43 protein-coding genes and 1 pseudogene are annotated in these 52963 nt (G+C 62.5%); 17 read left to right on the top strand and 27 right to left on the bottom strand.

The annotated features are described in order from the left end of the window. Positions 1 to 16: 16 nt before the first annotated feature. From tssG to B0G73_RS26195, 7 genes and pseudogenes are all read left to right on the top strand, one after another. Positions 17 to 511 (top strand): annotated as a pseudogene (gene tssG / locus B0G73_RS40640) (type VI secretion system baseplate subunit TssG); the annotation flags it as partial. Between the two features lie 129 nt (positions 512 to 640). Continuing rightward, positions 641 to 2509, top strand: coding sequence for a type VI secretion system baseplate subunit TssF (gene tssF, locus B0G73_RS26210; RefSeq protein WP_258193436.1), 1869 nt, complete (start codon positions 641 to 643; stop codon positions 2507 to 2509). A 21-nt stretch (positions 2510 to 2530) separates the two neighbouring features. After that, positions 2531 to 4825: a type VI secretion system Vgr family protein gene (locus tag B0G73_RS26205; RefSeq protein WP_374957036.1), complete on the top strand. Its 2295-nt coding sequence runs from the start codon at positions 2531 to 2533 to the stop codon at positions 4823 to 4825. A gap of 41 nt (positions 4826 to 4866) precedes the next feature. Beyond that, positions 4867 to 7218 carry a peptidoglycan DD-metalloendopeptidase family protein gene (locus B0G73_RS26200; RefSeq protein WP_106284126.1) on the top strand — a complete coding sequence of 784 codons (2352 nt, stop codon included), beginning with the start codon at positions 4867 to 4869 and terminating at the stop codon, positions 7216 to 7218. Between the two features lie 75 nt (positions 7219 to 7293). Next, positions 7294 to 7971, top strand: a complete 678-nt coding sequence (locus tag B0G73_RS40145) for a hypothetical protein (RefSeq protein ID WP_146144237.1) — start codon at positions 7294 to 7296, stop codon at positions 7969 to 7971. Between the two features lie 20 nt (positions 7972 to 7991). Continuing rightward, positions 7992 to 8981 carry a hypothetical protein gene (locus B0G73_RS40140; RefSeq protein WP_146144236.1) on the top strand — a complete coding sequence of 330 codons (990 nt, stop codon included), beginning with the start codon at positions 7992 to 7994 and terminating at the stop codon, positions 8979 to 8981. A gap of 29 nt (positions 8982 to 9010) precedes the next feature. Next, positions 9011 to 9265: a PAAR domain-containing protein gene (locus tag B0G73_RS26195; protein ID WP_106284125.1), complete on the top strand. Its 255-nt coding sequence runs from the start codon at positions 9011 to 9013 to the stop codon at positions 9263 to 9265. A gap of 289 nt (positions 9266 to 9554) precedes the next feature. Here B0G73_RS26195 and B0G73_RS26190 read toward each other — a convergent pair whose 3' ends face one another. From B0G73_RS26190 to B0G73_RS26160, 7 genes are all read right to left on the bottom strand, one after another. Beyond that, on the bottom strand, positions 9555 to 10292 hold the full coding sequence (locus B0G73_RS26190; protein ID WP_106284124.1) for an SDR family oxidoreductase: 738 nt from the start codon (positions 10290 to 10292) through the stop codon (positions 9555 to 9557). Then, a complete protein-coding gene (locus B0G73_RS26185; RefSeq protein ID WP_106284123.1) occupies positions 10289 to 11833 on the bottom strand; it encodes an FGGY-family carbohydrate kinase in 1545 nt (514 codons plus the stop codon). The genes B0G73_RS26190 and B0G73_RS26185 overlap by 4 nt, the downstream gene beginning before the upstream one ends. Positions 11834 to 11879: 46 nt before the next feature. Next, positions 11880 to 12977: an alcohol dehydrogenase catalytic domain-containing protein gene (locus B0G73_RS26180; protein WP_106284122.1), complete on the bottom strand. Its 1098-nt coding sequence runs from the start codon at positions 12975 to 12977 to the stop codon at positions 11880 to 11882. 37 nt (positions 12978 to 13014) lie between these two features. Then, positions 13015 to 14022, bottom strand: a complete 1008-nt coding sequence (locus B0G73_RS26175; protein ID WP_106284121.1) for an ABC transporter permease — start codon at positions 14020 to 14022, stop codon at positions 13015 to 13017. Next, positions 14009 to 15529, bottom strand: a complete 1521-nt coding sequence (locus tag B0G73_RS26170; protein ID WP_106284120.1) for a sugar ABC transporter ATP-binding protein — start codon at positions 15527 to 15529, stop codon at positions 14009 to 14011. Before B0G73_RS26170 ends, B0G73_RS26175 begins: the two co-directional genes overlap by 14 nt. Positions 15530 to 15591: 62 nt before the next feature. Next, a complete protein-coding gene (locus B0G73_RS26165; RefSeq protein ID WP_106284119.1) occupies positions 15592 to 16545 on the bottom strand; it encodes an ABC transporter substrate-binding protein in 954 nt (317 codons plus the stop codon). Between the two features lie 113 nt (positions 16546 to 16658). Continuing rightward, the gene (locus B0G73_RS26160) at positions 16659 to 17639 is read right to left on the bottom strand and encodes an AraC family transcriptional regulator (protein ID WP_106284118.1); all 981 of its coding nucleotides are present in this window, start codon (positions 17637 to 17639) and stop codon (positions 16659 to 16661) included. A 385-nt stretch (positions 17640 to 18024) separates the two neighbouring features. Here B0G73_RS26160 and dalD point away from each other — a divergent pair, with 385 nt between their 5' ends. The 3 genes from dalD to B0G73_RS26140 all read left to right on the top strand — a co-directional run bounded on the left by dalD (position 18025) and on the right by B0G73_RS26140 (position 22115). Beyond that, on the top strand, positions 18025 to 19437 hold the full coding sequence (gene dalD, locus B0G73_RS26150) for a D-arabinitol 4-dehydrogenase (RefSeq protein WP_106284116.1): 1413 nt from the start codon (positions 18025 to 18027) through the stop codon (positions 19435 to 19437). Positions 19438 to 19595: 158 nt separating this feature from the next. Next, positions 19596 to 21077, top strand: coding sequence for a xylulokinase (gene xylB / locus B0G73_RS26145; protein WP_106284115.1), 1482 nt, complete (start codon positions 19596 to 19598; stop codon positions 21075 to 21077). 90 nt (positions 21078 to 21167) lie between these two features. Further along, complete coding sequence (locus B0G73_RS26140; protein WP_106284135.1) at positions 21168 to 22115, top strand: sugar-binding transcriptional regulator; 948 nt, start codon at positions 21168 to 21170, stop codon at positions 22113 to 22115. Positions 22116 to 22140: 25 nt separating this feature from the next. On the opposite strand, the gene B0G73_RS26135 is transcribed toward B0G73_RS26140, so the two are convergent. From B0G73_RS26135 to B0G73_RS26105, 7 genes are all read right to left on the bottom strand, one after another. Beyond that, the gene (locus B0G73_RS26135) at positions 22141 to 22437 is read right to left on the bottom strand and encodes a DUF1330 domain-containing protein (RefSeq protein WP_106284114.1); all 297 of its coding nucleotides are present in this window, start codon (positions 22435 to 22437) and stop codon (positions 22141 to 22143) included. Between the two features lie 57 nt (positions 22438 to 22494). Beyond that, positions 22495 to 23604, bottom strand: coding sequence for an ABC transporter ATP-binding protein (locus tag B0G73_RS26130; protein WP_106284113.1), 1110 nt, complete (start codon positions 23602 to 23604; stop codon positions 22495 to 22497). A gap of 106 nt (positions 23605 to 23710) precedes the next feature. Then, positions 23711 to 24424 (bottom strand): HAD family phosphatase, encoded by a 714-nt coding sequence (locus B0G73_RS26125; protein WP_106284112.1) that lies wholly within the window; start codon positions 24422 to 24424, stop codon positions 23711 to 23713. Continuing rightward, positions 24421 to 25254, bottom strand: coding sequence for a carbohydrate ABC transporter permease (locus B0G73_RS26120; protein ID WP_085966707.1), 834 nt, complete (start codon positions 25252 to 25254; stop codon positions 24421 to 24423). Before B0G73_RS26120 ends, B0G73_RS26125 begins: the two co-directional genes overlap by 4 nt. A 41-nt stretch (positions 25255 to 25295) precedes the next feature. Continuing rightward, positions 25296 to 26231: a carbohydrate ABC transporter permease gene (locus B0G73_RS26115; RefSeq protein ID WP_106284110.1), complete on the bottom strand. Its 936-nt coding sequence runs from the start codon at positions 26229 to 26231 to the stop codon at positions 25296 to 25298. A gap of 150 nt (positions 26232 to 26381) precedes the next feature. After that, positions 26382 to 27704 carry a sugar ABC transporter substrate-binding protein gene (locus tag B0G73_RS26110; RefSeq protein WP_106284109.1) on the bottom strand — a complete coding sequence of 441 codons (1323 nt, stop codon included), beginning with the start codon at positions 27702 to 27704 and terminating at the stop codon, positions 26382 to 26384. Between the two features lie 72 nt (positions 27705 to 27776). Next, complete coding sequence (locus tag B0G73_RS26105) at positions 27777 to 28559, bottom strand: L-iditol 2-dehydrogenase (RefSeq protein ID WP_106284108.1); 783 nt, start codon at positions 28557 to 28559, stop codon at positions 27777 to 27779. A 331-nt stretch (positions 28560 to 28890) separates the two neighbouring features. On the opposite strand from B0G73_RS26105, the gene B0G73_RS26100 reads away from it, so the two are divergent. The 4 genes from B0G73_RS26100 to B0G73_RS26085 all read left to right on the top strand — a co-directional run bounded on the left by B0G73_RS26100 (position 28891) and on the right by B0G73_RS26085 (position 32122). Next, positions 28891 to 29385, top strand: a complete 495-nt coding sequence (locus B0G73_RS26100) for a Fur family transcriptional regulator (protein ID WP_106284107.1) — start codon at positions 28891 to 28893, stop codon at positions 29383 to 29385. A gap of 61 nt (positions 29386 to 29446) precedes the next feature. Continuing rightward, positions 29447 to 30415 (top strand): metal ABC transporter solute-binding protein, encoded by a 969-nt coding sequence (locus B0G73_RS26095; RefSeq protein ID WP_106284106.1) that lies wholly within the window; start codon positions 29447 to 29449, stop codon positions 30413 to 30415. After that, the gene (locus B0G73_RS26090) at positions 30412 to 31347 is read left to right on the top strand and encodes an ABC transporter ATP-binding protein (RefSeq protein WP_106284105.1); all 936 of its coding nucleotides are present in this window, start codon (positions 30412 to 30414) and stop codon (positions 31345 to 31347) included. Before B0G73_RS26095 ends, B0G73_RS26090 begins: the two co-directional genes overlap by 4 nt. Further along, positions 31340 to 32122 carry a metal ABC transporter permease gene (locus tag B0G73_RS26085; RefSeq protein ID WP_106284104.1) on the top strand — a complete coding sequence of 261 codons (783 nt, stop codon included), beginning with the start codon at positions 31340 to 31342 and terminating at the stop codon, positions 32120 to 32122. Before B0G73_RS26090 ends, B0G73_RS26085 begins: the two co-directional genes overlap by 8 nt. A gap of 59 nt (positions 32123 to 32181) precedes the next feature. On the opposite strand, the gene fghA is transcribed toward B0G73_RS26085, so the two are convergent. From fghA to B0G73_RS26070, 3 genes are all read right to left on the bottom strand, one after another. Next, positions 32182 to 33033 (bottom strand): S-formylglutathione hydrolase, encoded by an 852-nt coding sequence (gene fghA / locus B0G73_RS26080; protein ID WP_106284103.1) that lies wholly within the window; start codon positions 33031 to 33033, stop codon positions 32182 to 32184. Positions 33034 to 33048: 15 nt separating this feature from the next. Continuing rightward, a complete protein-coding gene (locus B0G73_RS26075; protein ID WP_020069206.1) occupies positions 33049 to 34155 on the bottom strand; it encodes an S-(hydroxymethyl)glutathione dehydrogenase/class III alcohol dehydrogenase in 1107 nt (368 codons plus the stop codon). A 223-nt stretch (positions 34156 to 34378) separates the two neighbouring features. Further along, on the bottom strand, positions 34379 to 35860 hold the full coding sequence (locus B0G73_RS26070; RefSeq protein WP_106284102.1) for a xylulokinase: 1482 nt from the start codon (positions 35858 to 35860) through the stop codon (positions 34379 to 34381). 426 nt (positions 35861 to 36286) lie between these two features. On the opposite strand from B0G73_RS26070, the gene B0G73_RS26060 reads away from it, so the two are divergent. Continuing rightward, positions 36287 to 37696 carry a nucleobase:cation symporter-2 family protein gene (locus B0G73_RS26060; RefSeq protein ID WP_106284101.1) on the top strand — a complete coding sequence of 470 codons (1410 nt, stop codon included), beginning with the start codon at positions 36287 to 36289 and terminating at the stop codon, positions 37694 to 37696. 162 nt (positions 37697 to 37858) lie between these two features. On the opposite strand, the gene B0G73_RS26055 is transcribed toward B0G73_RS26060, so the two are convergent. From B0G73_RS26055 to B0G73_RS26045, 3 genes are read right to left on the bottom strand one after another with little or no spacing between them, the layout of a single operon-like run. Further along, positions 37859 to 39436, bottom strand: coding sequence for an efflux transporter outer membrane subunit (locus B0G73_RS26055; protein ID WP_106284100.1), 1578 nt, complete (start codon positions 39434 to 39436; stop codon positions 37859 to 37861). 1 nt (position 39437) lies between these two features. Continuing rightward, complete coding sequence (locus tag B0G73_RS26050; protein ID WP_106284099.1) at positions 39438 to 42656, bottom strand: efflux RND transporter permease subunit; 3219 nt, start codon at positions 42654 to 42656, stop codon at positions 39438 to 39440. 18 nt (positions 42657 to 42674) lie between these two features. Beyond that, complete coding sequence (locus B0G73_RS26045; protein ID WP_106284098.1) at positions 42675 to 43907, bottom strand: efflux RND transporter periplasmic adaptor subunit; 1233 nt, start codon at positions 43905 to 43907, stop codon at positions 42675 to 42677. A gap of 429 nt (positions 43908 to 44336) precedes the next feature. Here B0G73_RS26045 and B0G73_RS26040 point away from each other — a divergent pair, with 429 nt between their 5' ends. Further along, a complete protein-coding gene (locus B0G73_RS26040; RefSeq protein WP_106284097.1) occupies positions 44337 to 44996 on the top strand; it encodes a TetR family transcriptional regulator in 660 nt (219 codons plus the stop codon). Between the two features lie 152 nt (positions 44997 to 45148). On the opposite strand, the gene B0G73_RS26035 is transcribed toward B0G73_RS26040, so the two are convergent. Then, entirely contained in the window at positions 45149 to 45781 is a 633-nt protein-coding gene (locus B0G73_RS26035) for a cysteine hydrolase family protein (RefSeq protein WP_106284096.1), read from the bottom strand. Between the two features lie 167 nt (positions 45782 to 45948). On the opposite strand from B0G73_RS26035, the gene B0G73_RS26030 reads away from it, so the two are divergent. Then, positions 45949 to 46956, top strand: a complete 1008-nt coding sequence (locus B0G73_RS26030; RefSeq protein WP_106284095.1) for a helix-turn-helix domain-containing protein — start codon at positions 45949 to 45951, stop codon at positions 46954 to 46956. 136 nt (positions 46957 to 47092) lie between these two features. On the opposite strand, the gene B0G73_RS26025 is transcribed toward B0G73_RS26030, so the two are convergent. The 6 genes from B0G73_RS26025 to B0G73_RS26000 all read right to left on the bottom strand — a co-directional run bounded on the left by B0G73_RS26025 (position 47093) and on the right by B0G73_RS26000 (position 52881). After that, positions 47093 to 47854 carry a CoxG family protein gene (locus tag B0G73_RS26025; RefSeq protein WP_106284094.1) on the bottom strand — a complete coding sequence of 254 codons (762 nt, stop codon included), beginning with the start codon at positions 47852 to 47854 and terminating at the stop codon, positions 47093 to 47095. A 33-nt stretch (positions 47855 to 47887) separates the two neighbouring features. Further along, positions 47888 to 48280, bottom strand: coding sequence for a DUF427 domain-containing protein (locus B0G73_RS26020; RefSeq protein ID WP_106284093.1), 393 nt, complete (start codon positions 48278 to 48280; stop codon positions 47888 to 47890). A 163-nt stretch (positions 48281 to 48443) separates the two neighbouring features. Beyond that, positions 48444 to 48941, bottom strand: a complete 498-nt coding sequence (locus tag B0G73_RS26015) for a carboxypeptidase-like regulatory domain-containing protein (RefSeq protein WP_106284092.1) — start codon at positions 48939 to 48941, stop codon at positions 48444 to 48446. 300 nt (positions 48942 to 49241) lie between these two features. Continuing rightward, positions 49242 to 50756, bottom strand: a complete 1515-nt coding sequence (locus B0G73_RS26010; RefSeq protein WP_106284091.1) for a DegQ family serine endoprotease — start codon at positions 50754 to 50756, stop codon at positions 49242 to 49244. A 156-nt stretch (positions 50757 to 50912) separates the two neighbouring features. Next, the gene (locus B0G73_RS26005; RefSeq protein WP_106284090.1) at positions 50913 to 52214 is read right to left on the bottom strand and encodes an ATP-binding protein; all 1302 of its coding nucleotides are present in this window, start codon (positions 52212 to 52214) and stop codon (positions 50913 to 50915) included. A 4-nt stretch (positions 52215 to 52218) separates the two neighbouring features. After that, complete coding sequence (locus B0G73_RS26000; RefSeq protein ID WP_012434228.1) at positions 52219 to 52881, bottom strand: response regulator; 663 nt, start codon at positions 52879 to 52881, stop codon at positions 52219 to 52221. Positions 52882 to 52963: the final 82 nt, after the last annotated feature.

Here is a 52963-nt window from a genome sequence, read left to right as displayed (position 1 = left end):
GGAAGGATGACGAAACATCTCCTTTTTTGTCGCGAGCCTCGCCGGCCACGATCCCGACGAAATCGCCGGCCGGCCGTTTCCTGCCCATGCGCGCCTCGCCGCCTCTGCGCATCTGGTGCGCGAAGCGCGTAATCCCGACGGCCTGCGCGCGACGCTTGAGCAGTACTTCGGCGTACCGGTCGCGATCGAGGAATACGTCTTTCACTGGCTGGAAATGGCGCCGGCCAGCCACAGTTATCTCGGCAAGCCCGTGGAGTCTTCGACGCTTGCGATGGGCGCGATGCTCGGTGAGCAGGTGCCGGACCGCCAGCACCGGTTCCGCATTGTCCTGGGGCCGCTCGACTTGCAGGTGTATCTGCGTTTCACGGCGCAGGGCGTGGACCTGCCGAAGCTGGTCGAATGCGTGAGGGAATTTGTCGGGCGCGGCTACCGGTGGGAACTGGAACTGCGCATCAAGCCACAGGGCGCACCGCCTGCGGTGCTGGGTGGAACGGAACAACTCGGCTGGTCCAGCTGGCTTGGACAGGCACCCACGGATGCGCCGATTACCGGCATGCGCTTCGAACCGGAACAGTACGTGGAGCAGTTGGCGAGGCGATCCGTACCGTACCGTCAACGCCCGGAAACCGGCGCGGGTGATCTGCTGACGTACTACAACGAGGAGTTGCTGTACCTGCGCGAACTTGCCGCCGAATTCGCACAGGCGCATGTAAAAATCGCCAGGCGTCTGGGCATGCAGGCGGGTGAAATCGGCGATAGGTATGTCGAGCGGCTCGTCCAGGCATTCGCTTTCATGTCCGCCCGCATGCGCATGAAACTGGACGCCGCATTCCCCGACTTCACGCGCCCCCTGCTGCAATGCCTCTATCCGAATTACCTCGCGCCGACGCCATCGATGGCGGTGGCACGACTGTATCCAGACGATGCGGAAGGCGATCTCGCCGAGGGCGTCCGCATTGCGCGCGGCGCCACCTTCATCAGTCGCGTGTCCGACGGTGAAACCACGGCGTGCGAGTTTCGTAGCAGTCAGGAGGTAACGCTGTATCCGCTCGAAATCGTAAGCGCACGGCTGACCGGCATTCCTCCTGATATCCCCGCGCCCGACCGGTATGCGCGTGGACATACCAACGTGCGCGGCGCTCTGCGTCTGAGACTGCGCACCACCGGCGAAGCCTGCATCGCCGACTTGCAGGGACTGGATCGGTTACCCGTGTACCTGGCCGGGGAAGAACAGCTGGCGTCGCGCCTGTTCGAACTGCTGCACGTTGCGGCCGTCGCGTCGATTACCGGCGAGCCGGAAAACCTCGGCACGCCCGGCAGTCCGTTTCACGCGGTAAGCCGCGATGCGGTGGTACATGAAGGGCTTGATCCGGGACAGAGCCTCCTGCCGCTCGCAGGGTCGAAATTTCATGGACACAATCTGCTGCACGAGTTTGCCGTCTGTCCGTCGCGTTTTTACTTCTTCACGCTGACCGGTCTCGCACCTGGCCTGCGCCAGGTGCGTGGGCGCGAGGCGGAGGTCGTCGTGCTGCTGGACCGACACACCGACCCGCTGGCGGACCAGGTCGATGCCTCGCAGTTCGCGCTTTTCTGCACGCCGGTCATCAACCTTTTTCCTCGCACATCCGATCCCGTCGAGTTGCCGAAATCCGGCACCGAATTCCAGTTGGTGCCGAACGCACTCCAGCCGCTCGACTACGACGTGTTCTCCGTGCAGGCCCTACATGGTCAGGTCAGCGAGACATCGGCACCGCTCCAATTCCGGCCGCTGCACGAGCCACTGACGAACGATGAAGGCAACCACGGGCGCTATTTCACCTCGCGTCGCGAACGCCGCTCGGCGCCGGAACTGTCACGCCGCCGCTATGGCACACGCACGCCCTACATCGGCACGCAAACCTCGGTCTCGCTGGTCGATCACGACGGGCAACCTTACGGCGAGCGCATGAACTACCTCACGCTCAGCGCGTTGCTGACCAATCGTGAACTTCCGAACCTGATCGTGCCAGACGGGCGCGACGATCTGACGCTCGGAGAGTCTGCCCCGGTTCTGTGCGTGGGCCTGATTCGCTCACCTAGTGTGCCACGCGCACCGTATGCGGAGCGGGAAACCGCCTGGCGGCTGATCCGCCAGTTGAACTTTAGTTACCTCGCTCTGGAAGACCCGTCGGCCGCGGGCCTGCGCAATCTGCTAGGGCTGTTCCTCGCGCCAGGTGACGAGGTCTACCGGCAGATGATCGACAGTCTGGTCGATGTCAGCATGCGCACGGTCACGCGCATGCTCCCGGGCGATGGACAAATCATGTTTGGTTGCGGCGCCGAGTGCGTGCTCACGGTCGACGAAGCGGGCTTCCATGGCGTGAGCCCCTACCTGTTCGGCCTGATTCTCGAGCGCTTTCTCGCGCGAGGTGCATCGGCCCATTCGTTCATCGAGACCGAACTGCGCTCGACGCAGCGCGGCCCTGTGGCGACCTGGCCGGTGCGTATGGGCACGCGGGGCGTTGCATGAGTAGAACCGCAGGGAAAAGGCATGGCAGGCAGCCGGGGCGATCGACACGGCGCGCGGCGTTCATGGGAAACGATTGATGCAGACACGCATGACAGAACGCAGGGCGTCGCACGCCCGGCACAACGGGATTCGTCTCATGAGTGGCGACCGGTCCAGTTCACACGGAGGATCGAGCCTATGTTGAACTTCATGACTCCACGTACCTTCACCGTTAGCGGCGCCGCGCTGCCGAAGCTGGACGACGGCGAACCTGCCCTCCTGATACGCTCGATCAGGGGAGAGGAAGCGCTTTCGAAGATCTACGAATATGAATTGGGACTGGTCACGCCGCTCAGTCCGCTGCTGCCGGACAGCGCCGCGGCCAATCTGGACCTGAAGGCGATGGTCGGCAAGGAGCTGACCGTGACCGTCCAGCTCGACGGGATGGGCACCTTCCATTCGGGCGCCGCGAATATCGGCAAGGGTGAACGGGAAATCAGCGGCATCGTCACGGCGGCAAGTCTGGTTGCGCCGCTAAACCGGCAGTACCACTACCGGCTGATTCTCAAGCCGTGGATCGTGCTCGCCGGACAGCGCACGGACTACCGAATCTTTCAAAACCGCTCGGTGGTCGAGATTATCGACGAGGTACTCAAAGGCAACTACATGTACTCGTACGTCAAGCGCCTGGGCGGCACGTATCCGAGGCTCGTCTATCAGGTGCAGTACGGTGAGTCGGACTTTTCGTTCATTCAGAGGCTCATGGAAGAACACGGAATTTACTGGTTCTTCGAGCACTCGAACGGCGTGCACCGGATGGTGCTTGTCGATAATCTCGGCGCGCACAGGCGCGTGGTCAGCGAGGCGTATCACACGTTGCAGTACCTCCCGCCTGACAGGAAGATCGACGCCGAATATGTCAGCCACTTCGACACGACCGAGAGCATCCAGTCGGGAATCTGGACGACGGATGATTTCGACTTCACGAAGCCGAGCGCAAACCTGGCGGTACAGAATGCGTTGCCGCAGGGCGCGCGGCATAACGATCTGACAGTCTACGAATGGCCGGGCGACTATACCGACCCGCAGCAGGGCGAGCAGTTCGCGCGTGTACGCATGCAGGAAATCCGCGCTCGGGGAGAACGCGCCGTAGGCCGAGGCAACCTGCGCGATGTGGTGTGCGGCACGACATTCACGCTGGCGAGCTATCCGCAGGAAGCGGCGAACCGCGAGTACCTGGTGATCCGCGTCAGGCTAGATGCCGAGGAGATCGGCGAAGTAACCGGCGAAGGCCAGTATCGGGTCAATACGACTTTCGAAGTGCAGCCGGCGACCACGATGTTCCGGCCACCGCGCACGGTGAGCAAACCGCGCACAACGGGTCCGCAGACGGCGATCGTGACTGGGTACACGGGAAGTGAAATCTGGACCGACCAGTACGGACGTGTGAAGCTGAAGTTTCATTGGGATAGGTCACCCGTGAATGACCAGAATTCGTCGTGCTGGGTGCGCGTGTCTTATCCGTGGGCGGGCAGTAACTTCGGCGGCATCAACATTCCGCGGGTTGGAACTGAAGTTATTGTCGACTTCGAAAACGGTGACCCGGACAGGCCCATCGTGACCGGGCGCGTGTACAACGCGATGAGCATGCCGCCGTGGAAGCTACCGGATAACGCGACGCAGAGCGGGACGCTATCGCGCTCTACGAAGGAGGGCGGCTATGGCACCGCTAACGCGATTCGCTTCGAGGACAAGAAGGGCCGCGAAGAAGTATGGATTCATGCCGAGAAAAACCTCCGTACCGAAGTAGAAAACGACGAGGTGCATGCGGTCGAGCACGACCAGACCGTTACGGTGGGCCATGATCGCGCGCGCCACGTTGGCAACGACGAGCAGGTCGATATTGCACATGACAGCCGGCGCCGTGTCGGGCTGGACGATACCGTGTCGGTCGGACGGAACCAGACGGTCACGATCGGCAAGGACCGTGTGGAGAACGTGGGCAACAGTCGGCGGGACCGGATTGCGGCCGACTACCAGATCGAAACCGGCGGGAACGCGGAGCATGTCGTGCAGGGTCGTCATCAGCTTCGGGCGGGGCAGGCCATCGCGCGCCGGACACAGATATATGAGCTTCAGGCAAGCGACAGACTGGTCATCAAGGCACCCGGTGGCAGCTTCACCATTGATAGTAGCGGCGTCACGATCGAGGGCATCGCGATAAAGCTCAAAGGTGCCTTAACTCAGGAGGATGGCTCGGGGGGAGTGCCTGGAATGCATGGCATTCCACTGCCGGGCCAGTTGCTCGATCCGGGCCATGTGCCGTTGTCGGACTAAACCCATTCCCAAAACAGACGAACAAAAAAATAGGAAACCTGATGCTGATCAGCCAACCCTTCCTCAGCGCAGCCGCGCATGAGGACGACTCAACGCAACCCGTCACGACCCTGGGCGAACGCAGTGGCAAGGGCGCGTTTCCCGTCAGCCGCGAATTTGGCTGGCATGGAGGCATCCATCTCGAAGCGCAGGGCAATGCGGACAGCTCGGAGCCAGTGTGCGCGATTGCCGACGGCGAGGTCGTGTTCGCGCGTGGCAGTGATGACATTCCGCAGCATCATGACGATCCAGCGGTCATCGCGGCGCATCCGTTGCTGTACTACAAGGGCTGGACGAGCAACGGTGTGGTGATCCTGAAGCACGCAACGGAGATTGGCGAAGGGGTGAACGTCGAGTTCTACTCGATCTACCAGCACATGCACACGACCCAGGTGGCGCGCGGCAGCAGGGTGTACCGCAAGGACGCGATCGGTTTGCCTGGCGCGATCTACGGCCAGCCGAACCGTATCCACTTCGAGATCGTCGCCGACGCCACCAGCGTCGTGGCACTGATGGGGCGTAACCACGGGCCGCTGGCAGCGGAACAGGGGCGAACCAATAGTCTGTGGGGCGACATTCACGTCGTGTTGCCAGCTGGTACGCAACTCTATGCCAGCGATCCATCGGTTGGCTCGGCAGCCCATCCCGCGTGGCAGGTGCCGGTGCAGGCGACGACAACGGAGCCGGCGATCGTAAGTATCACAGAGTCCACTGGCTTGATCACCCTGACCACACGCAGCATCCGGGGCGCGGTACTTGGCTCGGCGACGCCGGAAGATGCCTACGGCCTGTATGAGCGTGCCACCCGGCGCTATCCTGGATGCCCCAGCGCAGGCTATGAAATGCTGCGCTTTGGCCGGGTGATCGGCCCAGATGCACCGGCAGCGACAGATCTCTATCAGGGACGCCTGCCGCACATCCGGCAGATTCATTCACCGGTCGATCACACGGCTGTGTATGCGAATCTGAATGGTCCCGGCGTCAGAGTCTACAGCGATGCGGATTCCCCCGACTGGCTGGGGTGGACGTTTGTCGACGACGATACAGACGGCAACAGCCGGTGCGATTCCGATGTGCTGATTGCCATGCTTGACCCGGGCGCACCGCCGGCTGTGAGTCCGCCAGCGGCCACAAGCGGGGCAGCCGCGCCGACGCCAGCCGAACAGCAGGCGCAGAGAAAGCGCGAACGCATTGCGCGAGCTTACGCGCGCAGCCTTGACGGTCCGACGCGGGAACGGCTCAGCTATTGCGTTGTAAAGATGCCGACAGAGTGGTCGCGCGACGACTTCGATACGCGCTGGCGTTGGCTCAAGGGCACTGATCCGAATGATCTGCCGGCTTCAGCGCTAATGACCGGCTGTCTGAGTCCAGACGCCTATACGAAGCTCAAACAGCACCACGCAGCGCTGGCCTTCTGGGAGGACGCTCAGGCACACGGACTGACGCTGGGCAAGGTTCACTACCACTTTCATCCGGGGCGGTTTATTCAGATGTTCAAGAAGTGCGGATGGCGGAGCCTTCGAGAGCTGACACAGACATTGCCCAAACGGTCCAGTCCCAATGCAGGCGGAGAAATTCCATGGCAGACGGCGCAAAACCGATGGCATTCAGGCAACAATGACCACGGTTTCATGCCTCCGGATATGCATACGGCGATAAATCGCATGTGGAGGAAGTATGGCTTTTCGACTCCTCAAAGACAGGCCCATTTCCTAGCGCAAATATTCAAAGAAACCGGAGCGCTAAGGGCAACGGTCGAGCTTGGCGACAGCCGGTATTTCCGCACGATGTACGAGGCGTTAACTCCGCAAGAGGCTGGGGACGACTTCGATCACAAACATGATTGGCTACAAGCGATGGGGTTTCTGCACGGTCGAAATCGACCCGACTATATAGCGCAACGACCGGATGAAGTTCACCAGAAGGCGGTGTCGATGGGAAATACGCAAACGGGCGATGGGGCAAGGTTTCGCGGCCGGGGGCTAATTCATCTTACCGGACGTGGCAGTTACGCTGCGTACAGTCGCTTTCGCGGACGCGACTTCACGACCGATCCCAATCCTGAACTGCTTTCTTCCGATGCAACCGCCGTCGCCGATTCAGCCGGGTACTTCTGGATTAGTAAGGTAATGCAGTCACCCAACACCGGGGCCCTGCGAAGCGGGATGAATATTGATCGCCGTGCGGACGTAGGAGTAGCTGATGCGAATGTCGCCGCGATCACGACACCAGTTAATGGGGGGAGCACCGGACTTCCCCAGCGTAGAGAGTTTTTTCATTACGTGAATTTTATTCTTGGCGATGCACCGAATATGCCGACAGATCCTTCGCTGATGAGGCAGAGGGAAGAGTAATGCCATTTCAGACCGAACTTAATCTCGCCTCGTAACTGAACGAGCCGCTATATATCATCTTTCAAGGAAATAAAAATGCGAGCCCGGAGCATACTGATCGCAACGATTTTTTTCTCTACCTGGATATCCAGTTTTGCGGCGTCAAATGCCGACCATCAACTGTTGATTTCTGGAAAACCATCCAAAACATGTGGAATTTCGATAGAACTTCCCTCCGCGCTGTCTCCCGATGGCAAAGGAAAACTTCTCGATTGCCTTGGATCATATAAATCCGACAACGGGACCGTTTTGTCACTCGCGCCACAAGGGTTCGGAATTCATGATCCCAGTTGGGTTGAAAGAATTCCATCGCTAAATATTCGACGTGTTGGCATTGATCAAATGCTGAGGAAAAAAGATAGCTTCATTGTGGCTGAAAAGAATGGCAATGTACATACTAGAAAAATAGTCCCATCCGCGTGCGCTGTCGCAACAAGCGCAACCTCTATCAAACTTAGTGGTCGGAATTGGAGGGGGTGGTTGGTAGAGGACATCTACAAAAACTCCAACAGAAAAATCACGGCACCTGATTATTGTCAGCGATATTCTTCCGTCAATCGGTGCATTCGCATTGTGATAGGAAATTCGAAGTCAAGCGCGACAATGCAACAGTATTGCGTCACACGAAATGCAGAGGATTTTGATCTCGACAGTGGGTTTAGCTACAATATTTTATTGGAAATGATAAAAACCATCCAATTCAACGAAGAGTAGCTCGCGAACAGACAATATATATGAAGTTCCTGGTGTCACGTTATTTTTCAAGATCATCGCCATTATTTTCGCTTGACAATGGAATCCCTTTCGCGATCCTCTCTATTAAAATTTTGGCGGCTATTATTTTCATCGGCTGGCTGCCTGGCGTTAGAGCGGCAGGCGATTTGGATATTCCATCTCTAAGTCAGTTCTCTCCGGCGTATGTATCTACGCAGATTCTACTTTCGCCGTGTTACGACGTTTCCGTCGAAAGCGACATTGAGGTTCAGCGCATGGTGCGGGAAGCCCGCGAACGATATCCGAAGGGAACCTGCACAGACGCCCGGATTCCCCCTTTGATTTTCAAGGCGAGTTTCCTGCAGTACGCGTCGATTGCTGCCTCAGACGATCCAGAATCGTTATTTCGAGCTGTCCAGACACAGAATGCTAAACTGGCATCTTGCAAAAACAGGACTTGCTTGAAGACAACCCTACAAAAGATAATAGTAAAACTCGAACCAGTATATCGAAATTCCAAGTCTTCGCTGGAAAATACAGGAGGTGACACATGCAAAATAAAGAAAGCGATTGATATCAATACGGCCGCCGGTCTGATTCGGAACTCGCGTGCAATTATAAAAAACATCAAAGATCAATGCGGCGCAAGCGGCATATCGGTAAGCATATGTGCTAACAGGCACGAAAACTTACTTTTTGCGGATTGCAATATTGATATGGAGTCCACTCAGGTAAATTCCCCGTCCTGGATATTCAGATTGTCGTCAAAATCGACCGCCACCCAGCTTTTACACGTTGACGACGGTCCCTTCGATCAAAAACGACATTGGTGTAACGGACTTCCTGATCTCAAAACCGAAGCCCGAGGAGACATGGGGAGCAGCAATATCGCCATCTACCGTTTCGATGGGAAACGGTATCGCACTCATTTCTCATATATTTCAGAAAATATTGGAGACAAATGGCGAATTGCGAGATACCCGGTTTTTCAGAAAATTATTTGCCGTTGATCCATTGCAGGTATCTCATATAGGTTTTTATGCGCCCCATCGCTCTCGTAGGTCATCTTCATTCCTGCCCTATGCACGGGTTCGGCACTGTCATCAGCGGTGCAAGTGGCGTGACGGTCAACGGCCGTGCTGTCGCCCGGATAGGCGATCAAACAAGCTGCGGCGCGGTCATCGTTACTGGCTCGGCCTCCACATTCGGCGGCGCGGGTGTCGCCCGCAAGGGCGATATGACCAGCCACGGCGGCACACTGATCGAAGGCGACGATAGCTGGATGCTCGATTGAGTCGTTGACCCTGAATCAGGCCGACCGTGATTGGCCGGCTAACCGAGTATCGAGCGGAATGCACCAACAGGATGAATCCAATGCCCCCCGCTTGCGCACGGCCGGCGCGTAATTACCGGATGCGTTTAATCCTGTACCGCCGCACGCTTCCGCCGTGCCAGGCGGGCAAATACACTCGGGCCGCGTGGCCGGACCGGAAGGTGGCTGACGCAGATGAATCGGCACGCGGTGGCCGGCCCACAAAATTTCCCCCTGTGCTCCCCAACAAATACCGCACAATCAAAGAACCTCACCTAGCCGTATACCCCCCATCAACAGCCAAACAAACCCCGCTAACCATAGAAGCAGCCCCACTTAACAAGAACAAAATAGTCGCAGCAACCTCAGCAGACTCAGCAAACCGCTGCAACGGAATAGCCTTAAGCGCCGGATCCCGCTTAACCGGATCACTCCAAGCCAGCACCGCCATAGGCGTCAACGTAACCGTAGGATTAACACTATTAACCCGAATCCCGAACGGCCCCAACTCAACACACAAAGCCCTGGTAACAGCATCAAGCGCAGCCTTGGAGGCCGAATAACTCAAATGATCATCCAACGCCACCAGCGCAGCCTGACTGGAAACATTAACGATACTGCCACCGCGCTGAGCATCGATCATCCCTCGTGCCACATGCTTGGCCACCAGCACCGCGCCCCGCGCATTCACCGCCATCACACGATCGAAACTCTCACCCGTCGTATCGACAGCACGCTCGAGCAACGCAATCCCGGCACAATTCACGAGCCCATCAAACGTATCGAGCGAACCAAACGCATCATCGATAGCCGCCTCATCGCTCACATCGAGCGTCAACGGCTCGCAACCCGTTTCCTCCGCCAACCGCGCAAGCTCCTTCACATTGCGCGCGGCAGCCACCACATTCGCGCCCGACGCGCACAACGCCTCAACCGTCGCACGCCCGATCCCGCTCGAAGCCCCGGTAACCAGTACCGACTTGCCAGAAAAATCAAAAGTAGCATTCATGATGTCTGCAACCGATGCATGATCGGCTTCAACGCCGGATACAAATCCGTATAAACGCCGAACCGTTGCTCGTACAACGCCATCCGTTGTGCGTTCGGCTCCGCGCGTTCAACCAGCGTGACCCATCCGCGCCGCGCCTCTTCACGCGACACCAGCCCGACACCGACGCCCGCCAGCAACGCCGCCCCCATCGCCGCCTCCACGTCCTGCTCGATGGTATAAACCGGATACCCCGTAACGTCCGCGATAATCTGCATCCACAAATCCGAATGCGCGGCGCCGCCCACCACGATCAGTTTGTCATCCAGCGACTGCGCGCCTTTGCGCCCCGCCTCGATGTTGTGCTTCAGCGCAAACGTGACGCCTTCCAGCACGGCGCGGTACAAATGAGCCCGCGTATGAAACAGGCTCAGTCCGATAAACGCTCCGCTCGCCTTGGCATCCCACACCGGGCTGCGCTCGCCCATCAGATACGGCAGGAACATCACGCCATCCGAACCAGCCGGCACTTTCTCTGCCGACTCTTCCAGCAAGCGATGCGGATCGCCATGCGGCGTCGCACGCGCGGCCTCGATCTCCGCGTGACAGAACTGCTCGCGATACCAGCTCACCGACGCGCCCGCGGTAATCGCCCCGCCGAACACATAAATATCGCGTTGCCCGTCGAACACATGCGGCATGCTGATCAACCCATGCCGCGCGTCGACGCTCTGGTTGATGTAGCCCCAGCACATGCTCGTGCCAATCATCGCGACATGTTGCCCGGCGCGCGTGACGCCGGCCGCGAACGTCGCCATCGCCGCGTCCACGCCGCCCGCGACGATCGCCGTGCCCGCTTCGAGGCCTAACTGCTCGACCCACTGCGACAGCAAGCCGCCCACCACGTCCGACGATTCGACCAGCCGCTCCGGCATCATCGTCGCGGGAATGCCGAGCATGTCGAGCGCTTCGTCGGACCAGTCGCGTTTGCCAATGTCGTAGATGCCGCCGATATTACCCGCCGAACTATGATCGACCGCCACCTCGCCAGTCAGCATGTAGATCACGTACGCATTCGGCGGCAGGAAGTAGCGCGTATGCGACCACACGTCCGGCTCGTGATCGCGCAGCCACAGCATCTTCGTGTAGCCGTAGTAACTATCCACGCCGTTGCCCGTGATCGTGTAGAGCCGCTCGAGATCGACGTTATTGCGCACCCATTCGACCTGCTCGGTGGCGCGCCGGTCCATCCAGATCAGACAAGGATAAAGCGGCCGCATCTCGCTATCAACCGGAATGCCGGAGCCGCCATACAAGCTGCTCACGCACACGGCTCTGATCGACTTCGCCGCGACGCCCGCCTCCTTCGCCTTGGCTACGCACGCGGCGATGCACTCCACCACCGCCTTCAGCCAGACCGCAGGCCACTGTTCGGCCCACAGCGGCTTGGGCGTATCCGGCTGATAGCTCGACGCATGCTGCGCGACGATCGCGCCGTGCTGATCGACCAGCAGCGCCTTGGTGCTCTGCGTGCCGATATCGACGCCGATGACGTAATCCATACAGTCTCCGTTTATATGCCGCTCGTACTCCGACCGCGTTCGACGCTCAGGCGCGCGGCTTCAGCAGCACCTTGATCGAATCGAGCGAGTTGGCGATCTTGATCGCCTCGTCCCATTCTTCCAGCGAAAAGCCGTGCGTGACAATGCCTTTCGATGTAACCAGCCCGCGTGCCAGCAGATCGATCGCGATGGGATAACAGTACGGGCCGAGGTGCGCGCCGCGCACGTCGAGTTCTTTCCGATCGCCGATCACGGACCAGTCCAGCGTGGTATCCGCGCCGAACACCGAAAACTCCACGAACCGCCCAAGCTTGCGAATCAGGTCCATGCCCTGATTCACGCCGATCGGCGCGCCGGTGGTTTCAATATACACATCGCAGCCGTAACCGTCCGTGAGCGAGTGGATGATCGCCAGCGCATCGTCCTGTTTCGGGTTGATCGTCACGTCGGCGCCGTATTCGCGGGCGAGTGCGAGGCGCTCTTCGACCAGATCGATCACCACCAGTTTCTTCGGTGTTTTCAGATGCGCCACTTGCGTCATCATCAGACCAAGCGGGCCGGCGCCGGCGATCACCACCACGTCGTCGAGTTGCACTTCTCCACGGTTGACCGTGTGGATCGCGCAGGCGAGCGGTTCGATGATCGCGGCGTCTTCCAGCGAAATACCGTCGGGAATCTTGTGAACAATTGCCGTCGGCGGAATGCGCATATATTCGGCCATGCCGCCGTCGGCGACTTCCCGCTGGAAGCCGAAAATGTTGTGCACCTCGCACATCCAGTACTGACCTGATTTGCAATAGCGGCATTTGCCGCACGGCACGATCTGCTCGGCGATCACGCGGTCGCCCATTTTCACGCCGAAGTGATCGGCCGCGCCCTCGCCGATTTCTTCCACGAAACCGAAGAACTCATGGCCTGGAATCACCGGCGCCTTGACCCAGGGACTTGGGCCGCCCCAAAACATCTTCGCGCCCGAATGACATTTGCAGTCGCTCGCGCAAATACCGCACGCGGCAATGCGGATCACCAGCTCATGCGCGCCCGCGCGAGGCTTCGACACCTGTTCGACGCGATAGTCTTTCGGTGCATGACAGACGATGGCTGTCATGTTCTGCTGGTCGTGGTCTGTGGATTGAGTCGTCATTGCATGGTCCTGCTTAAAAGTGGAAGTCGTTGAAGAGTTACTTTCTGCGGTCGCGGCTGATGTAAATCGCGAGCAAAATGATTCCGCCCTTGATCACGTTCTGCACATAAGGATTCACGCCGACCATGTTCAGGCCGTTATTCAGCACGCCGAGCAGCAACGCGCCGATCAGCGTGCCGATAATGGAGCCTCGCCCGCCGGAGATCGACGTGCCGCCCATCACCACGGCGGCGATGGCGTCGAGTTCGAAGCCGACGCCGGCGTTCGGCTGGCCGCTCATCAAACGCGCGGTCAGGACAATGGCGGCGAAGGCGGACGTCAAACCCGCAATCGTGTAGACGATCAGCTTCACGCGCGCCACACGTACGCCGGACAGACGCGTCGCCTGTTCGTTGCCGCCGATCGCATAGACATAGCGGCCGAACGGCATGCGCTCCAGCAGTACCCACGCGATCACGTAGATCACGGCCATGATCACAACCGGCGCCTGCACGCCGAGAATCTTGCCGCTGCCGAAGAAACTGACCCAATCGGGCAAGCCGTCGATCGGATAGCCGCCTGTGTAGATCAACGCGAGGCCACGCGCGATGCCCATCGTCGCGAGCGTGACGATGATCGGCGGCATGCCCGCGAACGCTACAAAGAAACCGTTCGCCGCGCCAAAGCCCAATCCCACCGCGACGCCGATCGCAAGCGCGGCCACCGCGTTCATACCGGCCACCATCAGCCCGGCGGCGAGCGTGCCCGCCAGCGCCATGACGGAACCCACTGAGAGATCGATGCCGCCGGTCAGGATCACGCACGTCATCCCCACGGCAATGATCGCGTTGATCGACACCTGGCGCAGCACGTTCTCGATATTCGCTCCGGAGAGGAAGCTGTCGCTCGCGAACACCATCACGATGCACACCACCAGCAAGCCGACGAACGGGTAGAACAGCGTCGAGCGTTTCAGGGCGGCCCACGTGAAACGCACCGGCGCTCCCGGCGTATCGCTGCTGACAGTGGATGTCTTGGGTGAAGAAGAAGGATTAGGCGTGTTCATGTGTTGCTCCACGAGAGCCGGCAGTTGCATAGGTCATCACGGCGTTCGAGTCGATCGCGTCGCCTTCGAGCATCGCTTCGATGCGGCCCTGCCGGAACACGGCGACGCGGTCGCACATGCCGACGATCTCCGGCAGTTCGGACGAGATCATGATGATCGAGTAGCCCCGCGCGGTGAGTTCGCGCATCAGCAGATAGATTTCGGCTTTGGCGCCGACATCGATGCCGCGCGTCGGTTCGTCGAAGATCAGGATGTTGGTGTGATGATTCAGCCAGCGTGCGATTACCACTTTCTGCTGATTGCCCCCGGAGAGCGTCGCGACTTCGGTGTGCATGCTCGGTGCTTTGACGCCCACGCGTTTCATGATGTCGGCGGTCGCGCGCGCTTCGCTGCGCTGGTCGATGAAGAAGCGCATCGAGCGATACTTGCCGAGGTTGTTGATCGAGATGTTCTGTTTGATCGAAAAGTCGGTGATCAGGCCTTCGGTTTTGCGGCTCTCCGGCAGAATGCCGACGCCGGCGCGCAACGCATCGGCGGGATCGGACAGCTTTGCCGCCGTGCCGTTGATGCGAATCTCCTTCACGTAGGCCGGGTCCGCGCCGATCGCGGCGAGCGCGGTTTCCGTGCGCCCCGAGCCGACCAGTCCCGCGAAGCCGAGAATCTCCCCTTCACGCAGCGTAAAGCTCAAAACGGGGCTGTCCTTGAGCAACTGCAGCTTGTCGACTTCGAGCACGAGCTTCGCGTCGGCACGCAGCGGCGGCTTCGGCGGAAAGCTGTTTTCGATGCGGCGCCCCACCATCATTTCCACGAGATGTCCCACGTCGGATTGCGCGACCTCCGTCATGCCGACGTACTGACCATCGCGCAGCACGGTGATGCGGTCGCACACTTCGAAAATCTCTTCGAGGTGATGCGAGATGAAAATCATCGCGACGCCCTGCTGTTTCAGCTCGCGCATGATGGCGAACAGATGCTCGGCTTCGGCGGGCGTGAGCGTGGCGGTGGGCTCGTCCAGAATCAGAATGCGCGCCTCCAGCGAAAGCGCCTTGCCGATCTCGACGAACTGCTGCTGCGCCACCGAGAGTTCGCGAATCGGCACCGACAGATCGATCGTCACGCCGAGCCGCTGGAAAATCGCCGCCGCCGCGCGCCGCATCTTGCCGCGTTCGAGCAAGCCCAAACCGCTCTTCAGTTCGCGGCCGAGAAACATGTTCTCCACGGCGTTCAGATACGGAATCAGGCTGAACTCCTGAAACACGATACCGACGCCGGCAGCCACCGCATCGTGATAGTTGGCGAAATGACGCGCCTCGCCTTCGATCGTGATCGTGCCTTCATCGGGCTGGTAAATGCCGCACAGGATTTTCATCAGCGTCGATTTACCCGCGCCGTTTTCGCCGAGCAAAGCGTGAATCTCGCCGCGCGCTATTTCCAGGTGAATGCCTTGCAACGCCTTCACGCCGGGAAAACTTTTGGTGATGTTGTCGAGCTTGAGTATCGTGTCCATCGGGTCCTCCTCTGCTGTCCGTTGCCGTGCTTTTCTGCTCAACGCGACAACGGACATTCGGCTTACCAGCTGAAACCCTTGGCATTGCTCTTGTCGATCATCTTCACGTCGACCGGAATGGTCTTCGGCACATTGGCGCCCCACTTCTTCGCGAGCGCGATGCCCAGTGCAATGCGCACCTGGTCAGCCGGGAATTGCGCGGACGTTTCGACGAACTTCGAGTTTGGTTTCTGGATCGCGGCAATCGCTTCCGGTGCGCCGTCGACGCTGGTCAGCTTGATGTCCTTGCCCGACGATTCGATCGCCGAGAGCGCGCCCATCGAACCGCCGTCGTTCACGCTGAACACGCCCTTCAGGTTCGGATGCGCCTGAATCATGTTCTCGGTGACGGACAACGCGGTCGCGCGTTCCTGCTTGCCGTTCTGCGTATCCACGAGCTTCACGCCCGGCGCTTTCGCGAGCGCCGCCTTGCAGCCGCGCACGCGTTCGAGAATCGGCACGACCGGAATGCCGTCGAGAATCGCCACTTCGCCGCTGCCGCCAATCGACTTGGCCAGATACTCGCAAGCCATTTCGCCGGCGTCGTAGTTCTTCGAGCCGACGAATGAATCGACCGGACCGTTGGCGTTCGCATCCACGGCGACCACCACCACGCCCGCCTTCTTTGCCGATGTCACCGCCGACTGGATGCCGGTCGAGTCAGTCGGATTCACGAGCAGGATGTCGATCTTCTTCTGCAGCATGTCTTCCACGTCGCTGACCTGCTTGCTGACATCGTGGTGTGCGTCCGTGACGACCACCGTCGCGCCGATCGAAGCCGCCGCATCGTTCAGCGCTTTTTGCATCGTCACGAAGTACGGATTGTTCAGCTCCTGAAACGTCATGCCGATTTTCAGCGGCGCGGCCTGTGCGGCCGGCGCGGCGATCAACGACAGGCCGAAGGCGAGCGTCGCCAGTGCCGCCCTGCTGCGTGCGAAAGTCTTCAACGAAGTCGGTTTCGAAAGGGATTGCGTCATGGTTGTCTCCATTATTAAAAGTGAGCACGTCCCTCACGCTGCCGTGGGGCAGCGCGATACGTGTTGAAACGCAGGTGAAATAAAACGCTTCGGCGGGAAGCCTGGGCCTGGGACTACGTCGGTGGATAAGCGGCGGCGGCCCTGCGCGGCAAACCTGGCGCGAGCACGATGGCGGGCGCGTCGTCGATGCCCACGCCGCGTGCCGCGGCTTTTTCGGAGGCGTCGCGGCTCGCGTCGTTCAGTTGCTGATAGTGGCGGAATTTTGAAGGCGCCATGCCCTTCACCGCGAGAAACTGTCGGTTGAAATTCGACAGGTTGTTAAAGCCCGCCTTGAAACAGATATCGGTGACGCTCAGATCGTCGTCGGTGAGCAGCTGGCACGCGAGGTTAATGCGCATGCGGTTCACGTACTGCACGAACGGCAACCCCGTATGGCGGCGGAAATAACGCGAGAACGCGCTGACGCTCTGGCCCGCGAGTTGCGCCAGGTCCGACTCGCGCAATTCGTTTGCGAGGTTTTTGCCGATATACGAGAGCACGTGATTGATGCGCGTCGACGCGAAACTGGTCGGGTCGGCCTGATAAGCAGGGCTCGCAAGCGTCTCGCGGTCCGCGGCGTTCATCAGGATTTCGAGCATCGACATGAACAGAACCAGCCGGCGCAGTCCGCGCGCCGCCAGCAATTCGAGGAACAGCGGCTGGATCGCCGCGCTCGTTTGCGCGCCGAACGAGATGCCGCGGCGCGAATCGGCAAGCAGCGCTTCGACCTGACGCCACTCCGGAAAACTGTCGATGCAGCTCGACACGAACTCCTGCCCGAACTGCACGACCAGATTGCGCTGTGCGATTGTCTCGCCTTCCGGCACGTCGCTTACCCAGTTGTGCGGCAGGTTCGGCCCCATCAACACGAGGTTGCCGGGCGTGTAGCTGCTGATGTGATCGCCGACGAACATCTTGCCGGTCGTCGCCACGATCAGATGAATTTCGTATTCCGGATGAAAGTGCCAGCGCACCGTACGGTACGGATAGCCGTGCGACCATACTTTGAACGATTCGTCACGACGTACGGCCACGAGTTCGAGATCGGGTTGCACTGTCTGTCTCCATGAAGCGGCCACTTGAGGCGCCGCTGGTCTTTCGTCTTGTATAGCGAAAAGTAGTCTTCTCGCGCGTGATCCACCACTAAAAATGAGACCGCGGACCAATACTTTTTTGCATTCGGGTTAGTCCTGGCCCGCTCAATGTCAAATTTGATGCAATGCAATACGCGCCGCAACTCGCCGCCATCACGCCACGGCGCATCGCGAGTCGCGCCGAAAAGCCCTGCAGCGCGGCGCTGCGCCACAAAAAACCGTACTCGGTCGCCTTGACTTTCGTTTCGCCGGGTACGATCATTCGCTCACATACAGAGCAAATGCTCCATCTCAAGAAGAAACGCACGCTACGAGCGATGCGAGCAAGGACATTCAGGAGACGCACATGAACAGCGGGCAAGACAGCGGCGCGGCCGCACACGTGATCCTGCACATCGGGGCGGGATCGTTTCATCGCGCGCATCAGGCGTGGTACCTCCATCGGTTGAACGAGGCCAAGGTGCCTGGCGAGCCGCACTGGTCGCTCACGGTCGGCAATATCCGCAGCGATATGAACGCGGTGCTCGAAGCGCTCGCCGCGCAAAACGGCGTCTATACGCTCGAGACCGTCACGCCCCAAGGCGAGCGCGCGTACGAGACGATTCGCTCGATCGAGCGCGTCGTGCCGTGGACCGAAAGCCTCGACGCGCTGATCGAAGCGGGCGCCGATCCGGCCTGCAAGATCATCGCGTTCACGGTCACCGAAGGCGGCTATTACCTCGACGAGCAGGACGAGCTCGACACCGCCAACCCCGATCTCGCGGTCGACCTCAAAGGCGGCCACACCACCATTTACGGCGCGCTGGCCGCGATTCTCGACGCGCGCATGAAAGGCGGCGCGGGCCCCGTCACGCTGCAGACTTGCGACAACCTGCGCAGCAACGGCGAGCGCTTCCATGCCGGCATGAGCGAGTTTCTCGAACGGCGCGGCGCGATCGACCTGGCGCAATGGTTCGACGACAACACCGCCAGTCCAAGCTCGATGGTCGATCGCATCACGCCGCGTCCCACGCCGGACGTGCGTGAACGCGTCAAGGCGGCGACCGGTGTCGACGACGCCGCTCCGGTGATGGGCGAAGCGTTCATCCAATGGGTGATCGAAGACAATTTCATCGCGGGACGGCCGGCATGGGAAAAGGTCGGCGCGGAACTGGTCGACTCGGTGATGCCGTATGAAGAGGCGAAGATCCGCATTCTCAACGCGACGCATAGCTGCATCGCGTGGGCGGGTACGCTGGTCGGGCTGAACTACATTCACGAAGGCACGCTCGACGCGGACATCAACAAATTCGCCTACGAATACGTGACCGAAGACGTGATTCCGTGCCTCACGCCAAGTCCGCTCGATCTCGAACGCTATCGCGACGTCGTGCTCGAACGCTTCAGCAATCCGTATATCCAGGACACGAACCAGCGCGTCGCGGCAGACGGCTTTTCAAAGCTGCCGGGCTTCATCGCGCCGACGTTGTCGGAGTGCTTCGAGCGCGGCGTCACGCCCGCGGCGACGGCCATGCTGCCTGCGCTGTTCTTCCGTTTTCTCGATCGCTGGAACGCCGGCGAGTTGCCCTACGCGTACCAGGACGGCGTGATGGATGAGCGCGTCGCGCGGGCCTTCTTCGAGGCGCCCGATCCATTGAAAGCGTTCGCCGCCGACCGGCTGCTGTGGGGCGGCATGGCGCAAACGCCGGAGCTGGAATCGGCGCTGGAAGGCGCCCTGGCGCGCGTCGACGTATGGCTCGCCAAACGCGGCGCGGTTTGAACGCCGCTGACTTCATGATTCAGAAGCGCCGCGCACCGCGCGGCATCGAAGCGCGCGGGTGCCATGCCACGCCAGGCTTAGCCAGGCTTAATGCGCATGGCACCGCGCGCCATGTGCGGCTAAAGTAGCGCATCTCCAACGACGAAGGTTCCGCGCCCATGTATCTCGGCATCGACCTCGGCACGTCCGAAGTGAAAGTCCTGCTGCTCGCCTCCGATGGACGCGTGATCGGCACCGCAGGCTCACCGTTTACCGTTTCGCGTCCGCATCAGCGCTGGGCCGAGCAGAATCCCGAAGATTGGTGGGCCGGCACGCGTACGGCGCTTGCAGCATTGCGCGCGAAGTATCCCGACGAGTTCGCGCAGATTCGCGGCATCGGCCTGTCCGGCCAGATGCACGGCGCCGTGCTGCTGGATGCGCAGGACCGCGTGCTGCGTCCCGCGATCCTGTGGAACGACATGCGCAGCGACAAGGAGTGCGCGGAGCTGACCGAGCGCGCGCCGGAGTTGCACAGCGTGGCCGGCAATCTCGCCATGCCCGGTTTCACCGCGCCGAAGCTGCTGTGGGTCGCGCGTCACGAGCCCGAGATTTTTGCGCAAACCGCCTGCGTGTTACTGCCGAAGGATTACTTGCGCCTGCAACTGACCGGCGGCAAGGTGTCCGATCCGTCCGATGCGGCTGGCACGCTGTGGCTCGATGTCGCCAAACGCGACTGGTCGGACTCGCTGCTCGCGGCCTGCAACATGACGCGCGCGCAAATGCCGAGCCTCGCCGAAGGCAGCGAGCCGTCCGGCACGCTGCTGCCCTCGGTCGCGCGTGAATTCGGCCTGAGCGACGGCGTGATCGTCGCGGCCGGCGGCGGCGACAACGCCACCAGCGCAATCGGCATCGGCGCGACGCAACCCGGCGACGGCTTCGTCTCGCTCGGCACGTCGGGCGTGCTGTGCGTGGTTGGCGACAGCTTCCGGCCGAATCCGGCCTCCGCCGTGCATGCGTTCTGCCACGCGATTCCGGATCGCTGGCATCAGATGAGCGTGGTGCTCTCCGCCGCGAGTTGCCTGCGCTGGGTCTGCAAGCTCACCTCCACCGACGAGCCGACTCTGCTCGCCGAAATCGAGGCGCTGCCCGCGGACGCATTGAACACCGCACCGCTCTTCCTGCCCTATCTGTCGGGCGAACGTACGCCGCACAACGACCCGTACGCGCAAGGCGTGTTTTTCGGCATGACGCATGCAACGGATCGCGCGTTGCTCGGCTACGCGGTGCTCGAAGGCGTCACGCTCGCGCTCACCGACGGCCTCGACGCGCTGCGCGCGGCCGGCACCGAAGCGAAGGCGCTGTCCCTGCTCGGCGGCGGCGCCCGCAGCGACTACTGGGCCCAGTTGCTCGCCGACGCGCTCGACACCGCCACGCGCAAGCACGGCGGCGGCGAAACCGGCGCGGCGCTCGGCGCGGCACGCCTCGGCTGGCTGGCCGCCGGTGGCGATCCGGCCACCGTGCTGACCAAGCCGCCTATCGCCAAAGAGTTCACGCCGAACCCGCGCCGCCATGCCGAACTGCGCACGCGGCTCGAAGCCTATCGCGCACTTTACCGCCACGTACGGCCGTTGTTCGACCCCGCGCGGCAACCGCTTGCCTGACCGGCTATCCGCAGCCGGTTTCCGCGCCAGGGTTGGTTGAAGCGCGCAGACCGGCTGCTATCATCGGCGCACTTCAAGCGAACCGTCACCGTGCCCAAGTCCACAGAAAAATTAGATCTCGCTACCCGCGCTGCGTGGCTCTACTACGTTGCCGGCAATACCCAGAATGAAATCGCCGAGAAGCTCCAGGTGTCGCGCCCGGTGGCGCAACGGCTCGTTGCTTTCGCGGTGGAGAAGAATCTGATTCGCGTGCGGGTCGATCACAAACTGGCTGACTGTCTCGCACTCGCCGATCAACTGTCGAAACGCTACGGCCTGAGCATGTGCGAAGTGGTGCCGATCGACAGCGATACGTCCGAGGAAGTCGACCGCAAACTCGCAGTCGCCGGCGCGCAAGTGATGGAGCGCTATCTCGGCGAGGAAAAACCGATGGTGGTCGCGGTGAGCAGCGGCCGCACGCTGAAGGCCGCCGTCGATCAGATCGCGCAACTGGACCGTCCGCAGCACCGGCTGGTATCGATGGTCGGGGCGATCGCCCAGGACGGCTCCTCGAACCGCTATGACGTCGCGCTGCACATTTCAGAGAAGACGGGCGGCAAGCATTTTCTGCTGCCCGCTCCGCTGCTCGCCGATAGCGAAGCGGAGCGCGCGCAGTGGTGCAATCACCGTTTGTATCGGATCGTCGAGTCGTTATCGGCGCAGGCCGATGTGGCGTTTGTCGGCATCGGCAATATCGGGCCGAAATGTCCGCTGCACGAAGACGGCTTCATTACGTCGGCGGAAGTGAAGGAGTTGATGCAGAACGGCGCGGTGGCGGAAATGCTCGGACTGCCTATCGACGCAGCGGGCGCGCATGTCGAATCGCCGACCGGCCGGCGCGTGACGAGCATCGCGCTCGACTCGCCGCCGCAGCGCCCGACCATCGGCTTCGCCGGCGGGCAGCGCAAGCGTGAAGCGCTGATTGCCGTGCTGAAAGGCGGCTGGCTGTCGGGCCTCGTGACCGACGAATCATGCGCGAGAGCCGCGCTCGAGGTGTAAGCGGACAGTCTGCGCCCATGCCGCACTACATCGCCGTCAGCCCTTCGGTGATGATGATGCGATATTCCCCGCCCTGCAGACGCGTCTCGCTGACGGCCTGATACTCCGGGCTGCGATACCAGGCAATCGCTTCGTCGTAGCTGGCGAATTCGAGGATCAGAATTTCGTCGATAGGCGGACCTTCCACCACTTCCTTGCGGCCGTGGCTCGCCAGCATCATCACCGGATGTTGCTCGAAGGTTGCAGGCGCAACCTGTTTGTATTCATCCAGTTTCGCGGGGTCGAGCGTTTTCTCGCGCGTAATGACGACGTAGGCGGCCATGAACGTTTCCGGAGCGTGATTGAAAGGAAAGCGGCGCGCCCGCCGCTTTCCCAATCGTTACGCGGCCAGCACTTCGACGATCTTACGCTGGAATGCTTTCCCCGCGCTGTCGAACAGATGGCAGTGCTCCGGTGTGGCGCCGAGTTTTTGCATCTCGCCTTTGGTATGACGTTCGAGCGGCGGAATGCGCGCGATCAGTCCGTCCGGCGCGACGCTCGCTTCCGCATACAGATACGCGGCGTCACCGAGCGATTCGATCGCCATGGTTCGGGCCGAGATGCCGTCTTCGGCCATGCCTACGTGCAGGTGCTCGGGGCGAATGCCGACCGTCACCTTGTCGCCCTGCTTCACCGCGGCCGGCTCCACTGCGACGCGCTGGGTCTCGCCGGTCTCGTAGCGCACCGTGACGCCGTCGTGCGTAACCGATTGCACCACGCCTTCCATGAAGTTCATCTTCGGCGAACCGATGAATCCCGCGACGAAACGGTTGGCCGGCGCGTGATACAGCATGGTCGGGCTGCCGACCTGCTCCAGATTGCCCGCCGACAGCACCACGATCTTGTCCGCCAGCGTCATGGCCTCGACCTGATCGTGCGTCACGTAGATCATCGTGGTCTTCAGTTCGTCATGCAGACGCGCGAATTCGAGGCGCATTTTCACGCGCAAGGCGGCGTCGAGATTCGACAGCGGTTCGTCGAACAGGAACACCTTCGGCTTGCGCGTAATCGCACGGCCGATGGCCACGCGCTGACGCTGTCCGCCGGACAACTGCTTCGGCTTGCGATCGAGCAGATGGTCGATGTGCAGGATTTTCGCTGCGTTGCGCACTGCCGCGTCGATTTCCGGCTTTTTGGTGCCGGCGAGTTTCAGGCCGAACGCCATGTTGTCGTATAGCGTCATGTGCGGATACAGCGCGTACGACTGGAACACCATCGCGATGCCGCGCTTGGCGGGCGCCACGTCGTTCACACGCATGCCGTCGATGGTCAGATCGCCGCCGCTGATATCTTCGAGGCCGGCGATCATCCGCATCAGCGTCGATTTACCGCAACCGCTCGGGCCCACGAACACGACGAACTCGCCGTCCGCGATATCGAGGTTGATGTCGCGCATCACTTCGTTTTCGTCGTACGCCTTCCTGATGTTGCGCAGAGTTACGCTTGCCATGATGTGTCTCCGTGTAATGCTGTGTGTTGCTTGTCCGATGTTTCGGTTGCCTGAGTTGTTTGCGACGCTCAGGCGGCTGCATTTGATTCGCCTTCGATGCTGCTGCTTATGGCGCGGCCGCCGTTGCACTCAGCGTCCATTGCGCGACCAGTTCGGGCAACTGCTGCATGTCGTCGAAGACGTGACGCGCGCCGGCTGCATGCAGCTTGTCGATCTGCGCATCGCTCGCATGACCGCCGCCGATGAAGCCGAGCACCGTCATACCCGCCGCCGTGGCCGCGGTCACGCCGGTGACGCTGTCCTCCACCACGAGGCACGCCGAAGGCGCGAGTCCGAGGCCCCTGGCCGCCGCCAGATAAACGTCGGGCGCGGGCTTCGGATTCGGCACCGCATCGGCGCAGAACAGGCGGTCGCCGAAAAATCTCACGAGACCCGTGCGCGTCAGCACCGTTTCCACATACGGGCGAAAGCTGTTGCTCGCGCAGCCTTTTGTGAGCGGCACCTGAGCGAGCGCGGCTTCGATGCCTTCGACCGTCGGCGCCTGCATCGCCGCCGCTTCCACAGCTTGCCGGATCGAATCGATGTCCTTGACACCGAGGCTCTTGCCGAGCTGCGCCGCGGTGCCTTGCAGCACTTTCTCGATACGCAGTCCAAGCAGCGGCATCACGACCGGTTCGACGTCGGTGCCGGGCCAGCGCGCTTCGAGTTCGTGCACCAGCATGCGCGCCGCCACGGCTTCACTGTCGATCAGCACGCCGTCACAATCGCAGATCAGCGCGAAATTGCCGGCGAGCGTGCTTCCACTCGTGCCTGCCGTCATTTGACCGCCCCGAAGGTAAGGCCGCGCACCAGTTGCTTCTGCGACAGCCAGCCGACGATCAGGATCGGCGCGACCGCCAGCAGCGAAGCGGCGGACAGCTTGGCCCAGAAGAGGCCTTCAGGACTCGAATACGAAGCAATGAACACGGTCAGCGGCGCGGCATTCGAACTCGACAGGTTGATACTCCAGAACGCCTCGTTCCACGACAGGATCACGAGCAGCAGCGCCGTCGAGGCGAGACCCGGCAGCGACATCGGCATCAGCAGATAGACGATTTCCTGCCACGTCGCGGCGCCGTCGATCCGCCCGGCTTCGAGAATGTCGCGCGGAATTTCGGCGAAGTACGTGAAGGACATCCACACTGCGATCGGCAAATTGATCAGCGTGTAGACGATCACGAGACCCGACACCGAATCCAGCAGCCCGCTGTTTTTCCACAGCAGATAGATCGGCACCAGCACGCCGACCGACGGCATCATCTTGGTCGACAGCATCCACAGCAGCACCTTCTGCGTGCGGCGGGTCGGGAAGAACGCCATCGCATACGCGGCCGGCACGGCGAGAATCAGGCACAGAATCGTCACGCCCGCGGAGATCAGTATCGAATTCCACGCGAACGAAAAGTAATTGCTGCGCGCGAACACCTCGCGGAAGCTGTCGAGCGTCGGGATGAAAAACAGCGACGACGCATAGGCTTGCTGCTCCGTCTTGAACGCGGTGATCGTCATCCAGAAGATCGGAAAGAACAGCAGCAGGGCGACGAGCCAGGCGATCACGCCAGGAATGCCGCGGCGGATCGCGGCGAACGGCGACTTCGCCGGCACCGTCATGGCAGTCGTCGGGTTCGACACCGGGGTAGAGGCAACTTGGCTCATTTTTCGTACTCCCCTTTCAGGTTCTTCGCGAGCATCCGCACGAGGAAGAACGACACGATATTGGCCAGCACGACAGCGAGAATGCCGCCCGCCGACGCGAGACCGACGTCGAACTGTTGCAGGCCCAGCGAATAGATCAGGTACGACAGGTTGGTGGTCGCGGTGCCCGGACCGCCGCCCGTGGTCGTATAGATTTCGGCGAAAATCGACAGCAGGAAAATCGTCTCCATCATCACCACCACCGCGATCGCCCGTTTCAGGTGAGGCAGCGTGATATAGAAGAACATCGAGAACGGCCCCGCGCCGTCGATGCGCGCCGCCTCCTTCTGCTCCTGATCGAGCGACTGGATCGCCGTGAACAGAATCAGGAAAGCAAACGGCAGCCACTGCCACGCGACAATCATGATCACGGCCGTCAGCGGATATTCCGCGAACCAGTCGATCGGCGTCATGCCCATGGCGCGCATGCCCTGCGCGATCAGGCCATACACCGGATGCAGAATCATGTTCTTCCAGATCAGCGCGCTCACGGTCGGCATCACGAAGAATGGCGCGATGGCGAGCAACCGCGCGACGCCCTGGCCGTAGAACTTGCGGTCGAACAGGATCGCCATCAGCACGCCGCCCACCACCGTGATCACGAGGACCGAGATGATCAGTTCGAGCGTGTGGCCGATCGAAGGGCCGAACGACGGATCGCTGGCAAGGTATTTGTAGTTGTCGAAACCCGCGAAGCCTTTCAGATCCGGATTCAACAGGTTGTAGCGCGAGAACGAAAACCAGATCGTCATCGCGAGCGGAATCGCCATCCACAGCACGAGCACCGCGACCGAAGGCGTGACTAGCCAGCGGGCGGAATTGGCTTTGCGGATTTCGCGTTCTTTTTCTGTCTGGGGATGGGCATGCATGATAGGCAGGCGCAGAGGACGCATGATTGACCACCTGTGGTAATGCGCGGACCGCCGCCCGAAGCTGCGACGACACCCTGCGATGTCGCGGCGCACGTGTGGCGGCAAGGCCCGCTGTGCCGCGTAAGCCGGCTGACTGGCGTCAGCCGGCGCGTGCCACGTAACGACCGTGGCTTACTTCTGGTAGCCGGCCTGCTTCACCGCGCGATCCGCGGTGGCGTTGCCGGCCGCCAGCGCCTGATCGATCGTCATCTGGCCGGCAATCGCGCCGGAGATGCTCTGACCGACCACGGTGCCGAACGACTGGAACTCAGGAATCCCGACGAACTGCACACCGGTGTACGGCACCGGCTTGAGCGTCGGGTGCTCCGGATCCGCCGTTTCGATTGCCTTCAGCACGAAGTCGCCGAACGGTGCTGCCTGCTTGTACTCAGGGCGCGCGTAGGTGGATTTACGTGTTCCCGGCGGCACCGAAGCCCAGCCTTCGTCCTTCGCGACCAGTTCGATGTATTGCTTCGACGTGGCCCACGTGATGAACTTCTTGGCCGAGTCAGCCTGCTTCGACGACTTCGGAATCGCCAGCGCCCAGGCCCACAGCCAATGCGAACCCTTCGGCGTGACCGCGACCGGCGCCGCGGCGAAACCGACCTTGTCGGCGATCTGCGATTGCTGCTTGTTGTAGAGCATGCCGGCCGCCACCGTGGCGTCGATCCACATGCCACACTTGCCGGAGGACATCAGCGTCAGGTTTTCGTTGAAGCCATTCGAACTCGCTCCCGGAGGGCCGTCCTTCTTCAGCAGATCGACGTAGAAGGTCATCGCCTTCTTCCATTCCGGCGAGGTGAGCTGCGCGTTCCACTTCTCGTCGAACCAGCGGCCGCCGAAGGTGTTCACCACCGTCGTGCCGTAGGCCATGTTCTCGCCCCAGCCCGCCTTGCCGCGCAGGCAGATGCCGTAAACGCCGTTGGCTTTGTCGGTGAGCTTGTCGGCGAATTGCTTGATCTGGTCGTAAGTCGGCTGGTCGGGCATCTTCAGGCCGGCCTTCTCGAACAGGTCCTTGCGGTAATACGTCATCGAGCTTTCGACGTAGAACGGCAGCGCGTACAACTGGCCGCCGCTCGAGAGGCCATCGCGGGCCGTCTTCACGACGTCGTTCAGATCGTAATCAGCGGGCAGATTCGTGAGCGGCGTGAGCCAGCCGCGCTTGCCCCATTGCGGCGTTTCGTATGCGCCGATCGTCATCACGTCGAACTGGCCGCTGCCGGTCGTGATGTCGGTGGTGGCGCGCTGACGCAGCACGTTTTCTTCGAGAATCACCCAGTTCAGCTTGATGTCCGGATTCGCCTTTTCGAATTCGGGCGAGAGCTTCTTCAGCTCGATCATGTCCGGATTGTTCAGCGTGGCGATCGTTACCGTCGCCGCCGACGCGCTCAATGCAAAGCATGCGACCGCGCCGGCACTGACCGCCTTTAGCGTGGATTTGAGGGCTGGCTTCATGTGTTGTCTCCTTTCTCGTACGTTATGTAGTGCAGCGTTTGTTCTACGAAATTGACGATGAACGGCGCGGACTCAGCTCATCCAGTTGCCGCCGTCGACGTTCAGGGTTTGCGCGGTGATGTAGTCGGCATCCGCCGACGCGAGGAACAGGGCGGCGCCGGTCAGATCGTCGGGCACGCCCATGCGGCCGAGCGGCACCGCTTCGCCGACAAGCCGTTTCTTCTCGCCGAGCGGGCGGTTTTCATAGCGGGCGAAGAGCGCGTCGACTTCGTTCCACATCGGCGTATCGACGACACCCGGCGCGATGCCGTTCACATTGATCTTGTGCGGCGCAAGCGCCAATGCCGCCGATTGCGTGTAACTGAGCACCGCCGCCTTGGTCGCGCAGTAGTGCGACACGAGCGCCTCGCCGCGCCGTCCGGCTTGCGACGACATATTGATGATCTTGCCGCCGTGGCCCTGCTCGACCATCTTTTGCGCCACGGCCTGCATGAGGAAGAACATGCCCTTCACGTTGACCGCGAAGAGACGGTCGAACACGTCCCAGGATTCGTCGAGGATCGGGCGCATGTCGAAGAGCGCCGCGTTGTTGAAGAGAATGTCGATTTGCCCGAAGCGCTCCAGCGCGCTCGCCACGATGCGCTGGATATCGTCGTGGCGCGTGACGTCAGCGCGCACCGTCAGCACGCGATCGCCATGGGTCGCACGCAGCGAGTCGCCGAAACTGTCGGCCGGCTTCACGTCGACCAGCAAGCAGCGCGCGCCTTCGTCCAGATATCGCCGCGCCACGGCTTCACCGATTCCGCTTGCCGCGCCCGTCAGAATGGCCACCTTGTCCTGCAATCGTGCCGCCACTGCTCGTCTCCGGTTCGTTTTGCTTCTTGAGGCGCGGTGAGCGAACGCTCATCACGCGAACAATTGCTCTGTTAGTGATCGAATGATCGGATACGCACCGGGCCATGTCAAGGCGCCCGAGCAGATTTCGATGGTGCAGCGCGGCAGGACTCCGGCACCCCTTTCCCGCTCCGATCAACACTAGTACGAGAACTCGCAGTCAGCCAATCTGCTTTCCATTCGGCCGTGCTGACAACATTTCGAGATACGTTATATCATTGCGACCTCGCTTCGCTTCGAAGCTGTTTGGTTGCGATTTCGCCCGATTGCCATTTCGTAGGAGCCTCCGCTGATGGCCACATCGCCTGCAGAACACCATGCCGTGCGCCTCGCGCATGCCGAAGCGCATGCCGCGTTGCATGGGCTCGCGCTGACGCCACTGCGTCGTCAGGTGTATGCGGCGATCGTCGCGAGCGAGCGGCCGATCGGCGCTTATGAACTGCTCGATGCGCTCGAACCGGAACGCGGCCGTGTGCCGCCCACGACCGTGTATCGCGCGCTGGACTTTTTGCTCGCGCATGGCTTCGTGCATCGGATCGAATCGAAGAACGCGTTCGTGGCCTGCTGTGAAGTCGGCGTGCCGCATCGCAGCCAGTTTCTGATGTGCGACGGCTGCGGCGCCACCGTCGAAATTCCCGGCGACGACCTCGCCGAACAGTTGTCGCATAGCGCGCCGGCCCATGGCTTTGAAGTGCATCGGCAGGTGGTCGAATTGAGCGGTCTATGCGCGCTATGTGCCCGCGCGGCGCGGCCTGGCGGCGCTTCGGCCGACACAAAGCCGGCCTAGAGCCGGCGCGCTTTTCCTAACGTCAGTGATCCATTCAACCCTCACGCAGCAGGACAGAACAATGAAGAAATTCGGCCCGATGTTGAACGGCGCGCAGCGTGCGCTGAAACTGTCGAAGTACGTCGCGGTAAGCGCCGCCATGGTCGCGTTCGGCCACGCCGCGATGGCCGCGGACGCCAAAATCCCGGTGGTCGCGGCGGAGAATTTCTACGGCGACGTGGTGCAGCAACTCGGCGGCGAACGCGTCGACGTGACGAGCATCCTCAGCAATCCGGAGCAGGACCCGCATCTGTTCGAAGCGAGCCCGAAGACGGCGCGCGCGCTGCAGCATGCGAGCCTTGTGGTCTACAACGGCGCCGACTACGATCCGTGGATGGCAAAATTACTGGCGGCGTCGAAGGGCGCGAAGCGCGTGACGATCGTCGCGGCCGATCTCGTCGGCAAGAAAGGCGGCGACAATCCGCACCTCTGGTACGACCCGGCGACCATGCCGAAAGTGGCGCGCGCGGTGAGCGAGGCGCTCGTCGCGGCTGACCCCGCGCACAAGTCGGCGTACGATGCGAACCTCGCGAAGTTTCTCGATTCGCTGAAACCAGTCGACGCCAAAGTCGCCGAACTGCATGGCCGCTACGCCGGCGTGCCGGTCACGGCGACCGAACCGGTGTTCGGCTACATGTCCGACGCCGTGGGCCTGACCATGCGCAACCTGCGCTTCCAGCTCGCCACGATGAACGACACCGAAGCCAGCGCGGCCGATATTGCCGCGTTCGAACGCGACCTGCGCGAGAAGCGCGTCCGTGTTCTGATCTATAACAGCCAGGCAACCGAGGCCCTGACCAAACGCATGTTGAAGCTCGCGCAGCAATCGAAGGTGCCGACCATGAGCGTCACCGAGACCGAACCGGCCGGCAAGACCTATCAGACGTGGATGCTGACGCAGCTCGACGCGCTGGGCACGGCGCTGGCCTCGGGCGATGCGAATGGCGCAAATGCGGCTGCGGCTTCAGGCGCGAAAGGAAAAACCCAATGACCCAGCCTGGCCGCAGCGCGCCCGTGCTCGAACTCGAACGCGTGACACTCGAACTCGGCGATCGCACGATTCTGCGCGACACCGGCTTCGTGGTGAACCAGGGCGAATTCATCGGCGTGCTCGGACCCAACGGCGCGGGCAAGACCACACTGATGCGCGCCGTCCTCGGCCTCGTGCCTGCCGCTCAAGGCGCGATCCGCGTGCTGGGCCAACCGGTCGAACGCGGCAATTCGTCGATCGGCTATATGCCGCAGACACGCAGCGCGCTCGCCGGACGTCGCGTGCGCGGCCGCGATTTCGTCGCGATGGCCGCCGACGGCCATCGCTGGGGCTTGCCGCATGCGGACGCGGCCACGCGCGCCGATGTCGAACGTGTGCTGGATCTGGTGGGCGGCCGCAAGCTGGCCGAGCGGCCGTTGTCGGAACTGTCGGGCGGCGAGCGTCAGCGGCTGTTGCTGGCGCAGTGCCTGCTCGGCAACCCGAAGCTGCTCTTGCTTGACGAGCCGTTGATCAGCCTCGACCCGCATCATCAAAAGAGCGTGGTCGAACTGGTGCGGCGCGTGCAACAGGAACTCGGCATCGCCGTGCTGTTTTCGGCGCATGAACTGAACCCGCTGCTTCACGCGCTCGATCGCGTGCTGTATCTCGGCAGCGGCGTGGCGGCGCTCGGCACCGTCGACGAAGTGATCACGCGGCCGGTCCTGTCGCGCCTCTACGGCTCGCCGATCGACGTGATGCGCGTGAACGGCCGCATCTTCGTGATGTCGGGCGACGTCGAAGTGGAAAAGCACGATCACGAGCACGAACACGACGAGCACGGCGGCCACAGCCACTCGCACTCGCACTCGCACTCGCATTCCCATTCGCATGGCCACGCGCACGGCCACTCAGATCAGCACGACTCACGCGACGGACACAAGCACGATGTTTGAATACGATTTCATGGTGAACGCATTCGCGGCGTCGGGGATCGTCGCGGTGCTGGCCGGCGTGGTGGGTTACTTTCTGGTGATGCGCGGACAGACCTTCGCGGGCCACGCGCTCTCGCACGTCGGCTTCACCGGCGCGACCGGCGCGGTGCTGATCGGCGTCTCGCCGATCTGGGGGATGATCGGCTTCACGCTGGCGGCGGGCGTCGGCATGGGCGCGCTCGGCGAACGCCTTGCCGGACGCGATGTGGCGATCGGCGTGATCCTCTCGCTGTCGCTCGGTTTCGGCTTGCTGTTTCTGCACTTCTTCACCGCGTACGCGACTCAGGTCACGGCGCTGCTGTTCGGCAATGTGCTCGGCGTGAATGCATCGACGCTCGGCGTGCTGGCGGGCTTGGGTGTAGTGAGTTTGCTGGCGCTCGCGGCGATCATGCGGCCGCTGCTGTTCGCTTCGTTGCAGCCGGAACTGGCCGAAGCCAAGGGCGTGTCGTTGCGCCTCGTGTCCGTGCTGTTTCTCGCGATCACGGCGCTCGCCGTGGCGGCGTGCACGCAGATTGTCGGCGTGCTGCTGGTGTTCACGCTGATGGTCGGCCCGGCCGCCGCCGCGCAAAACATGACGACGCGGCTTTCAGCGGGCCTCGTGCTCGCCGCGGTGTTCGCGCTGCTGCAGGCGTGGCTCGGTCTGACACTCGCGTTCTACACCGATTGGCCGACGAGCTTCTGGATCACCGTGCTGTCGGCGATGGTGTACGGCGGGAGTTTGTTGAGACGGCATTGAGTCTTCAGGAACGATGGCGGCATCGTATCTGCACACCGCCATCGTCGTCCTGCGGGACTTCAGCCGAGCAGCACCTTCGCGTGATGCGCGAGATGATCCTCGATGAACGTCGAGATGAAGTAATAGCCGTGGTCGTAGCCCGCGTGACGGCGTAGCGTCAGCGGTTGACCTGCGGCCCGGCAAGCGGCTTCGAACACATCGGGATTCAGTTGCTCCGCGAGGAACTGATCCGCGAGTCCCTGATCGACCAGAATGCCCGCCGCGAACTTGCGCGACGCATGCGCAACGAGTTCGCTCGCGTCGTACTGCTTCCACGCTTTGCGGTCGTCGCCCAGATAGCCGCTGAACGCTTTCTCGCCCCACGGGCAACGCGTCGGCGCGGCAATCGGCGCGAACGCCGACACCGACCGATAGATCTCCGGATTGCGCAACGCGAGCATCAACGCGCCGTGACCGCCCATCGAGTGCCCGAAGATGCCCAGACGCGCGCCGTCCACCGGCAGATTCGCGAGCACCGTTTCGCGCAGCTCGTCCCGCACGTACGAATACATCCGGTAGTGCTGCGCCCACGGCTGCTGTGTGGCGTCAACGTAAAAGCCCGCGCCTACGCCGAAGTCCCACGCCGCGCTTTCGCCCGGCACACCCGCGCCGCGCGGACTGGTATCCGGCGCGATCAGCGCAATGCCGTGCTGCGCGGCGAAACGCTGCGCGCCGGCTTTGACCGGAAACGTTTCTTCGGTGCACGTGAGACCCGCGAGATAGAACAGCGCGGGCACGTTCGCACTGGCCTGCAAAGCTTGCGGCGGCAGATAGACGGAGAAGCGCATCGGCAGACCGATGGTCTGCGAGTCGTGCCGATAGATGCGCTGCTCGCCGCCATGACAGACATGCGACGACAAGAGTTCAAGCATGGCGAGGCTTCCGGATTAGTACAGCACGACCGAGCGGATCGACTCGCCCTTCTTCATCAGATCGAAGCCCTCGTTGATGCGCTCGAGCGGCAGACGGTGCGTGATCAGATCGTCGATATTGATCTTGCCTTCCATGTACCAGTCGACGATCTTCGGCACGTCGGTGCGGCCGCGCGCACCGCCGAACGCCGAGCCTTTCCACTCGCGGCCCGTCACCAGCTGGAACGGACGCGTGCTGATTTCCTCGCCCGCCGCCGCCACGCCGATGATGAACGACTGTCCCCAGCCCTTATGCGTGCATTCGAGCGCCTGACGCATCACCTTCGTGTTGCCGATGCATTCGAACGAGTAGTCCGCGCCGCCGTCGGTGAGTTGCACGATGTGATCCACCACGTTCTCAACCTCGTTCGGGTTGATGAAGTGTGTCATGCCGAATTTCTTCGCCAGTTCGACACGGCCCGGGTTGATGTCCACACCGATGATCTTGTCCGCGCCGACCATCTTCGCGCCCTGGATCACATTCAGCCCGATGCCGCCGAGGCCGAACACCACGACATTCGCGCCCGCCTCGACCTTCGCCGAATAGACCACCGCACCGACGCCCGTCGTCACACCGCAACCGATGTAGCAGATCTTGTCGAACGGCGCGTCTTCACGCACTTTCGCCACCGCGATTTCCGGCACGACGATGTAGTTCGAAAACGTGGACGTGCCCATGTAGTGAAACAGCGGCTTGCCGTCGAGCGAGAAGCGCGAGGTCGCATCGGGCATCAAACCTTTGCCTTGCGTCGAACGGATGGCCTGACAAAGATTGGTCTTGCGCGACAGACAGAATTTGCACTGGCGGCATTCCGGCGTATAGAGCGGAATGACGTGATCGCCCTTCTTCAGCGTGCCGACGCCGGGACCGGTATCGACAATGACGCCCGCGCCCTCGTGCCCGAGAATCGCGGGGAAGATGCCTTCCGGGTCCGCGCCGGAGAGCGTGTAGTAATCGGTATGGCAAATGCCCGTGGCCTTCACTTCGATCAGGACTTCACCGGCGCGCGGCCCTTCCAGATCGACTTCCTCGATCGTCAACGGCGCCCCGGCCTTCCATGCGATTGCTGCTTTGGTCTTCATCGTGAATGCTCCTGTGTGTCTGTCAAGTCAAGGCGCGTCGCGGCGGACTGCGTTGCGGCGCGCATGTGTTGCGATCCGGTGCTGCGGCTGATCCGTGCGCCTCATGCGGGCACGTCGTCATTGGCATTCGGCGCACTGCGCCGACTCATACATTAGCGCGCGAAAAACGACATGGTATTGCAAAGCGCGTCACGGCATTGTCTGAACCTGACATGACATTCGCTCATTGCGACGGCGTGTTCGCGAACCATGTTTCGACTCGTCCGTAGAGATCGAGAAAGCGCTCGTAGCGCTCGGCAAGCGCCGTGTCGCCTTGCGGACCTGCAACGCGCATCGCGCCGGGCGCGAGCGCGGCCAGATCGCGCGCGTGCCAATGCCCGCTCGCGAGGCCACCGAGAATCGCCGCGCCACGCGGCGCCGCATTCGGACAATCGACCGCGTGCAGTTCGACATTCAGCGCATCGGCGAGCAACTGGCGCCAGCGGGTGTCGACGGAACCGCCGCCCGCCAGTTTCAACGCCGTCACCGACGCGCCGCTCGCGCGAATCGCGTCGAGTCCGGCACGCAGCGAGAACGCGACGCCTTCGAACGCGGCGCGCATCATCGTGCCGCGCGTGTGATCGAGCGCGAGGCCGAGCCAGCCGCCGCGCGCCATCGGATTGAGCCAGGGCGTGCGTTCGCCTGTGAGGTACGGCAGGAACGTGAGGCCGGATGCTGCCGCTGTGTTCGCGTTGGATGCGTCGGTCGCGTTGGATGCGCCGACTGCGCTAGTCGCGTCACCGAACGCGTCCCGATACGCATCGGCCCACTCATACGACAGCCATCCGCGCGCGCGTTCGAGCGCGATGCCGACGTTCTGCATCGCCGCCATCCGATACCAGTGATCGCTCGCCGCGCGATAACGATGCAAGCCCTTGACCGCCGCGGGTGCGTGCTCGGCTAGCACCACGATCTGTCCGCCGGTGCCGGTGGTCAGCAATGCGTCGCCGTCGTGCGCCAATCCGCTGCCGAGCGCGGCGCAAGGCGTATCGGCCGCGCCGGTCGCGAGCACGATGCCGGCGCGCAACCCCAACGCCCGCGCCGCGCTCTCCGATAACACACCACCGGCCGCATAGGACGGCGCCAGCGGCGCGAACCACTCGCGCGGGATCTCGAGTCGATCGAGCAGCGCCGCGTCCCACACGCCGGCGGGATCGGCGAGCGCGGTCGCGCAGGCGTCGGAGGGATCGGTCGCCACCGCGCCGCCCAATGCGACGCGCAGCCAGTCTTTCGGTTGCAGCGCCCAGCGCGTGCGGCTCGCGGACTGCGGTTCGTGCAACACGATCCAGCGCAGCAGCGGACCGGCCATGCCCGGCGCAACCGGATTCGGCTGCGGCTCGGGCCACGCGTCGAGCAAGGCCAGCGCGCGCGTGTCGGGCCACAGCATGGCGGGCCGCACGGCCTCGCCCGCTGCGTCGATCAACACGACGCCGTGCATCTGTCCGGAAAAACCGATGGCTCGCATATCGCGGCGCAATCCGTCGGGCAAACGCGCGGCGGCTTCGCATAGCGCGCGCCACCAAGTTTGCACCGATGTCTCCGCCCACCCCGCCTGCGGCGTTTCGATGGGGTAAGCGACGCTCGCCACCGCCTGCTCGCGACCGTTTTCGTCGACGATTGCTACTTTGAGGGAACCGGTGCCGAGGTCGATGCCGAGAAAACTCATGGGCGATAGAAGGTCAAGTTGAGGGAGGAGATGAGCACGCGAAAGCTGCCCGAAACGCCTATTTTTGCGCGCCGGCAAGGCGCTTGAGAAACCTGCCCAAACACACGCCGAAAATCGCGAATCGCGGGTTAACCCGCCCGCGCCGCGAGCCACATCGAAACAGGACTATGCGGTGAGCGAGATACACCTCATTGATTCTCACACATATCGCGTCAATCCGGACTCGCGCGACGCACAGCGCCGCATCGCCACTGCAAGGGGCTGACCGCCGATAGACCAGGTCCGCGCATTTCTTTTGGCTTTCAAACAGCCCCTACGCATATCGTCACCGGGAATGCGGGAATAGGCCCCACTGGTCTTGTTGTGCTTTTTAGTCCCCGATACCTTGGAGTCATCCCAAAAACTCAGATGGTGGAGACAGACAATATGCAATCGAACACGGTTCACCCGTGCGACGAACGACTGCCCGCAGGCCAGTTGCTCACGCTCGGCATCCAGCACGTTCTGGTGATGTATGCCGGTGCGGTCGCAGTACCGCTGATCATCGGCGCTGCGCTCAAATTGCCGAAAGACCAGATCGCGTTCCTGATCAGCGCCGATCTGTTTTCCTGCGGCATCGCCACGCTGATCCAGACGCTCGGTCTGTGGATTTTCGGCATCCGTCTGCCGGTCATCATGGGCTGCACGTTCGCGGCCGTCGGTCCGATGGTCGCGATCGGCACCAATCCCTCGCTCGGCATTCTCGACATCTTCGGCTCCACGATTGCGGCCGGTGTGGTCGGGATCCTGCTCGCGCCCGCGGTCGGCAAATTGCTGCGCTTCTTCCCGCCGGTCGTGATCGGCGTGGTGATTTCGGTGATCGGTTTGTCGCTGATGGAAGTCGGCATCAACTGGGCGGCCGGCGGTGTGGGCAATCCGGATTACGGCAATCCGATCTATCTCGGCCTCTCGCTGACCGTGCTGATGCTGATTCTGCTGATCAACAAATTCGCCAAGGGTTTCCTTGCCAATATCTCGGTGCTGCTCGGCATTGTCGCCGGCTTTGTGATCGCGCTGGCCATCGGCCGCGTCAACATGGAAGGCGTCACGCACGCGCCGTGGGTCGGCTTCGTCATGCCGTTCCACTTCGGCCTGCCGCACTTCGATCCGCTGTCGATCGCGACGATGGTCACCGTGATGTTCGTCACCTTCATCGAATCGACCGGCATGTTCCTCGCGGTCGGCGACATGGTGGATCGTCCGGTCGATCAGAAGACGCTGGTGCGCGGCTTGCGCGTCGACGGCCTGGGCACGTTGATCGGCGGTATCTTCAACTCGTTCCCGCACACCTCGTTCTCCCAGAACGTCGGCCTGATCGGCGTGACCGGCGTGAAGAGCCGCTTTGTCTGCGCGATGGGCGGCGTGATCCTCGTGCTGCTGGGCCTGTTCCCGAAGATGGCGCAAGTGGTCGCGTCGGTGCCGGCTTTCGTGCTCGGCGGCGCGGGCATCGTGATGTTCGGCATGGTCGCGGCGAACGGCATCAAGGTGCTGTCGAAGGTCGACTTCGTGAAGAACCATCACAACCTGTTCATCGTCGCGGTCAGTATCGGCCTGGGTCTCGTGCCGGTGGTGTCGCCGCACTTCTTCTCGAAGCTGCCGCCGGCGCTCTCGCCGCTGCTGCATAGCGGAATTCTGCTGGCTTCGGTGTCGGCGGTCGTGCTGAATCTGATCTTCAACGGCGTAAAGAGCGAGAAAAAGGCGCAGTGCGAAATTCGCAGCGCCGGGCATGATTTCGACGGACGCGGCGGCAACGAACCGCGCGGCGATGACATGCTGCGCGCGGCGGACGTGCACTGAACGGCGCGCAACACTCGAGCGCTTGTGCGAACGAGAGATCGCGCAAGCGCTGCGGATAAAAAAACGCCACGGCATGCCGTGGCGTTTTTTTCATGGCGGGCTGCGCGAGGCGGTTTCTGCTGAAACTGAAACCGCTCTACGCGCCTGGGACAACGAGCAATTCTAGCCCGCCGTGGCCCCCGAAGCCGCCACCGGCGCGCTCGCCGCACCGTAGTCGACCGGTGCATCGGCCGGACGCGGCTGCTCGCCGTTGTGTTCGATCCAGCCGCCGCCGAGCACCTGATACAACGTCACGAGGTTCTGCAGACGTTGCATGCGGGCGGTGACCAGCAACTGCTGCGACGAATACAGATCGGTCTGCGCGGTCAGCACCGTCAGATAGCTGTCGACACCATTCGTATAACGCAGGTTCGACAGATCCAGCCGGCGCTGTTCGGCAAAGGTATTGCGCTCCAATGCCTGGATCTGCTGATCGTACGTGCCACGCGCCGCCAGGGCGTCGGCCACATCGCGGAAGGCCGACTGGATCGCTTTTTCATACGTGGCGATCTGGACTTTCTTCTGGATGTTCGCGAGATCGAGGTTGGCGAGATTCTGTCCGCCCTCGAAGATCGGCAACGTGATCGACGGCGCGAAGCTCCACGCCGCCGAACCCGGCTTGAACAGACCGCCGAGCGACGGGCTGAGCGTACCGAAGCTGCCGGTCAGCGAGACCTTCGGGAAGAACGCCGCGCGCGCCGCGCCGATGTTCGCATTGGCGGCCAGCAGATTCTCTTCGGCCTCCATGATGTCCGGACGACGCGTCAGCAGATCCGACGGCAGACCCGCCGGAATATCCGTGAGGAGATTCTGGTTGTCTAGCGTCATGCCCGGCGGCAGATCGTCCGGCAACGGCTCGCCGATCAACAGCACGAGCGCGTTATCCGCTTGCGCCCGCAGACGCAGCTGCTGCTGCAGGTTGGCCTGAGCCTGCTCGACCACGGTTTGCGATTGACGCAGATCCAGCTCCGAACCGGTGCCGTTGTCGAACTGCAACTTGGCGATCCGATACGATTCCTGCGAGGTCTTCAGCGTGTTCTGCGTGACTTTCAACAGGTCGTCGAGCTCGAGCACGGTCATGTACTGGGTCGCCACCTGCGAGACCAGCGAGATTTCCGCCGCCTTGCGCGCCTGAGCCGTGGCCAGGTATTGCGCCAACGCCTGGTCCTTCAGGCTCTGAATCCGCCCGAAGAAGTCGATTTCCCACGACGCGTTCAAGCCGACCGAATACGTGTTGGTAATCGTCTGCCCCGAGAACGACAGATCCTTCGGCGTGCGTTGCTTGCTTTGCGAAGCCGCGGCGTCGAGCGTGGGGAACAGCCCGGCGCGAACGATCCGGTACTGCGCCGCCGAGGCCTGCATGTTAAGCACCGACACGCGCAGGTCGCGGTTGTTCTTCAGCGCGATCTCGATCAACCGCTGCATGCGCGGATCGACGAAGAAATCGCGCCAGCCGATATCCGCCGCGGCCAGGCCGTTGGCGCTGCGCGCAGCATTTGTCGCGCCGGGCGGTTGCTTGCCCGCCTGGGTCGCGTCTGTCTGGCTCGCGCCCGGCTGGGTCGCGCCCGGTTGCGTGTCGTACACGCCGCCGGTCGGGAAGGTGCTCGTCGTGGGCGGAGCCGGACGCTCGTACTTCGGCGCCATCGTGCACCCCGCGGCGAACAGCGCGACCGCCACTGCAATCAGAGAGTGTTTTTGCATCTCAATGTCCGTCCTTGCCCGAGCCTTGATCCGTCGACCCGGCCGAAGCGCCGCCCTGGCCGTCATGCGGATGGTGCTGGTTGTAGTGTGCGAGCGCCTCATCCGGGTCTTCCTTCTCACCGCCGAATTTCGCGCGGATCACGACGAAGAACATCGGGATCATGAAAATCGCGAGGAAGGTCGCCGTCAACATCCCGCCGATCACGCCGGTACCGATCGCGTGCTGGCTCGCCGAACCCGCGCCGTTACTGATCGCGAGCGGCATCACGCCGAGAATGAACGCGAGCGAGGTCATCAGAATCGGACGCAACCGCAGACGCGCTGCTTCCAGCGCGGCCTCGATCGGCCCCATGCCCTCACCCTGCTGCAGCTCGCGGGCGAATTCCACGATCAGAATCGCGTTCTTCGCCGACAGACCCACCGTGGTCAACAGACCCACCTGGAAGAACACGTCGTTCTCGAGTCCACGCAGCGTAGCGGCCAGCAGTGCGCCGATCACGCCGAGCGGCACCACCATGATCACCGAGAACGGAATCGACCAGCTTTCATACAGTGCCGCGAGACACAGGAACACGACGAGGATCGAGATGCCGTACAGAATCGGCGCCTGCGAACCGGACTGGCGTTCCTGCAACGACAGGCCCGTCCACTCGTAGCCCACGCCGGCCGGCAGCTTCGCCACGAGCGCTTCCATGGCTGTCATGGCCTGACCGGTCGACTTGCCCGGTGCCGCCGCGCCCTGGATTTCCACCGCGGAAATACCGTTGTAGCGCTCCAGCTTCGGCGAACCGTAGGTCCACGAGCCGCTCGCGAACGACGAGAACGGCACCATGCCACCCGCGGTGTTACGCACGTACCAGGCGTTCAGGTCTTCCGGCGTCATGCGGAACGGCGCATCGCCTTGCAGATACACCTTCTTGATCCGGCCGTCGGTATCGAGGAAGTTGTTCACGTACTGCGACGCCCACGCGATCGAGAACGTCTGGTCGATCGCGGACAGCGACACACCAAGCGCCGAAGCTTTCTCGTGGTCGATATCCACCTTGAACTGCGGCGTGTCGTTCAGGCCGTTCGGACGCACCTGAGCCAGCGTCGGATCTTTCGCCGCCATGCCCAGCAACATATTGCGTGCTTCCATCAGCTTTGCGTGACCGACGCCGGCGCGATCCTGCAATTCGAAGTCGAAGCCCGCAGCCGTGCCGAGTTCAGGAATCGACGGCGGATTCACCGGATACACCAGCGCGTTCTTGTAGCTGCCGAAGTGCATGAAGAGACGGCCCACCAGCGCCTGCACCTTCTGATCGCTATGCTGACGTTGCGAGTAATCCTTCATCCGCACGAACACGAGACCCGCATTCTGGCCGCGACCGGCGAAGCTGAAGCCGTTCACGGTAAAGGTCGATTCGACAATGCTCTTCTCGGTGTTGAGCAGATAGTCGGACACGTCCTTCAACGCGCGCGCCGTGGTTTCCTGCGTCGAGCCCGACGGCGTTTGCACCAGCACGAACATCGTGCCCTGGTCTTCGTCAGGCAGGAACGACTTGGGCAACTTCACGAACAGCAGGCCGACCGCGAAAATCACCACCATATAGATGATCAGCCAACGGCCCGAGCGCTTGATCACGTGGTGCACGCCCGAGTGATACTTGTCGCGGCTCCTGTTGAAGGTGCGGTTGAACCAGCCGAAGAAACCAGTGGTTTTTTCCTGGTGCCCCGGTTCAACCGGCTTGAGAATCGTCGCGCACAATGCCGGCGTCAGAATCAACGCGACCAGCACGGACAGCACCATGGCCGCCACGATCGTCAGCGAGAACTGCCGGTAAATTGCGCCGACCGAACCGCCCGAGAACGCCACCGGCACGAACACCGCCGAGAGCACGAGCGCCACGCCGACCAGCGCGCCGGTAATCTGATCCATCGCCTTGCGGGTTGCGTCGCGAGGCGATAAACCCTCCTCCTGCATCACCCGCTCGACGTTTTCCACCACCACGATCGCATCGTCCACCAGCAAGCCGATCGCCAGCACGAGCCCGAACATGGACAGCGTGTTGATCGAGAAGCCCACCAGACCCATGATCGCGAACGTGCCCAGCAGCACCACCGGCACAGCGATCGTCGGGATCAGCGTGGCGCGCAGGTTTTGCAGGAACAGGTACATGACCAGGAACACCAGCACGATACCTTCGAGCAGCGTCTTGACCACTTCTTCGATCGACAGACGCACGAACGGCGTGGTGTCGTACGGGTACTGCACCACCAGACCGTGCGGGAAGTACTTCGACAGTTCGGCGACCTTCGCGCGCACCGCCTTCGCGGTAGCCAGCGCATTCGCGCCGGTAGCGAGCTGAATACCGAAGCCCGCCGTGGGCTGGCCGTTGTACTTGGTGTCGAAGTTGTAGTTTTCGCCGCCGAGTTCGATACGGGCCACGTCCTTGATGCGAACGCGCGAGCCGTCCTGGTTCACCTTCAGCAGCACGTTGCCGAACTGTTCAGGCGTATTGAGCAGCGTGGCTTCCGTGATAGTGGCCTGCAGCACCTGACCCGGCACGGAAGGCGTGCCGCCGAGCGAACCGCCCGCGACCTGCACGTTCTGCGCTTGCAACGCGGTTTCCACATCCACCGGCGTGAGGCCGAAGTTGGTCAGCTTGTTCGCGTCCAGCCAGATCCGCATGGCGTACTGCGAACCGAACAGCGTCACCGTACCCACGCCGTCGATACGGCTCACCGGATCCTGAATGTTCGACGCGACGTAGTTCGCCAGGTCGTACTTGTTCATGCTGCCGTCTTCGGACACGAAGGCCATCACCAGCAAGAAGCTGCTGCTCGACTTCGTGACCTTGGTGCCCAACTGCTGCACGGCTTGCGGCAACAGCGGCGTGGCGAGCTGCAGCTTGTTCTGCACCTGCACCTGCGCGATGTCAGGATTGGTGCCGGCCGCGAACGTCAGCGTGATGGTTGCCGTACCCGAGTCGTCCGACGTGGACGACAGATACAGCAAATGGTCGAGACCACTCATCTGCTGCTCGATCACCTGCGTGACGGTGTTTTCCACCGTCTTCGCCGATGCGCCCGGGTACGTTGCGCTGATCTGCACGGCCGGCGGCGCGATGGTCGGGTACTGCGCGATCGGCAATGTGAACACCGACGCGATGCCCGCGAGCATCAGAATAATGGCGATCACCCATGCAAAAATCGGGCGATCAATGAAGAACTTTGCCATGAGGCGGGCTCCCTGTTATTACGCGCCCGATGCAGCGGAGGCAGGTTGTGCCGTCTGCGCAGCACCGCTGGCGGCCGGCGCGCTTTGAGCAGCAGCGCCGGAAGCGGGTGTGGCGGGAAGTTGCGCGGCGACGGTCTTGACCTGCATGCCGGGTTTCGCCTTGTCGGTGCCCTGCACGATGACGCGGTCGCCCGGATTCAGGCCGCTTTCGACCACCCAGTTCGAACCGTACGTGCCCGAGGTGACCAGCTGACGCAACACCACCTTGTTGTCGTTACCGACGACCAGCGCGGTCGGCTGCCCCTTCTGGTCGTGCGTGATGCCGACTTGCGGCACCACGAGCGCGCTTTCGTTGACGCCTTCTTCGATGCGCGCGCGCACGAACATGCCTGGCAGCAGCACCTTGTCGGTATTCTTGAAGATCGCGCGCACGGTGACCGAACCGGTGCCCTGGTCGACCGTCACGTCGGTGAACTGCAGCTTGCCCTTCTCCGAATAGGTGCGACCGTCTTCGAGAATCAGCGAGACCTTGGCGGCGTCCGGCCCGGTCGTCTTCAGACGTCCTTCCTGCATGTCGCGGCGCAGCTTCAGCCCGTCGAGGCTCGATTGCGTCAGGTCCACATAGACCGGATCCAGTGTCTGCACGGTGGCCATCAAGGTGGCGGCGCTCGCCTGCACGTAGGCGCCCGGCGTGACCTGCGAAATGCCGACCTGGCCGCTCACCGGCGAAACCACATCCGTATAGCCGAGGTTGATCTGCGCCGTGTCCACTGCCGCCTTGCCCGCGGCGACGTCGGCCACAGCCTGCCCTTGCGAGGCGACGGCGTTGTCGTAGTCCTGCTTGCTGACCGCATTGGCCGCCACCAGCACCTTGTAACGGTTCGCTTGCGCAGTGACCGACACGAGGTTGGCCTGCGCCTTCGCCAGGCTCGCCTTGGCGTTATTCAGCGTGGCGATGTACGGCGCCGGATCGATCTTGTACAGGCGTTGTCCCGCTTTGACCTGACTGCCTTCCGTGAACTCGCGGCGCAGCACGATGCCGTCGACCCGCGCGCGCACTTGCGCCACGAGGAAGGCACTGGTGCGGCCGGGCAATTCGGTGACGACGGGCACGGCCGTCGGCTGAACAGTGACGACGCCGACTTCCGGCGTTTGTTGCGGCGGGGCAGATTGTTTTGGTCCGCACGCTGCCAGCAATACGGCAGCCGTCGCGGCACTGATTAAGCGGAATGGAACCCGTTCGACGCGCATGGAGCGACCTCTGTCAAAGACTGAGAATGAAAAAGTGCGCGCATCCCTACCCCGGGGACGACAGCGCACACATGCGTCTTGCGACGCTTGACCGGACACCCGCGGACGCACACCGAACCTGCAGGGCACCCTGAGTGAAATGCGCCATACCGGGGAAATGCCGCACGGCGCCGCCCGTCCGGGCACGGCGCGAAGAGCGTTTGAAAGGCAACAGTGACGGATATTAACGTTTCGTCACGGCTTGGGCTATCCGATCGTGGGATGCTATTATATATACATTCACGAATGCATGTAAAAGTGCGTTTATATCTCTTGCTGGCTGGGGACTTGCAAGATTGCTTCGCAATTCGGTCAACGGTAGACGGATTGTCATCGGGCGTACTTAAAAACGCCCGGGAAAACCCCACAATCAGGGCAGGTCATTCCAACATGGTCAGAAGAACCAAAGAAGAGGCGCAGGAGACGCGCAACAGTATTCTCGACGCGGCCGAACGGGTTTTCTTCGAGAAAGGCGTATCGCGCACGTCGCTTGCCGATATCGCGCAGGCCGCCGGCGTCACACGCGGTGCCATCTATTGGCACTTCGCACATAAGAGCGATCTGTTCACGGAAATGTTCGACCGCGTGCTGCTGCCGCTGGACGAACTCAAGGCCGCCTCGCAAGATCCCAACGAACCCGATCCGCTCGGACGTCTGATGGAAATCTGCACAGTCTGTCTGCGCGACACCGCCAACGACCCGCGTCGCCGGCGCGTGTTCGACATCCTGTTTCTGAAATGCGAGCTGGTCGAGGAAATGGGTCCGGTGATGGTCCGCTATCAGACCAACATGCGCGAAGGACTTCAGAAAATCCAGGGCGGTCTGCGCAATGCCATCTCCAAAGGGCAACTGCCCGCGGATCTGGACACGAAGCTGGCGGCGGCGATGGTGCATGCGTTCGTCAGCGGTTCGCTGCGCGACATGCTGTTTTTGCCCGACGCCACGGATTTCGGCGCCCATGCCGTGCAGATGGTCGAAGGCATGTTCGACGCACTGAAGCTGAGCCCGGCTCTGCGTAATGGGCATGCGCAGCGGAGCGGCGGCGGTTAGTCGATCGCCTGACGGAAGCGGCGGACGAAAAAAGGCGGACGGGTGAGCAACCCGCCGCCTTTGTTTTCATGCACAGCATGCGTGATGCCGCATCCGCCGCTTTGTTCTACCCGGCCGAACCGCATTCTATATAGCAGCGCTCGACGCGATCTCTACGCCGCGGTCCGCGTGGCCCTTGCCTTCTGATTCGACGCATAGATATTGTCCCGCTCCAAAGGCGTCCCGCTCCGCACCGCCGCGATCCACTCGTCCGTGCTCGCCACCGCCGCGAAACGCGACTGCAGCACCACGCTGAACACCCGATGGATGTCCTGCGCGCTGGCGAAACCCGCGCTGTTCTGACACGGCACAGAACCCGTCGCGTCATGCAGGAACTCGACGGTCAGCCCCGAGTGAACCGCGTGATTGATGGTCGACGCGTCGCAGTTGTGCGTCATGTAGCCGACAACCGTCAGCGTGTCGATCTGGCGCGCGGCGAGCCAGTCGGCCAGGTCGGTGCCGGTAAAAGCGCTCGGCAGCGACTTTTCGACGTAGTGATCGCGAGCCCGCTCGCCCACCACCGGATGCAGCTCCGCGCCGCTGCTGCCACGCGCGAATAGCGGCGAGCTGGCCGGCGCGAAGTTTTGCACGACCACCACCGGCACGCCGGCGGCCCGGGCCGCATCCATCGCGCGGCCGATATGGGCGAGCGAGCTTTGCACGTCCGGATATTCGATCGGCAGATCGCCGGTCACGTATTCGTTCTGCACATCGATAACGATCAGCGCACGGCGCGGTGTGGTCATGGCAAGACTCCTTGGTCTGTAAAGGGGCGGCGCGGGCGGGTCCAGTCTGGACTCGGAACGAGCTGCGGGGATGACTGCATTGTTCCCTCACGGCCAATTTCCCGACAGCGACCCGAATGACAAGATTCGCTAGAATCGGGCCATCGTCGGAATTCATGAGATGACTGATGGCCACGCCCGCTTCTACCTCCGTTTCCTCTCTCACGACTCGCGGCGAACCGCTCCGTCACATCGTCGCGGTGGTCGCGTTCGATCGCATTAGTCCGTTCCATCTTTCGGTGCCGTGCGTGGTGTTCGGCGAAGACCGCAGTGGCGGCGGCGTGCCGGAGTTCGACTTCCGCGTCTGCGCCGCCGAAACGGGCGCGCTGACCACCACCGCCGGCTTTTCGATCGCCGTCACGCATGGACTGGAAGCGCTCGCCGACGCCGACACGATCATCGTGCCAAGCTGGCGCGACCCGGCCGAAACACCGCCCGCGGCGCTGCTCGACGCACTCCGCGCCGCCCACGCGCGCGGCGCGCAACTGGTCGGGCTTTGCCTGGGCGCTTTCGTGCTGGCAGCCGCCGGCATCCTCGACGACCGTCCGGCGTCGACGCACTGGGCGTGGGCCGACGACTTCGCGCGACGCTACCCGCGCGTGCGCCTCGACCCGAACGTGCTCTATGTCGACGACGGCAATGTGCTGACCTCGGCCGGCACGGCGGCGGGCCTCGACTGCTGTTTGCATGTGATGCGCAAACTGTGCGGCACTGCAGTGGCCAATCACGTCGCGCGCCGGCTGGTGGTGCCCCCGCATCGGCAAGGGGGCCAGGCGCAATACGTTCAGCAGCCGATGCCGCCGAATGTGCGCGGCGACCGGCTGTCGGATCTGCTCGACTGGGTGAGCGGCAATCTGACGTTGCCGCATACGCTCGACACGCTGGCCGGGCGCGCGCTGATGAGCCGCCGCACCTTCACGCGACGCTTCCGGCTCGCCACGGGCACGACTGTCGGCGCGTGGCTGCTCGCGCAGCGGCTGGCTCGCGCGCAGCAATTGCTCAAAAGCACCGACGAGCCGGTGGAAGCGATCGCGGGAATCGCGGGCTTCGGTTCGGCCGCTTCGTTGCGGCAACATTTCGCGGAGGCGTTTCGCACATCGCCGTCGGCATGGCGAAGGGAGTTTCGTGGCGTGTGAGTGTGCACGCGCGAGCGCGGCGCTGCTCGGCTGACGACGTTTCGTAGCAGGTCACCGGAATTTCGTAGTCGCGTGGACACGACAGCGGCGCTGCCCGCCGCGCTTGCGCCGCCGCTACGACAGGCACCTGCCAGAATCAATGCTCGCTGATCCAGCGCGCGACATACAACAGCAGCGCGACCAGAAAAATCATCGCGGCCCAAGCCCAGTTCGGGACCGCGTGAGGACTCGGCTCGTGATGCGGAACCCCGTGCGACACACCATGCGCGGCTCCGTGCGACGCGCTGGCCGCGCGCCCAGGCAGCGCATTGCCGTGATCCGACCTTACTCGCCGCGCCATGCTGCCGAGCGTGATCGGCCGCAGAAACACATGCTGGCGGCGCACCGCCGAACCCCGGGCGCGATTCGGACCTTGCCCGTGCTTCGCGCGCACGACAGCATCGAACTCCGTAAAAAAGTCGTCGGCCAGTTGATGCAGCGCGTTTTCGAGTTGACGCGTCGGCAGTTCCGCGAGCGGGCCCGACGAGGTCGCCCAGATGGTGTAATCGATCCGCGTGCTGCGCTCCCTGTCGGCGGCGTGCGCGCTTTCGTCCGCGCGCAAGCGTACTTCGATCTGGCCGCGCAACGCGCCGATGCCCTCGGCCCGCGCTTTGAAATTGATGGTGCGGCGCTGCGCATCCGCCGGACCGGAGTCCTGGCCGGCCACGTGGGCACGCGCCTGATAGCGCGCGCGCAGCGGACCGAGCGGCACGGTCATGATCAGCTCGTACTCGCCGTGCGCGAGGCGGGTGAACGACTCGCAGTTGTCGAGGCTGGCGCGCAGTAGCGCGAGATCCTGCAACGCTTCCCAGACGTCGGACGGCGCAAGTGGAATCCGTAACGCGTCGTTCAGTTCCATGCCAGCCTCCCCGATGAACGCGCGACAGCGGGATCAGGACGTCTGATCGATGCGGTCGACGCGCGATGCGTAAAACGCGAGATACCCTTTGATCTTCATCGCCGATTCGAGCGGCGTTTCGTAACTCCACACGGCGTTCTCGATCAGGCCGTCTTCCGTGCGCAGATGGAAATACGACGCGTCGCCCTTGAACGGGCAGTGCGTGGTGTGCGTCGAGCGTTCGAGCCGGGCCATGTTCACGTCCGAGCGCGGGAAATAGAACACGTCCGCCAGACCGGTTTCCGACAATGTCAGTCCCGCCTGCGTATCGGCCATGGTGACGCCGCCGTGGATCATCCGCACCCGGTGGCTGTTGCCGGTGATCACGATGGTGTGCGCGCCTGCGCTCGCGTCCGGGCTCCCGTGAGATGTCAAGGCATCGCTCATGTCTCGGCTCCGTGATGATGTGCGGTCGTGCAAACAGTAAAGCCACGGGGGGTGCCCGTGGCTTCATTATCGGCCAAAGTCCGGCCGATTGCGCAACCTTCCTGCAGGCAGTGCGGCGCTAACCACACCGCCGCCCGGAACGGCGCCGGGCTTACTGCGCGTCTTACTGCGTGTTCCAGTAGAACGCGGCCTTCGCAGTCCCCTTGGCCGGGATCGTCACCGATTTGGACTGGTCGCGGTCCTTGTATTGAGCGTGCACCGTGTAGCGCCCCGGGCGCACTTTGACCAGCATATACGGCCCGCGCGACGTGGTGCTCAGCACCTCGCCGTTGTGCGCGTCGACCAGACGCACATGAACGTCGGCGAGAAAGTCGGAACCCGGGCCCGTAAAGCGCAGCGACAGCGGCCACTGGCTTTGCGCCTGTTGCAATGCCTTCGATTCGTCCAGACCGACGCCGCCCGACACGAACGAGACGTCGCCTTGCTGCTGGATTTGCGGCAGGCCGCCGCCATTGGCGTTGCCCGCGCTGGTTTGATCGGTGGTCGTGCCGCCGGTCGTATCGCTTGCCTGCTGTGCGTATGCGCCACCCGCCAGACCGAGCGTGAGCGCTGCGGCGACCGCGGCGGCTACGATCCTTCGCTGATTGCGTTGGGTTTTCATCGGTTCGCTCCTTGTTGAAGTCCTATGCCTGCTTCTCCGGTTTCCCGCGATGGGCCCGGATCAAGGCAGACGCAACCTGCGTGCCAAGCCGCCGGCCGCGTCATACGGAAACCGCCATGCGCCACGCCCGTTGGCGCACGGCGCCCTTCTTCGATGCAAAGGTCCAATAAAAATTGCCGGTCCGCCGGCAGTAAATGCAACGGACCGGCAAGCATTACTTCAACTCGCGGTGAGATTAGCCGCAGCGTCGGTCAAACTTCCAACCGGACGAGCGGCTATGCCGTCCGCTCTCGCGAGGAATCAGCCGAGATCCACCGGTACGAAGATCTGCGAGTTGTCGCGCTGGATCAGCAACGCGATGCTGTTGCCGGCGCCGGCGATTATCTGTTTCAGTTGATCGACGCTCGAAATGGGCCGGCCGTTGACCGCCAGAATCACGTCGCCCGGCTGAATGCCGGCGCTTTCCGCCGCGCCGCCCGATTGCTGCACGAGCAGACCGTGCGAAACCGACGCGCCGCTCTTCTCTTCCGGCGTCAGCGGCCGCACCGCCACACCGAGCCGGCCTTGCAACTGGGTCGGCTGATCGGCCTTGCCCGAAGCGACCTTCGCATCCGACAACGAGCCGATGGTCACTTTGAGGTCTTTGGTGGCCTTGTCGCGCCAGACCTGCACGGTTGCCGAACTGCCCGGCGCCAGACCCGCGACCTGCGCCGGCAGATCGGACGAGTCGCTGACCGGTTCGCCGTTTACCGACAGGATCACGTCGCCCGGCTGCAAGCCGGCCTTGGCCGCCGGGCCGCCCGGATCGACCGAGCTGACCAGCGCGCCCTGCGGCTTCTGCATGCCGAACGAATTGGCGAGCGTCTGGTCCATGCCCTGCACCGCCACGCCGAGACGGCCGCGGCTCACGTGGCCGGTCTTGACGATGTCGTCCTTGACCTTGATCGCCTCATTGATCGGGATGGCGAACGAAAGGCCCTGGAAGCCGCCCGTCTGCGAATAGATCATCGAGTTGATACCGATCACTTCGCCTTGCAGATTGAACAGCGGTCCGCCCGAGTTGCCTGGGTTCACCGGCACGTCGGTCTGAATGAACGGCGTGTAGTTTTCGTTCGGCAACGAGCGCGACTTCGCGCTGATGATGCCCGAGGTCACCGTGTTGTCGAAACCGTAAGGCGAGCCGATCGCGACGACCCACTGGCCGACCTTGCTCTGGCGCGGATCACCGATCTTCACGGTCGGCAGATTGCTCGCGTCGATCTTCAGCACGGCGACGTCGGACTGCTTGTCGGCGCCCACCACCTTGGCCTTGAACTCGCGCTTGTCGGTCAGCTTCACGGTGACGACGTTCGCGCCGTCCACCACGTGCGCGTTAGTCAGGATATAGCCGTCATTGCTGACGATGAATCCCGAGCCCAGGCTCGCGCTCGGCTGATCGGTCGCATCGCCGCCGTCGCCGCCGCCTTGCATGCCGGGCATGCCGCCGAAGAAATGCTTATAGAACTGGTAGAACGGATCACTCGGATCGATCGGCAACTGATTGCCGCCGCCGTTGCCCGGATTGCCGCGCAGCGCCGTCTGCTTGACGACGTGCTTCGCGCTGATGTTCACCACGGCCGGACCGTAGGTTTCGACAAGGCCCGAGAAGTCGGGAATGCCGGTTTTGGCGGCGGCTTCAGCGGGCATCATCGCGGCTTGCGCCGGCGAGATCACCTGCGGCGCGGGCACGTCGCGATGCCCCGCCACATAACCGGCGGAAAGCGCTACGGCGACGGCGATTGCAACAGCGCTGCGGGACAAGGTTTTCGCGTTCATCGTGTACTCCTGACTGGGAGAAAGAGACTTTGGATGTCTCGAAGCGTACGTGGCATCGCTTAAAAGAGTCTTAAGCAGCGACAGATCGCTTCCATCCAGCTATTTAGGCCTGTTTAAGCCCTCTTTAAGTCTCTTTACGAACAGAAAGCCTTGCCTTCAAAATCGCACGCTCACCTGCAAGCCGCCCGCCGGCGACTCGTCGAGCGATACGGCGGCATGATGCTGCACGGCGATGCGGCGCACGATCGCCAGACCGAGACCGGTGCCCGCCACGTCGGTACGGACGCGATTCGCGCCGGCGCCCGCGCGATAGAAACGATCGAACACGCGATCGCGTTCGGCCGGCTCGATCCCCGGCCCGCTGTCGGCGATCCGCACGACCGGGTGTCCCTCTTCGACATGCAGGCTGACGTCCACACGTCCGCCGCGTGGCGTGTACTTGGTTGCGTTATCCACGAGATTGTTGAACATCACGCGCAACGCGTCGGCATCGCCGATCACGGTGGCGGATTCGGTCGCCTCGATGCCGAGATCGACGCCGCGATCGAGCGCAAGCGGCGCGTAAGCCACCACGCACTCTTGCAGCAGCGCGCGCAGATCGATCGCGTCGGTGGCCGCGAGGCCGTCCGGTTCAGAACGCGCCAGCGCCAATAGCTGTTCCGCAAGACGCGTGGCGCGCGTCACGCCGGCTTGCAGATCGGCGAGCGCTTCGCTGCGTGCGCTATCGTCCTTCGCGCGCGCCACCAGCTGCGCCTGAATCTGCACGGCGGCGAGCGGCGTGCGCAATTCATGCGCGGCGTCGGCGACGAATGCTTTCTGAATATCAAGTGCAGTGGCGAGCCGTTCGAGCAGTCCGTTCAGCGCGCGCACGAGCGGCTGCACTTCGAGCGGCAAGCGCTGATCCGGCAAAGGATCGAGCGCTTCGGGATGACGCGCGTCGAGCGCGCTGGTCACGCGCCGCAATGGCCTGAGTCCGCGTCCGATAACCACCCACACCGCGAGCCCCAGCAACGGCAGCAGCACGATCAACGGCCACAGCGTACGCAGCGCGACATTCGCGGCGAGCCGGTTGCGCACGGAAATCGGCTGCGCCAGTTGCACGACGTTATCGCCGACGATCGCGCCATACACGCGCCACTCGCCGCGATCCGTGTGCTCGGTCGAAAACCCGAGTTCGGCGCGCGGCGCGAGCGGCGCACGCGGACGCGAGTAGTACATCAGCACGCCGTTGCGATTCCAGATCTGCAGCACGATGCCTTCGTCGCCGGTGTCGCGCGAACCGAGCACTTGCGAGAACGGTTCCGACGGCAGCGCCGCGGCGATCTGCTCCAGTTGATAATCGAAAAGTTCGTTGGCTTCGGCAAGCGCTTGCCGGTAAATCAGCCAACCCGCAATGCCGACGCCGAGCAACACCAGCGCCAGCAGCCAGACCAGCAATTGACGGCGAATCGAACGCATCGGCTCAGGCGTCCTTCGCGATCATGTAGCCCAGACCGCGCACGTTGCGGATCAGTTCCGCGCCGAGCTTCTTGCGCAGCGCGTGAATGTAGACCTCGACGGTGTTGCTGCCGATCTCCTCGCCCCAGCCGTACATTTTTTCTTCGAGCTGGCTCTTCGAGAGCACGGCGCCGGGACGCGCAAGCAGCGCTTCGAGCAGCGCGAATTCTCGCGCCGACAACGCGACCGGCGCGCCGTCGAGCGTGACCTGATGCGAGGCGGGATCGAGCGTCAGGTTGCCGTGGCGAATGGTCGAATCGCTGCGCCCGGACTGACGCCGGATCAATGCGCGCATGCGGGCACCGAGTTCGTCGAGATCGAAAGGTTTGACGAGGTAATCGTCGGCGCCGGCGTCGAGGCCTTTGACACGATCCGCCACGGCGTCGCGTGCGGTGACGATCAGCACCGGCAGCGCGTGGCCGCGCGCGCGCAGCGTGCGCAGCACGTCGAGGCCGTCGCGTTTGGGCAGGCCCAGGTCGAGCAGCACGAGATCGTAAGGCTGGCTGCCCGCCGCGCTGAGTGCAGCTTCGCCGTCTTCCACCCAGTCGACCGCGAAGCCTTCGCCGCGCAGCGCCTTGCGCACGCCTTCGGCAATCATCCGGTCGTCTTCGACTAGCAAGATGCGCATGGTTATCCGTTCCGAATCGTTCGATGATGCCGCATTCTAGCGCCCGCTCCCTGCATGCGCGCCGCGTGGCGCATTTTCCACC

Source organism: Paraburkholderia sp. BL25I1N1 (genome assembly GCF_003002025.1).
In the GTDB taxonomy this organism is placed as follows: domain Bacteria; phylum Pseudomonadota; class Gammaproteobacteria; order Burkholderiales; family Burkholderiaceae; genus Paraburkholderia.
The sequence above is the reverse complement of the archived record's forward strand: the minus strand, read 5'-3'. Positions and strand labels throughout refer to the sequence as shown.

Coding starts and splice junctions, on each gene's coding strand:
- B0G73_RS26205 (WP_374957036.1), top strand. CDS start 2,531: ATGGCAGGCAGCCGGGGCGATCGACACGGCGCGCGGCGTTCATGGGAA.
- B0G73_RS26200 (WP_106284126.1), top strand. CDS start 4,867: ATGCTGATCAGCCAACCCTTCCTCAGCGCAGCCGCGCATGAGGACGAC.
- B0G73_RS40145 (WP_146144237.1), top strand. CDS start 7,294: ATGCGAGCCCGGAGCATACTGATCGCAACGATTTTTTTCTCTACCTGG.
- B0G73_RS40140 (WP_146144236.1), top strand. CDS start 7,992: ATGAAGTTCCTGGTGTCACGTTATTTTTCAAGATCATCGCCATTATTT.
- B0G73_RS26195 (WP_106284125.1), top strand. CDS start 9,011: ATGCGCCCCATCGCTCTCGTAGGTCATCTTCATTCCTGCCCTATGCAC.
- B0G73_RS26190 (WP_106284124.1), bottom strand. CDS start 10,292: ATGAATGCTACTTTTGATTTTTCTGGCAAGTCGGTACTGGTTACCGGG.
- B0G73_RS26185 (WP_106284123.1), bottom strand. CDS start 11,833: ATGGATTACGTCATCGGCGTCGATATCGGCACGCAGAGCACCAAGGCG.
- B0G73_RS26180 (WP_106284122.1), bottom strand. CDS start 12,977: ATGACGACTCAATCCACAGACCACGACCAGCAGAACATGACAGCCATC.
- B0G73_RS26175 (WP_106284121.1), bottom strand. CDS start 14,022: ATGAACACGCCTAATCCTTCTTCTTCACCCAAGACATCCACTGTCAGC.
- B0G73_RS26170 (WP_106284120.1), bottom strand. CDS start 15,529: ATGGACACGATACTCAAGCTCGACAACATCACCAAAAGTTTTCCCGGC.
- B0G73_RS26165 (WP_106284119.1), bottom strand. CDS start 16,545: ATGACGCAATCCCTTTCGAAACCGACTTCGTTGAAGACTTTCGCACGC.
- dalD (WP_106284116.1), top strand. CDS start 18,025: ATGAACAGCGGGCAAGACAGCGGCGCGGCCGCACACGTGATCCTGCAC.
- xylB (WP_106284115.1), top strand. CDS start 19,596: ATGTATCTCGGCATCGACCTCGGCACGTCCGAAGTGAAAGTCCTGCTG.
- B0G73_RS26135 (WP_106284114.1), bottom strand. CDS start 22,437: ATGGCCGCCTACGTCGTCATTACGCGCGAGAAAACGCTCGACCCCGCG.
- B0G73_RS26130 (WP_106284113.1), bottom strand. CDS start 23,604: ATGGCAAGCGTAACTCTGCGCAACATCAGGAAGGCGTACGACGAAAAC.
- B0G73_RS26125 (WP_106284112.1), bottom strand. CDS start 24,424: ATGACGGCAGGCACGAGTGGAAGCACGCTCGCCGGCAATTTCGCGCTG.
- B0G73_RS26120 (WP_085966707.1), bottom strand. CDS start 25,254: ATGACGGTGCCGGCGAAGTCGCCGTTCGCCGCGATCCGCCGCGGCATT.
- B0G73_RS26115 (WP_106284110.1), bottom strand. CDS start 26,231: ATGCGTCCTCTGCGCCTGCCTATCATGCATGCCCATCCCCAGACAGAA.
- B0G73_RS26110 (WP_106284109.1), bottom strand. CDS start 27,704: ATGAAGCCAGCCCTCAAATCCACGCTAAAGGCGGTCAGTGCCGGCGCG.
- B0G73_RS26100 (WP_106284107.1), top strand. CDS start 28,891: ATGGCCACATCGCCTGCAGAACACCATGCCGTGCGCCTCGCGCATGCC.
- B0G73_RS26095 (WP_106284106.1), top strand. CDS start 29,447: ATGAAGAAATTCGGCCCGATGTTGAACGGCGCGCAGCGTGCGCTGAAA.
- B0G73_RS26090 (WP_106284105.1), top strand. CDS start 30,412: ATGACCCAGCCTGGCCGCAGCGCGCCCGTGCTCGAACTCGAACGCGTG.
- B0G73_RS26085 (WP_106284104.1), top strand. CDS start 31,340: ATGTTTGAATACGATTTCATGGTGAACGCATTCGCGGCGTCGGGGATC.
- fghA (WP_106284103.1), bottom strand. CDS start 33,033: ATGCTTGAACTCTTGTCGTCGCATGTCTGTCATGGCGGCGAGCAGCGC.
- B0G73_RS26075 (WP_020069206.1), bottom strand. CDS start 34,155: ATGAAGACCAAAGCAGCAATCGCATGGAAGGCCGGGGCGCCGTTGACG.
- B0G73_RS26070 (WP_106284102.1), bottom strand. CDS start 35,860: ATGAGTTTTCTCGGCATCGACCTCGGCACCGGTTCCCTCAAAGTAGCA.
- B0G73_RS26060 (WP_106284101.1), top strand. CDS start 36,287: ATGCAATCGAACACGGTTCACCCGTGCGACGAACGACTGCCCGCAGGC.
- B0G73_RS26055 (WP_106284100.1), bottom strand. CDS start 39,436: ATGCAAAAACACTCTCTGATTGCAGTGGCGGTCGCGCTGTTCGCCGCG.
- B0G73_RS26050 (WP_106284099.1), bottom strand. CDS start 42,656: ATGGCAAAGTTCTTCATTGATCGCCCGATTTTTGCATGGGTGATCGCC.
- B0G73_RS26045 (WP_106284098.1), bottom strand. CDS start 43,907: ATGCGCGTCGAACGGGTTCCATTCCGCTTAATCAGTGCCGCGACGGCT.
- B0G73_RS26040 (WP_106284097.1), top strand. CDS start 44,337: ATGGTCAGAAGAACCAAAGAAGAGGCGCAGGAGACGCGCAACAGTATT.
- B0G73_RS26035 (WP_106284096.1), bottom strand. CDS start 45,781: ATGACCACACCGCGCCGTGCGCTGATCGTTATCGATGTGCAGAACGAA.
- B0G73_RS26030 (WP_106284095.1), top strand. CDS start 45,949: ATGGCCACGCCCGCTTCTACCTCCGTTTCCTCTCTCACGACTCGCGGC.
- B0G73_RS26025 (WP_106284094.1), bottom strand. CDS start 47,854: ATGGAACTGAACGACGCGTTACGGATTCCACTTGCGCCGTCCGACGTC.
- B0G73_RS26020 (WP_106284093.1), bottom strand. CDS start 48,280: ATGAGCGATGCCTTGACATCTCACGGGAGCCCGGACGCGAGCGCAGGC.
- B0G73_RS26015 (WP_106284092.1), bottom strand. CDS start 48,941: ATGAAAACCCAACGCAATCAGCGAAGGATCGTAGCCGCCGCGGTCGCC.
- B0G73_RS26010 (WP_106284091.1), bottom strand. CDS start 50,756: ATGAACGCGAAAACCTTGTCCCGCAGCGCTGTTGCAATCGCCGTCGCC.
- B0G73_RS26005 (WP_106284090.1), bottom strand. CDS start 52,214: ATGCGTTCGATTCGCCGTCAATTGCTGGTCTGGCTGCTGGCGCTGGTG.
- B0G73_RS26000 (WP_012434228.1), bottom strand. CDS start 52,881: ATGCGCATCTTGCTAGTCGAAGACGACCGGATGATTGCCGAAGGCGTG.